The organism is Collinsella sp. AF23-4AC (genome assembly GCF_003462685.1).
Classification (GTDB): Bacteria; Actinomycetota; Coriobacteriia; order Coriobacteriales; family Coriobacteriaceae; genus Collinsella.
The window spans coordinates 163421-221091 of record NZ_QRVE01000001.1; the positions used below are offsets into that span (position 1 = coordinate 163421).

Below are 57671 nucleotides of genomic sequence, written 5' to 3' on the forward strand. Positions count from 1 at the left end.
GTGAGGTACGACGACACGGCGACAAGGCTGGACGAGTTCCTCGGGTGGCTCCTCTCCAAGGACTCCCGAGCGGCGATGCCGGGCGGCGGGCGGTCCTTCAGGCGCAGGACGGCCGAGTTCTGGGAGGTCAGTCTCGTTCCCCGACGGCTACGGGGAGGCCGACCTCAGGTCGCTCGCCTTCATCGACGCGTGCCAGGACTTCGTCTTCCACCGGAAGACGGGCAGGGGCAAGACCCACCTCGCCATCGCGGTCGGCGCCGCCGCTGTCAGGGCCGGCAAGTCCGTGAGGTTCTTCACCGTCGCGCAGCTCGTGATGCACTTGGCCGACGCGCGCGACCGCGGCAGGCTGCGCAGGGAGCTCGACGACCTGCTGTCGGCGGACCTGCTAGTACTCGACGAGCTCGGCTACGTGCCGCTCGACGTCGAGGGGGCGAGGCTGCTGTTCCAGGTCATGTCGGCCCCCGAGGGCACCCAGAGCCTCATAGTCACCACCAGCATAGAGTTCAGCAGGTGGGGCACGGTGTTCGGCGACGACAAGATGGCCGCGGCCGTCGTGGACAGGCTCGTCTACACGGGCAGGCTGGTGGAGTTCAACGGCGCCAGCTACAGGATGGAGAACGCGCTGATGCCCGGGAAGGGTGAGGCCGAATGAGGTACGCCGCGGAGGACTGCCCGGTGAACAGGATGAGAGACCGCGACGCCGGCGGCTGGGACGCGCAGACGCTCTGCGGGCTCTTCCAGTGCCCGGGCTGCGAGCTGACGCCAGACCACCCGCTGATGACGGGCGAGCGGGGCGGGATGGAGGAGGTGCCCCCGGAGGAATGGGAGATACCGTTCTAGGCAGCGGGCGGGCCGGCCGCGACGGCGCCGGCCCGCCCGGAGGCGGTCAGCATGAGGGTGTCGAAATTCGACAGACGTATTTGTCGATTTTTACTTGACGGAACACATCCCTGGGGGCGACCTGCCGAGCTCCGCGGCGATCTCGCGGGCGCTGCGGTTGAGGTCGAGCATCCTCTCGATCGTGTTCCTCTCGTACCTCGTGAGCCTCCCGTACGACCTCCCGGACGGCTTCGGTCTGGACATGTCGGCCTCCCTCCATCGAGGGCCGGGGGATTCCGGCCTCTCTGGGGTTGCCTACCTGGATTCGCGCCTCAGGACTCAGCGCAACGCGTTGCGCTGAGTCCTGAGGCTGTTGCAATGAAAATGAGAATCAAGGCCCCGAAATGTTCCTCATTAAGCAGAAGAAAATAACCGACGAATCCTTCCACGACCTTGTATAGTTTTAGGATTTAGACGAAGCCAACACATGCCTATAATATGCCAACTTGCTAAAGATTAAAGGGCGGCAATCTTCATGGGTGGCAGAGCCTGCCACCCAAATGACGATAGACCGCCAGCAAAAAACCAATCAGCATCGCGTCTGTTCCTCGCAGTAGTATTACTGCTACACCGACCATTAGCCCAAGAAATAAAAGTGCCTCTTTATAGCCGAGCCCGACTTCGGTAACGCATAATTACATTCGCACATTGATGACCATAAATCGGTAAAACTATTCAGGTTTCCACAATCTGAGCCGTTAAAGAACTAACGGACAATTCGACATTCTGGCCAATCATCTCATGTGCATGCTCGCCATCGTCAGTTTCTAACATTTCCTCTCCGTAAATCGGTTTATAGGAAATTTGTATATCGGCCTGCTGCGCAAAAGAACACCCAACGATGTTCTCATATCTGAATAAAAGCAGTACGGCTCCCTTTTTTCTAAGCTTGCCAACGAAGCTGCAAATTTATAAACCCCTTCTTGAGGAACACATAAACGATGCTGATCCATGGACGAAGCTTTGCCAAAAGCCGAATCATCCTTCAGGCGAAGTCGACAGGCCGGTCCATCCCCAACATTGCGAATTTCGATAGAGAGACGCACGGCCTCATTTACCGTGCTTGTCCAGATACCCTTATCTCCATCGATGTCGACAGGCTTATCGTCAACCAACACCTTATCGATTATAAAAAACGGACGCTTAGTATTTTCCCGTTTAAACTCATCTTGTTGCCTCTGCAGATTACGATCAAGTTTATTCAGTCTTTCGGTCTGGTAGACCGAATACAGCGCAAGAGAAATGGAACCGGCGCCAACAGCAGCAGAGCCGATATATCCAAGCAAATCCCCCGGATCAAAACGCGCTTCAAAGACTGCGCAAGGCGCCTCATACATAAATAGAACATTCACCAACAACGGAGCGCAAAATAGAAATGTCACTACTGAAATTAAGATAAATAGAAGCTTATGAGTTGTCATTTTCATTAGCAAAAAAACTCCCGTACGAGAGACTTCTTAAGAGCCTCAAGCATTTAAATCTGTCGTTTCATGTCAAATCACATCTTTATATTCCTATCGTAAGTTATATCGAGATTTATCGGTTTATATAAACTTGTATAAGCTTATCGCGGAATATCGTTTGTTTCGACCCGCTAAATCCAACATATCGAGACAGGCAATTACCGCAGGATGGAAAGTTGTTACACCTGTAAAAGTCATCGGTTCGTTCTAACAGACGTGCTGAATGACCCGTTATCCACGGCCTGAGGGAAATCGACCCCAACATGGTAAAGTAGTCGCAACAAGCAACCATGGAGGAACAATGCTCAGCATTCACTACGGCGACAGAGACGATGTGATTTATGACACGTCGACATTCTTTGATTACAGCTATTCTCCCTCTTGGCTGCAAGATCCCCTGTCACAGCGCATTATCAAATCCATTGATAATGGCACTGTTCTTGGCGCAAACGCAATTGACACCAAGGTGCTTGGCGTTATTCCGCCAGAGAAACTATCAACGGGCACCAAAACACTTCTACTGATGCTCTTTATGCCTCAAAACCTCTACAACGCCTCAACCTGCGGAGATAATTGCGCCTATTGGATCTTGCGCATCGCCTCCAAGCATGACATCACCATCAACCTCTACCATATGATGGATTTTGGCAAAGCGCGTTTTACAGCCCGTGTCATCAATTCCGGACAGATTGTTCATACCATGGATGAGCTTGTCCTTATCTCGGCAAAATGTCTGAGGGAGGCTCGAGCATGAGAGGGGAATACCAGCTGACCGTAAGGACCAATAAAGTTCAGGTCAAACTCACCATTCGCCGAAACCTCACCATCATCCAAGGCAAAAGCGCAACAGGCAAAACCACCCTGCTGGACAGTCTCCGTGCATACGAAAACCTAGGAACCCAAAGCGGGATAATCGTTAATTGCGCAGCCCCCTGCCGCGTCATCGGCGGCATCGATTGGGAAGCGCAACTCAGCCGCATCGATAACAGCATCGTGTTTGTGGACGATACGCAAAAATTCGTAAGGAGCCATGCATTCCAACATGCAGCTCGGCACAGCTCTAACTACTACGTCATAGTTGCCAGGGACGAATTGCCCCAGCTCCCCTATAGCGTGGATGAGATCTATGGTCTCAAGAACACCAACAGGGCCACAACAAAATATCCCGTCTACACACGCACGTACACTTCTACATACCGCATTTACGGAGACGAGCTCTACGATGGAGATCTACCAGAAGAAGTCATCGTCGAGGACAGCAACGCCGGCTATGAATTCTTTAAAGTCCTGTGTGCCAAAAGCGGAATTCGCTGCGTAAGTGCCGGTGGCAAATCAAACATATACGAAACCGCTCTGAGCTCCTCAGCCCAAAAGCTGCTCGTAATTGCAGATGGAGCCGCTTTTGGTCCCGAGATGCCTTATGTCTATTCACTCAGGAGATTTAAAAAGATCGAGCTCTTTTTGCCGGAATCGTTTGAATGGCTTGTGCTGAGATCGGGACTCTTCAACGATGCCCAAACGCAAGAAATGCTCCTGCATCCTGCCGATTTCATCGACTGCGAGAAGTTCTTCAGCTGGGAACAGTTCTTTACGAAACAGCTTAGGGAGCTGACCCGAGACAGCTACCTAGCCTACAGAAAAGAAACTCTCAATCCCGCCTACTTACAGCAGCATGAGCTCGAAACGATTGCCGGATCGTTGCCCAAACTCGGAATCACTTCGCACTAGATCGAGAAATACTCGCTCTCGCTGCTAAGATTCGGCCCCAACCACGGGTCGCCATCGAGGAAGAACTCCGGCCAGCGCTGCATGAACAGGGCCTGTTCGCGCTTCCAGCGGCGCAGCTTTTCTTCGTTGGCCTCTTCCCTGCCGCGCGAGGTGAACTCGTAGTGATACAGCTCGGCACAGGGCGTATAGATGGTGCGGTAGCCCGCCTCCCACACGCGAAGGCAAAAGTCTGCGTCGTTAAAACCAACCGCGAATTCCTCGTTATAGCCGCCGACCCGCTCAAATACGTCGCGTCGGACCATCTGGCAGGCACCCGTCACGGCGCTAAAGTTGCCCGGGCGAACTGCGCGCTCATAGTAGCCCTCACGCCTTGCCGAGAAGTCCTGGTTGGCATGGGCAAGTGCGCCACGCACGCCAACCAAAATGCCGGCATGCTGCACCAGATGATCGGCAAAGTAGAGTTTGGCGCCCACCACGCCCGCATCGGGACGCTGCAGATAGCCCATCATCTCTTCGATAAAGTCAGGGCTTATGACCTCGGTATCGTTGTTCAGCAGCAGCAGGTAATCGCCCTTGGCATGCTCAACGCCAAAGTTGATGATCTGGGAGTAATTGAACTCGCCCGGCCAGTACACAACGCGCGCCATGCCCTTGCCTTCGGATGCTGCAGCCACGCGCTCTGGCAGGGTTTCGTAATACGCAAACGTCTCTGGGGCTTCACTGTTGTTCTCCACCAAGACGATCTCGTAGTTGGCATACGTTGCCTTCTGGGCGATCGACATCACGCAGGCATCGAGCGTCTCAACGTGATCCTTGGTGGGAATCACAATACTCACCAGCGGCGCAGGCTCCGGCAGCGCATAGCGCATGCGGTAGACAAACGGCGTCTCGGCCTCCTCGACCGTTCCGCAAATGCCCAGCGCGTCAAAGTGACGCTGAAGCGCAAGGCGCCCGGCTTCAATAGCATACGGCTTGCTATCGGCAGAGCCATCGGCGGTCGATCCCGGATGAACGCGCCAGTGATACAGCACATGTGCAACGTGCTCAAAGCGCGCGCCGGCTGCAAGGCAGCGAAGCGTCAGGTCGTAATCCTGAGCGCCCGCGACGTCTTCTGGCGACATGCCAATACGATCGATGAGCGCCTTCTCCACCATCAGGAAATGCGTCACGCAGTTATGGCTATAGAGCAGGTCGACGTTGAGCCGCGTCTTAAAGACCGGCTGGCCCCACTCCCCCGTTTTCTGGAACATGTCCTCGTCGCAGAACAGGACCTGGGGACGCTCGTCCTCGGCCGCCTTATTCAGCGCGGAAACATACTGGAATAACGCGTCCGGTTCCAGAATGTCGTCATGGTCCAAGAACGCGACGTAGTCGCCTGTCGCTCGCTCGATACCTGCGTTGGTGTTGAGCACAATGCCGCCGTTGCCGGGAAGCTCGATGCGACGGATGCGCTCGTCGTTGGCGCCTGCCGCAAGGGTGTCCACCGCGTCCCATTCGGGCGAGGCGTCCATGAGCAGCAGTTCCCAGTTGTCATAGCTCTGGGCTAGCACCGATTCCAGCAGCTTGCGCAGGTAGACCCGATCAGTCTTGTAGCACGGCACCACAATGCTCACGAGCGGTCTATAGGCAAAGGCCGCCGAAGCGACACGCTGGCACGCCAAATCGGCCGGCTTTGCGCGATGCTGTTCAAACCAACGTCGATAAGCTGCGTCGTCTGCACGCGCGTCCTTCATGCGGTTCCAACTGTCATCGACCATGCCGTTGTACAGGCGACCATCCATGGCGCAAAACCCGCTCTGGATCTGCTCTGTGGGGTCGCTCACAATTGCGACAAAATCTCGTATATCCTGAGGCATCTCAACACTCAGATACGTTTTATTGACGCGGCAACCGTTGCGCTGGGGAACATCGACCTGCGACTCAAACACATGCACGGTGACATCGATGGCATTCATATGCGTATCGAAGATCTGGAGCTCAGGTGCGCACTGGGGGTCTCCCGCCCAGGTAACCTCATAGCGCCACACCGCGCCGGCGTCTGCCGGCAAATAGCGAATGGCATCGATCTCGTAGCGGCCGCAGTGTTCGCCACGCTGCGCATCGCGGATAAGCGCACACAGCGCAGGCTTTGCTTTGTAGTTAATCTTGGATTCCAGCTTGGCCACGCGGCTATCGAGGCGAATGGAGCCCAACCTTTGGCCACCGGATGCAAAAACGACATCCATCGACGAGCCATCCAAAAACGGAAGCACCAAGACAGCGAGCTCGCGCTCGTAATCGGAAACGGAAGGGCAAAGCGCCAGCACACGGCCATGATCGACCGGGAGCACCAGCGACGGCACACAAGAACCGCTCGTCGTCGCATGGGCAAACGCTTGAGAACCCTCCTGCTCAATAAGCGCGGCGACATCCTGACCGACATAGCGAAGCAGCACAAACAGACGGCCCTGACTGCGGCAAAGTGCCAAACGCTTGATACTCATCTACACTTCTCGCTTTCCCAGGGCGTTCGCCGCCATGCGCTTGCAGGCACCCAGGCGCCCAAACCTCAAGACGTCGTAATCGAACATGAGCTTTTTGCACTCACGGACATTGGGGGCCTTGCTGGTAAGCGCCGCGCGCACCATAGCAGCAACAGAAGGAGCGCATAGTGCGAGCGCGGCATCGCCGCCCACAGCAGAATCGGCAAGCGCCGTGGCAACGGCAGCAAGCACCTTGCCGCAGTCCGAACCCAGCAACCTGAGCGCATCGTACAGCACCAGATCGCATAGGAAGTACGCCAGGTCATCGGCGTGCTGTACATCGAGATCGTCGCGCTGCCAGTCAGCCATCACCGCGGAGTAAATCTTCACGTGCTCCAGCAGTCGCGTCTCGTCGTCATAGCGCATGGTGTCCATAAGCGAGCCCTTACGCGCGACACGGTAGTCATACAGCTTGTTCGAGATAAGCGCAGTCTTGCGCGAACGACCGTACACGGCAAAATCGAAGACCTGGTCCTCGCCATACTTGACGGTTTCGTCGAACACGATCCCGTTACCCAGCAAAAACTCACGCTTGCAGGCGGTGCGCCATGCAAAGGGGCGAGACGCTTCCTTAAACAGCAAGTCGGAGCTATAGCCTTCAAACGATACATCGCGCGGGCTCAGCACATAGTTAAGCCACGGATACCCCGCCTCCAGCGGATACGGATTCGCGCCAAAGGTCAAAACGTCGCAGTCCTCGCGTTCAAAGACATCGACGATCACGCGGCATGCATCGGGCGCAAACCGGTCGTCGGAATCCAAAAACGCGACGACAGGTGCCGTGGACGCAGCAATGCCTGCATTACGGGCGCTCGACAGGCCGCCGTTCTCCTTATCGACCAGCGTAAAGCGCGCGTCCTTTTCGCAATAAGCAGCCGCAATATCGCGCGAACCGTCCGGCGAGCCATCGTTGACCAGCACGCCTTCCCAATCGGGCATGTCCTGTGCAAGCAGGGAGTCCAGGCACCAGGCCAGGCACTCCTCCACGTTATAGATGGGAACGACAACGGAAATCTTGGGGGTAGCCATAGTCACTCGCTCCTACTGTGCGGCCGGAACGTCGTCAGGGTGCGGGTTGTCGCCGTAGGTGCGCTGATACGTCAGCACGCGCCAGACCAGCGGCAGGCCGCCAATCTTAAAGTAATGCTTAAACGTATTGAGCTTGCCCGGCTTCTTAAAGCCAAAGCGCGAATCGATATAGGCACGGGGCGACTTGACCATCAGGCGCAAGTCGGTCTCGCCACGCGGATCAAACAGCGACAGGTCAAAGCGACCGGCATCCCAATCGGCCTTGAGCTCGGGCGAGGCCTTTTTCCAAAACTGATCACGCAGTTCATCGACCAAACGCTCATCATTCCAACGGTACGTATCGACCTTCATGCGCATTAAAATGCCCTGGAGTTGAGCCTTGAGCTCGGGACGCTCGTCCAAAAAACGTTGCATCTCGGCATATTCGTCGCACACGCAAAACACCTTGTTAGGCGAATTAACGGAGCTCTTCTCGTTATCCTGGCGATAGCACAAAATGGGGTCCGTAATAAACGCGGCACGCTCGGCGCAAGCCCAAACCTTAAAGTTAAAGCCTGCGTCCTGATACGAGGCGCCCGGCGTGGGAAGGAACCGAATCTGATTGTCGTTGAGGAACTGGCGCCGATAGATAGCCGACCAAATGGAAGGTTTGCGGTAGAAGATGCCCGGGCGATCGACGGGACGATACGCGGCGCCCGTCATATGCTCGTCGACAATCCCAAACAGCTCACGGCGCTCGCTGGGCGTGGACCAATACAGGTAAAAGTCGCCCTTTACCACATCGGCATGCTCAGCATCGGCCTTGGCGACCAGCTTTTGGAGCGAATCCTCAAACATAAAGTCGTCGGACTCAAGGATGCCCACGTACTCACCGCGCGCCATCTCCAGGCCGCGGTTCATCGAGTCGCCGTAGCCGCTGTTGGCTTTATCAATCATCTTAACGCGCGCATCGCGCTCCATGTACTCGCGAATAATATCCGGCGAGCTATCGGTAGAGCCATCGTTGATGCAAATGATCTCAATGTCCTTGAGCGTCTGCGCCACGGCGGAATCGAGGCACTCGCGCAGATAGCGCTCGACATTGCAGATGGGAACAAGCAGCGAAACTTTAGGGGTATCAGAGTTCTGCAAGAGAACCTCCTGTTGAGTAGCGTGTAACAGGGTTATTTTAGCAGCCGAGTTGCGGCGGGCGGCAGCGCTTGGAACTAGAGAAAGCGCTCCAGGCAGGCCTTGAAACCACGGGTCGAAAGATAGAACAACGTGGCGTCTGCCATTGAAACGCCCGAGGTCGCCGCAACGAGCTTGTGGGCAACACGTCGAACGGCGCCCTTAGCAGGCATATCCGCCCACTCCGTTCCCAAAAACGTCGTGAGGTCCATGCTGACGCGAGCCGCCACGCGATGGAAGTCATCGGAATCCAAGCGCGCCAAATCAAACACAATAAGGTCCAGGAACCAGGTGATCAGCTCGCCGGGGCACAGGTCCAAAAGACCGTAGGCCGCCCAGTCCTCCAAGACTTCCTCGAGCATCCTCATGTGGGCGTCAAGCTTTTTGGCGCGAGCCTCGGCACTGTTGAACTCGTGCGTCGCCGATTCGCTCTCCATCACGTAGTGGTAGAACTTATCCGGCATAACGACGGTCTTGCGGGCAAGCGCATAAGCCGCAAATTGGAAGACGACGTCCTCGCCCAAAGCCAAACCGGGGGCGAAGCGAATGCCTTCGCGATTGAGCAGCTCGCGCGAAAAAGCCGCACGGCAGGCATAGGGCTGAGCATTCGAATGGAACAGCAGTTGGGGATCACGGGCGCCGAAGGCACCAGCTTTGGGGCTCATGAGTTGCTGGACGCGTCTGGGGGCAGCATCGGCAGGTTCACAGACGCCGCCAAAAACGGCGGCCTCGGCATCCGCAGACTCCATGGCATGCAGCACGCGCTCGACCGTCTGGGCATCGATGTAATCGTCGGCGTCCACAAAAAAGACGGCCTCGCCCTCGGCGACATCGATACCGGCATTTCGAGCACACGAAACGCCCGCGTTTTCCTGGTCAATCACCAGTACGCGATCGTCGGCCTGCGCGATCTGGCGCAACACGTTCAACGAATCATCAGTCGAACCGTCGTTGACGCAGATAACCTGAATCGAGAGCTCAGACTGGACCAACAGCGAATCGAGGCATCGCTGAATGGAGCGCGACGAATTGTAGACGGGAACGACAATGGTCGCTTTGGGGGTCAAAGTCTCTCCCATGTCGACCTACCCCCTCAGCGATTCGATGAGGAAGGCAGCAACCACACCTGGGCCTCCAACCGAGGCGTAATACTTAGCACGCCCCAAGGCACCATCCGTCGCAAAACTCGGATGCTCGTCAACCCAGCCCTCAGGATCTTTGAGGATGGCAGCGAGATTTGCGCGCTTCCACGGCTTGAGATCGTCAAGCGAAAACTCCCCCGCGTCCAAGGCCGCTTGGAACTCCTTGGCCATCTGAACCAGGAACTCCTTATAGAACTTAGGCGCTAGGCGCACGTAGTTCCACATGTACGAATCGTACTTAATGAGCTGATTGAACTTGAGCATGCGCGCGACGTCATCACTTGCGTGGTCACGGGCATAATCCTCTCGAATCCAACGCTCAATCTCAGCATACTCGGTATTGACGCAAAAGACCTTAGCCGAAGAATTGACCGAGGAATTCTCGTTGTCCTGGCGATAAGACAACACGGCATCATGAAGGTAAACAGCCTTATCGGCGCACGCGATCACCTTAAAGGCGAATGACGTGTCCTGAAAGGATGCCCCCGGAGTCGGCAGAAACGTAATGCCGTTGCGCTCAAGAAAATCGCGACGGTACACGGCCGACCAAATCGACGGCTTTTGCTTAAAGAACTGCGTCGTATCGCTCGGGTGCACTGGCTTGCCACAGTCCTTGGCTTTAAACATCTCGTGCAGCAAACGGCGCTCCTCGGGCTTAGACCAGTAGAAATCAAAGTTCGCCTTCGCAAAGTCGGCATTATTGGTATCGGCGGCCGAGACAAGCTTTTCGAGTGCGTCGGACGCCATAAAGTCATCGGACTCCAAGATGCCCACGTACTTGCCACGCGCCATCTCCAGACCGTGGTTCATCGAGTCGCCGTAGCCGCTGTTGGCCTTGTCGATCATCTTGACGCGCCCATCGCGCTCCATATACTCGCGGATAATCGCCGGCGAGTTGTCGGTCGACCCGTCGTTAATGCAGATGATCTCAATATCCTTGAGCGTCTGCGCCAGGGCGGAATCGAGGCACTCGCGCAGGTAGCGCTGAACATTGTAAATGGGAATAAGCAGCGACAGAACAGGGCTGCCAGAGGCGTTAGTAGACAAATGTGCTCCTTAGGAAATACCTGTCGTTTCATGGTATCAAAGGGTCAGCGCGCTAGCGGGCGTTTATATAATCTATGGAGCTCGCAGAGGCAAACCGATAAGAAAGGACGTCATGCAGCCCAAAGCCGCACGCAACATACCCATCGAAGCACTGCGTTTGGTCGCGGTCGCCGGCATCGCGGTGTTCCACACCTTTCAGTGGACCTTCCAAGCCGTCTGCGTCGGCGCCGTGGAATATGCCCCACTTGCGATGTCCCCCTATTCCGGCGTGCTCGGTTTTATTAACCTGCTTGGCTGCTGGGCCAACGAGGTCTTCTTTATGATCTCGGGCTACTTCCTGATTGCCTCGGCGGCTCGCGCCTGGAGCGATGGGGCAACGTGGACATCGCAAATACAGCGGACGACGCAGCGCCTTGGCAAGGTCATTTTGCCCACTGCGTTTTATTGCCTCGTGGCACTCGCGTGGTCCACGGTCGTCTCCCCCATTCCCGATGTTACCCTCAACACGCACTACTGGTACACGCTGGGCCTTGAGTTTATCTGGGTCTATGCCGCCACGGTCTTCATGACGCCATGGTTTGGACTGGCTAAGAGTCGACTCTCCCAGAAGAGCTACACGACGACGGTCATCGCCGTTGGCATCCTCGCATTTGTTGTTAACGGGTATTTAGCCGCCATGAGTGCGACAAGCGGCGGTGAGTTTTCTTGGCTCCAGAAACTCATGAGCGCCGTCACGTACGTTATCGCGTTTTTGATCGGCGGACTGCTCCGCGACGTTACCGATGTCATAGATTCGGACAGGGCGGGCGCCTTAGGCACGCGGTCGCTCTCGGCGGTTTTGGTGCTCGCCACCATCCTGGAAGGAGCACTCTCCTTCACCGGCAACCTCACGGCGATGGCAGCCCTCTCCTACAAATCAACCTCGTTGATCTCGTTTGCCCTCGCTGCCGCCTCCTTGCTCTTTGCGGCAACCCGACGCAGTGTCTCAGGCAATCCGCGGACTGCAGGTGTCATCGTCACCTTATCGACCGCCACGCTCGGTTTCTATGTGATGCAGTCACTCACCAGTAGCATGTGGCGTCCCGTCTTCAATACGTTGCTCGCAAACATACTGATCAGCCAAAGCAGCCCGGCAGCTATATGCATCATCACGGGTACCGTCATTAGCATCATCTTTGCTCTGGCACTTCTCATCATCGATGCAGTTAGAAGCCTTATCGAACGCAAGCTCAAGCGGCAATAGACATGCTGCCCTCAGACGCCAAAGCCGCTACACCCATGGCAGGTTCCTGCGTTTTATTCAAAGCTTGCCGTCAAGGTGCGCCGAGCCTTTACAATAGGACAGTCCCAAGGACGTATTCGATAGCTTCCGTGCAGCGCATGCGCGCCGCGCGTGAAAGGATATATTGCCCCATGCCTTCCACCCTTCCCGCTCCCATCGATAAGCTCGCCATCGTCGTCGTTACGTACAAGCGTCAGGAACTCCTGGCCAACTTGTTCGACTCCATGACCGAGCTCACGGCAACGCCCTGGCGCATCGTGATCGTCGATAACGAGAATTCGCGCGAGACCGAGGCCATGTGCGCCGCATTTAACGAGCGTCTGGCTAACCTGTGGGGCACCGACATCGAACAGCCCGACGCGAAGGGCGGCACCGACCGTGTCATCTACGCCCCGCAGCTCGAAAACGGCGGCGGTGCAGGTGGCTTCTCCGCCGGCACCAAATGCGCCTACGACCTGGGCGCCCAGTGGTTCTGGGTCATGGACGACGACGTGCTCGTCATCCCCGAAGGCATCGAGCGTCTTGCCAAGTGGACCGACCGCTACGATGTCATCCAGGGTTCGCGCCTAGACTTTGACGGCGGCGCCTTCTTTTGGCAGTACCAGCTCATCCTTTCACTCGGCATCCCTAACCCCATCGCTAAGTGGGATCTAGGCCCCGAGGGCTACCGCACCATGAACCAACTGTGCTTTGAGGGCGGCATGTTCTCGCGCCGCGTGGTCGACAAGATTGGCCTACCCGACGCGCGCTTCTTTATCTACGGCGACGATGCCTGCTATGGCTACTTGGCCAGCCAGCACTTCCCCGCCGCCGTTGTTGCCGACGTGGTGCTCAAGCGCGCCCGCGCTGTCTCTAACTGGGACATCGCCGGCAAGCGCCAGCTCAACTCTACGAGCGACACCAACCGCTACTACATCATGCGCAACCGAGGCTTCCTCGCTCGCTATATGCAGATCTACGGTGACTACCACCCCATGCTGTTCCGCCTGGGCAATGCCGCGACCTTCTGCAAGGAATTCATTCGCCTGGCCGCGGTCGACAAGTGCTTTAAGACCGGCATTCCGGCGCTGCGCCGAGGCATGAAGGACGCCCGCAAGATCATCAAGGATCCCAACTGGAAGCCCATGCCGCCCATGAAGGACACCGAGTAACGGAAGCCGGAAACACCTCGGCGCTTAAAGCCGCTGGCACACCGTAGCCACATGCTGCCCATCAAAACCGAACCCCCAGCGCATGCGACCCACGCCGGGGCGCGGCACACGGATTTCGTCGATGCCGTCGCGCTCTATGTCGAGTAGCGCCTGCACGGCCAGCAATTCCAGGCCCAGCGCACCCACGCCGGGGTCATACATCATGTTGATCGTTATCAGCGGACGTTCATCGAGCATACCGATCGTATCGGCTATGTCGGACACAGCGCCCGTAGGAAAAACCTGGATGTCCCAGCGATCCGCGCCACACTTTCGCCTCGAAGCAGGATTGGCATAGCCCGGCAAGCCAAAGCAGAGCCCCTGCAAGAACAGATGATATGGCAGCGGCTTATCTGGGTCGGTCTCACCGATTCCCGCATCCCCCAGGATGCGGCTTAGCGCCCGCCTCACGGTATCCTCGTTCCCACGGCACAGCCCGTCGCGAAACGCATCGACGTCTCGAATGTCTTCGGCAGCGCACTCAAACCACTCAACAATCACTAGACGCAAGGCCTGGCGAAGCTCTTTATTGGGCAATCGCAAAGCACGGAGGCGATCGCCATGCTCTGGCTCCTCAGTCATATCTGTCGTCAGGAAACCGGACAGATACAGCGCTGTCCACATGCCATCGTCAGGCGAGACATCTGGCTCTGCAGTGCCCAAACAAAGCGGGACCTCAGCGCACCCATGGGCCTCGAGCAAATCAAACAAGACCGAAAGGCGGTCGAGATTCCACCCGGCAACTACCCTACTCAGGCAATCGGCATATCCATACAGATCGGCACGCACAGGCGCCGTGCAGCCTCGGCCCAGAAAACCGATCACACGCTCTGGACTCGAGCAATAGGCCCTGCCAAACCGATACCCCTCGAGCCATTCACGCGCATCATCCAGGTATTCCTCGCGCCCAGCATGATTCAAAAGAGCCTCGACCTCGGCATCCGAAAAACCGAAACATCGGTCACACCACGCCGACAGCGGCGTCGTCAGACAATACGAGCAGCCGCGCGAAGAAAGCGCCGCTTCGGCAGGACCGGGACACTCCCCCATCAGACACGTCAGCCGCAACGAATCGCGTGCAGTGGCAATGGCGTCAAACAGCACACGGTCAAGTAGTTCTGCCGGATCGGCGCCGGAAGCGCCCCTCGCACTCGCGCGGCCCAACCACGCCGCGTCGTACCCATCAACGAGCAATACAACCTGCTCATCGCAGGCCATCTCCAGCAGCTCAATGAGCACGCCAAGCACCGAGGCGACCTCGTCCTCGCTCGCCACGCCACGCGCAACGCGTTCGATGTGACGCACCTTATCTCGAGCTAAATCCGGAGCCTCCAAGAGAGCCAACAAGCGAGCGCACTCGCCCGAAAGGGCATCGCGCACGACGCCGGCAACAGCGGGGCCACGCCTCGCAGCGCCAGAAAAGTCCAGCGATATCACCGGATAGCAAGCATACTCATCCCGATAGCGCCCACCGTCCGCATCCCAAATCTGAGCATCGGCAAACGAGATCCGACCGGCGCGACCGACCGCCGGACGCTCCAGAAAAGCCCTGAGCATCGACAAGTTCATGCTCTTGCCAAAACCCTCGGGTCGACAGCACACCACAACGGACGCGTCACAGTCCAACACATCGGCAATAAACATGGTCTTGTCGACCAGTATGCAACGACCAATGGCATCGGCAAAATCATGCACACCGACCGGCAAAACCGCATCAGCGACATGGTTGACAAGCCGTACGCCAAAAGTATCGCCACTGTTGCAATACTCCTGTTCAGACACCGTAACTTCTCCCTAAAACGCAGCACGAAGCCCATTGTAGCGAGCAGTTCAAGTGCAACGCTGGATCCGTGCAAAGGCATCGGGCAACGGTAGGAACAAAGGCCTTGAGGGGGCATAACAAATCGTTGTGCAACAAAATGGGGCCCGATGCAACTGCACCGCCCCCCATTGCGAATCTTTAGTTGTCGGGCAACCGAAAGGGACTACTCCTCGGAGTCGTTCTGCCCAGCAGCCTTCTTTTGCTGATCGAGCTTATGCTTGCCACTCACAATAGACGTGGCACCCAGCGTGGCCAAGCTTGCACTGGCAAGGCTCGCCATCACAATCAGATCGCCCGTCTTGGGCATATTGCCGCCAGATGACTTGGTAGTTGTAGTCGTCGTGGTTGTAGTGGTCACCGCCTTGGAGTCATTTTGCTCTTGACTCTTGTTGTCGGTGTTGCCCTTACCGCCGGCCTCGCCCTGCTGCTTTCCGTCCTCGGTCTTGTCCTTGCTCTCGTCCTTCTTCTCAGATTCAGACTTCTTATCCTCGTCCTTCTTCTGAGCGGATTTGTCGTCCTTCTCCTCAGAGCTAGAACCCTTATCAGATTCGGTCTTCTCGGAAGCCTTGTCCTTGGAGTCGCCCTTTGCGGCCTCGGTCTTTTCCGTGGAAACCTGATCAGAGTTGTCCTTGTTCTGGGTCGAGCCATTATTGACGCCAGCCATCAGCGAAGAGCCCAGCGCAGAACCGAGTTGCACGGAGAAAGAAGGCTTCTTGTCCGGCGAAGCAACAGGGGCGTCCGGTGCCTTATTCGAGTCGTCCTTGGAAGCATCGGAATCAGGGGCTGCGTCAGAGCCGGAGCCGTTGTTAGAGTCGGTGTCAACGGACGAATCGCTCGAGCCGGTAGATGAGTTAGAGGTGTCAGCGCCAGTCGAACCAGAAGCGTCGCTGTCCGTATTGCCGGCAGAGCTTGAAGGCGAATCGCCCGCAGCAGAGCCGTTCAAATTGGAGCCGTTCGGGGTAGAGCCGTCGTTGGTAGTGCCACCAGCAGAGCCATTACCGTCAGCATCGGTCGAGGGCGCATCCATCCTGTCATCGTTGGCGTCGTCACTCGAGTCGTCATTCGAATCAGGTGTCGGCGAGGGCACCGGCGTAGGCTCGGGCTGCACGGGCGTCGCAGCGGCAGCCTCATCCTCGGCGATAAAAACCAAGCAGTCCTTCAGCTCATTCTTATAACGATTCTTCCAGCCCTCATGATACTGGGGCTGACTTGAAAACTTGGTGGCGACATTGTTGACCACGCTATTGGAGAGCGCCGTCACAAACTCGCGGTCGGACATATCGTTGGAAAGATTCGCCCAGCGGAAGAAGTCTCTGCAGCCACCGGTGCCGCACATGTTGGTGATGCTCCACACCATGCCCTTGACGCAATCGGCGCGGCCCGAAATATCAATACCCAGGCCGCTCTTGAGCCACGCCTCGGTCACCGCATAGTACGAGTTGTACGCATAGGCATCTTGAAGTGCTGAGAACTCAACAGGATCGGTGTTGTACGCACCTTGGAAGGCATCTTGCACGATATGGCCCAGCTCGGTGAGCTGGCCGTTCTCGTACATGACATTGCTCGCGTTGGAAATCTCGCTGCCGCGATCAATCGCATCCTTGAGCATGCTGTATTTTTCGGGGTTGTAGTTGTAGGCCTGCTTCATAAACGGAATGAGCGACCATCGACGGTCGAACTGGTAATAGCCCAGCGCGTTATAACCGTCGCCATACGAAAAGCCCTGGTTGTAGTTGCCATGGCTCTCGTACTTGGTAAAGTACTTCATCTCGGGAGTCACGTTGACAAACGAAACACCCTGGACCGACCTCAGCACGCCCGAGAAGGACTGCTGGGTGTAGAGACCCTTATCGATATCGGTGGCATCCGAGGCAACGCCCGGCGTGGGCTCCTCGGCAGCGGCGGGTGCCGGCGCGGAAACGGCGCCAAACGAAAGCGCCAGCGTCAGGCCCGCGACAATCGCAGAATGCTTGGGCTGCATAAGATCCTCCCTGCATTGGTGTAGTTAAAGTGCAGTTTGCAAAGATAGAAATAAGTATTGCAGCTCGCCCGTTGTTGCACAACAACCCCTCGGTAAACGGCAACAACCCTCCGCGAAATCTTAAGGAATTGCGCTCAACCTACAGTTTGATGTCGAAGTTAATCTCGGGGACGGCAGCAAGGTCGGCCAACGACACGCCGTCGACGTACTTTTCGATCACGTCGTCCAGACCGCGCCAGAATTTGACGGTCGAGCAAAGATCGCTGCGGGCGCAGCTGTTGTCGATGCCATCGCATGCCACCGGAGCCGTGCTGCCCTCGACGGCGCGCAGGATGTCGCCGGCACGCACCTCGGCCGGGTCCTTGGCCATCATGTAGCCGCCGCCCTTGCCGCGTACGCTCTTAAGCAGGCCCGCCTTCATAAGCGGACGAACCAGCTGCTCCAAATACTTTTGCGAGATATGTTCGCGGTCGGCGACCTCGCGCAGGGCAATCTTGCCCTCGGCGTCGCCCAGCGCCGCGATATAGATCATCAGCCGGAGGGCATAGCGGCCCTTGGAAGAAATGAGCATACCTACCCTCCCATTGCATCTGGGACAACATAACCAGGTTTGTTTGTCCCAAATCTTAAGTAAGTGGGACAAACACAACAGGTTATTTTGTCCCACATCTAGAAAAGTCGAGTGGATTAGTCGGGTTTTCCCTTGACTAACGCCGAACCCATAGTAACTTTATTCCGAGAAGATTCCTAGGGTTTCGTACACCCATGAGTACACCATATACAGAGAGGGACAGCATGAGCGCAAATCCGCTGCTTTCCATCGAAGGTCTGACCGCCTCCGTGGACGAGAAGACCATCCTCCACAACGTAAACCTCAACGTCGCCGCCGGCGAGACCCACGTGCTGATGGGACCCAACGGCGCGGGCAAGTCCACCCTTGGCCACCTGGTCATGGGCGATCCCGTCTACACGGTCAACGACGGCCGCATCGTCTTTGACGGCCAGGACATCACCGAACTCACCACCGACAAGCGCTCGCGCGCCGGCCTGTTCCTGAGCTTCCAGGCCCCGGTCGAGATCCCCGGCGTGCCACTGTCGAGCTTTTTGCGCGCCAGCATCGCCGGCCGCCCCGGCCTGGAGATGAAGGGCAAGGAGTTCCGCCGTCGCGTCAAGGAGCTCGCGGCCGAGCTTAACATGGATACCGCCTACCTCAACCGTGAGCTGGGCGTGGGCTTCTCGGGCGGCGAGAAGAAGAAAGTCGAGATGCTCCAGCTTCTGCTGCTGCAGCCCAAGCTCGCCATCTTGGACGAGACCGACTCCGGCCTAGACGTCGACGCCCTGTCCACCGTCAGCCACGGCATGGACGCCTACCGCAAGAGCTGCGACGGCTCCATGCTCATCATCACGCATAACACGCGCATCCTGGAGCACCTGGATGTAGACCGTGTCCACGTTATGGTGAAGGGCCACATCGTGCGCGAGGACGACGCCTCGCTCATCCCCTGGATCGACAAGAACGGCTTTGAGACATTCGAGCGCGAGGCCGCCGAGCAGCGCGCCCAGGCCGAGTCCGCCGCTGCCGAGCAGCAGGCGTAAAGGGGCGACGCAATGACCAAGAACCGCACCGAGGTCGCGGACATCGACCGCAGCCTCTACGACTTCACCTACGGCGAGGAGGGATTCGAGCGCCTCGACGCCGGCATCACGCCCAACATCGTGCGCGAGATCAGCGCCAAGAAGGACGAGCCGCAGTGGATGCTCGACCTGCGCCTCAAGTCCCTCGAGATCTTCAACCGCTTCCCGGATCCGACGTGGGGCCCCTCCATCGAGGGCCTGGACATGGACAACATCGTCACCTACGTCAAGCCCAACACCGACCAAAAGCACGACTGGGAGTCGGTGCCCGACGACATCAAGAACACCTTTGAGCGCCTGGGCATCCCCGAGGCCGAGCGCAGCTATCTGGCGGGCGTCGGCGCGCAGTACGACTCCGAGCTGGTCTACCACAACATGCAGGACACGGCGTCCAAGATGGGCATCGTGTACTCCGGTATCGAGGAGGCCCTGCACGATCCGCAGTGGGAGCCGCTCATCCACGAGAAGTTTATGACGCTCATCCCGCCCACCGACCATAAATTTGCGGCCCTGCACGGCGCCGTATGGTCGGGCGGCTCGTTTGTCTACGTGCCCAAGGGCACCAAGCTCGATTTTCCGCTGCAGAGCTACTTCCGCCTCAATGCCAAGGGTGCCGGCCAGTTTGAGCACACGCTCATCATTGTCGAGGACGATGCCGACCTGCACTTTATCGAGGGCTGCTCCGCGCCCAAGTACAACGTGGCCAACCTCCACGCCGGCGCCGTCGAGCTCTTTGTGGGCAAGCGTGCGCACCTGCGCTACTCGACCATCGAGAACTGGTCCAAGAACATGTACAACCTCAACACCAAGCGTGCGCGCGTGGACGAGGACGGCGACATCGAGTGGATCAGCGGCTCCTTCGGCAGCCACGTGGGCTACCTCTACCCCATGAGCGTGCTCAACGGCCGCCGCGCCCGCTCGAGCTTTACCGGCATCACCTTTGCCGGTGCCGGCCAGAACCTCGACACCGGCTGCAAAGTCGTGCTCAACGCGCCCGATACTTCGGCAACCGTCGAGACCAAGGGTATCTCCAAGAGCGGCGGCATCCAGACCTTCCGCAGCTCCATCGTGGCCACGCCTAAGGCCGAGGGCTCCAAGGCAACCGTGAGCTGCCAGTCGCTCATGCTCGACGACCAGAGCCGCTCCGATACCATCCCCGCCATGGACATCCGCGCCAAGAACGTCGATATTGGCCACGAGGCCACCATCGGCCGCATCGGCGACGACAAGGTGTTCTACCTGATGAGCCGCGGTATCTCGGAAGAAGAGGCCCGCACCATGATCGTCAACGGCTTTGCCAACCCGGTCTCCAAGGAGCTGCCGCTGGAGTACGCCGTCGAGATGAACAACCTGATCAAGCTCGAGATGGAAGGAGCGATCGGATAATGAAACAGACCATGAACACCGCTGCTACCACGCTCGAGCAGGTCAACGCGATGCCCGCAGCAACCTGGGGCTGGTTGAAAATGAACCAGACCAAGCTCGAGCTCTCTGACGAGCTTGCCGCCGCTCCCGCCGAGTCCATTGAGGTCGAGGGCTTGGACGAGCAGTTTACTGGCGTGACAGACGCGTTCGACGCCGCCATGGAAGCCATGGCCGAGCGTTTCCCCGAGCGCCGCGCCTCCGCCCCCGGCGACGCCGCCGACCGCGCCCGCATCACGCCCGAGACCGAGCTCGACGTGCCCGCCACCTCCGTCTACCAGGCCGGCGCCATCAAGCTGGAGGAGGAGCTCTCCCCCGCTGAGGCCTTCGAAACCGGCATGGGCGAGGCTGCCTACGCCTACTTGGCCGAGCACGCTACCAAGCGCATCGTCATCGATACGCCCGCATACAAGCACGCGACGGTTACCGTGCGTGTGAGCGGTGTCGATGCCGCCGCGGCCATCGCCGCCATCGACGTCGTCGCCCGTCCCCAGTCGACGCTCGACCTGCAGATCGCCCTGGACTCCCCCGTTGCCGGCGAGGGCGTCGTGGGTTCCGTGCTACGCGTGTGCGCCCACGAGTACGCCACCGTCAACGTGGCCTGCACGCAGACGCTCGACGATAGCTGGATCGCGCTCGACGACACCGGCCTGTTCCTGGACGAGGGCGCGCGCGTCAACGTGCAGCACACCGTCTTGGGTGCTGGCGCCAGCGCTACCGGCCTTGCCGGCGACCTGCTGGGCGATACCGCCAAGGTCACCATCGATACCGATTACCTGGGCGCCCGCGAGCAGGTGCGAGACTTTAACTACGAGCTGCGCCACCGCGGTCGCAAGACCGAGTGCGAGATCGATGCCAACGGCGTGCTGACCGGCACGTCCAAGAAGGTCTACCGCGGCACCATCGACCTCGTGCGCGGCTGCAAGGGTGCAACCGGCACCGAGCGCGAAACGGTGCTTTTGGCCAACAAGGGCGTCGACAACAAGACCGTTCCCGTCATCCTCTGCGACGAGGACGACGTCGCCGGCAACCACGGCGCCACCATCGGTCACGTCCGCGACGAGCAGCTGTTCTACCTCGCCTGCCGCGGCCTTGACCAAAACGCCGCCGAGGATCTGTTCATCCGCGCCAAGCTGGAGGACGCCGCGCTTTCCGCCACCGACGAGCGCACCCGCGCCGCCGTCGTCCGCCTGGGCAACAATTTGATCGATAACTTTGAGGAGGAGCTCGCATGATCGACACCGAGCACGTTAAATGCGATACCTGTACCGCACCGGAGCCTATGGAGCTCGACGCCAGCGACGAGGCTTCGCGCGGCTGGCCCACTGTGGACATCGAGACCAACCCCTACAAGGGCCAGTTCCCACTGTTCCAGCAGCACCCCGAGATCGCCTTCCTCGATAGCGCCGCCACCGCGCAGCGCCCTGCCTGTGTGCTTGACGCCGAGCGCGACTTCTATCAGCGCATGAACGCCAACCCCCTGCGCGGCCTGTACTCGCTGTCCGTCGAGGCCACCGACGCCATCGCGAAGGTGCGCCAGCAGATCGCCGACGTCATCGGCGCCGCCCAGGCCAACGAGGTCGTCTTCACCCGCAACACGAGCGAGTCGCTCAACCTGGTCGCCAAGAGCTTTGCGCCCACAGTGCTCGAACCGGGCGATGAGGTCGTCATCACCATCATGGAGCACCACTCCAACCTGATTCCGTGGCAGCAGGTCTGCCGCGAGACCGGCGCCAAGCTCGTCTACCTCTACCCCACCAAGACCGGCCAGCTCACGACCGAGGAGGTTCTGGCCAAGGTGGGTCCCAAGACCAAGATTCTGGCTGTGGGTCAGGTCTCCAACGTGTTGGGCGTCGAGAACCCAGTCAAGAACCTCGGCAAACTCGTGCACAAGTACGGCGGCTACCTGGTCGTCGACGGTGCGCAGTCGCTGCCGCACATGCCGGTCGATGTGGCCGACCTGGGCGCCGACTTCTTTGCCTTTAGTGCGCACAAGGCCATGGGCCCCATGGGCATCGGCGTGCTGTGGGGCAAGATGGACCTGCTCAACGCCATGCCACCCATGCTCACCGGCGGCGAGATGATCGATTCGGTCACCGAGCAAGACGCCGTCTGGGCGCCCGTCCCCGAGAAATTCGAGGCCGGCACGCAGGACGCCGCCGGCATCTTCGCCACGGGTGCGGCACTCGACTACCTAGTCAACACCGTGGGCTATGACAACATCCAGGCCCGCGAACAGGCACTCGTCCACTATCTGATGGGCGAACTCATGCAGCTCGACTTTGTCCAGATCATCGGCTCCATCTATTGGGACAACCACCACGGCGTCGTAAGCTTTAACGTCAAGGGCATCCATCCGCACGACGTCGCGAGCATCATGGATATGGACGGCGTCTGCATCCGCGCCGGCCACCACTGCGCGCAGCCGCTGCTCACCTGGCTGGGCGTCGAGAACCTTGCCTGCTGCCGCGCCAGCGTGGCCTTCTACAACGACAAGGCCGATATCGACAAGTTCATCGCCGGCCTGCATCACGTTTGGAGCACGTTCAATGGGTAACCTCTACACCTCCACCACGTTTATGGAGCACAACTCGCATCCCGACTACAAGTACGAGATGGATGCCCCCACGCACGAACACGACGGCATCAACCCCAGTTGCGGCGACGAGCTCACCTTGCAGCTGCGTGTCGAGAACGGCGTGATCGAGGAGGCCTCCTTTACCGGTCATGGCTGCGCCATCAGCCAGGCCAGCGCCGATATCATGGCCGACCTCATCACCGGCGAGACGGTCGAGGAAGCACGTCGCTTGGCAGGGCTCTTCCTCGCCATGATCCGCGGCGAGCAGCTCTCCGAGGAGGACCTGGAAGATCTGGACGAGGCCGCCCAGCTCCAGGATATCTCGCACATGCCTGCCCGCGTCAAATGCGCCGAGCTCGCCTGGCGCACCCTCGACGGCATGCTCACGGGACAAAATAATCAGTAGTATTTGTCCCAAATCTTAAGAATTTTGTTGGCCGAATCGCTTGACAAGAGTGGTTCGGCCATTTTCTATTCCGAGCCCTCAGCCTGAGCCTTCACCCGCGCATAAGCGCGCACGATTCGAGAGACGGTACTCTTGCTGATTCCCGTATACCGTTCGATCTCGCGCACCGTGTAGCCGACATCGTGCAGGGCGAAAATGATTCCGTCTCGCCGCGCGGGTGCTACGGTCTTGAGTTCGTTAAGCGGCACACCCAGGCGCTTCGCCATCTTGTCGGCAAACGCACGCCGCTCCCACTCTGTCTCATCCATATCGTGAATCACCGGATCGGAACCATCGGGCATCGACAGAGAATAATCCAGAAACCCCTTGGCAGACTCAAAGAGCTCGAGCACACAAGAAGGGTCCGAAAATCCCCTCGTCGTATCGTTGTCATACGCTCTCAGATACTCGGCAAAGCTGCTCCAGGGATAACGCTCGATCAGGGCGATACCCGCCTCCTGCGGGTTAGCGTGAACATAGCGAATGGCAGCCATTAGATAACGGTCGGTATCGAGCGAGCGCCGGTCAAAACGGTTCTGGAACAGATGGCCCGTGCGCCCCGTGCGTTTATTGAACCGCCGCGCGTACGTCAAAAGCAGCCGGTGCATCGCCGCGCTCATCACGTCCTCGTAATCTGCAAGCACCAAATGCACGTGATTGCCCATAAGGCACCAGGCGATAACCGTCACGCCCGCCTCGCGGCAGCACTCGCGCATCAGCTCCAAAAACTCCCACCGGTCTTCATCGCCCTCAAAGATGAGCTGCTTGCCCGTACCGCGGGCACAGACATGGTAAAAGCCGGTAACCGTTCTCCAAACGCGCTGCATGGCGCTCCCTTCGCCGGGATCTGATTGCCATCCAATACAGCACGATTGAAGCGTGCCATCAAAACATTCACGCAAAACAATACACTCGCGCGGCCAAAGGCAGTAAACGGGCGGCGAACGGCACCGTTGCAACAGGTCAACCCCTGCAACGCTTACAAGAGCTGACCAAAAGCTTGCCAAAGACGAACCCCCTCTACGGAAGTTCGCGACCACAGAACATAGAGTTAAACCGTTTCAATTAAAACTTCCGGACTTCTCGCTACGAAAACTGAGCCGTTCGCCGAATATTCCGTGCATTTCGCGGTATTATAGGGGCTGCATGTCATGTCCCTTTCGAAGGGTCGCCCGGCAATCGCCAGCCACGACCCCCAGACGGGACGCCAACACGATAGAGAGGAGAGGCATGCAGTACTCACAGGAAGTGGAGAACATGTGCCCCGTTGCCAAGGGTGCATACCACGGCCCCGCACCCATCCCCGAGGAGGGCAAGTGGGTCCAGGCTAAGGAGATTTCCGACATCTCCGGTCTTACGCACGGTGTGGGTTGGTGCGCACCTCAGCAGGGCGCCTGCAAGCTCACGCTGAACGTCAAGGACGGCATCATCGAGGAGGCCCTCGTTGAGACCATCGGCTGCTCGGGCATGACCCACTCTGCCGCCATGGCTTCCGAGATCCTTCCCGGTAAGACCATCCTCGAGGCCCTCAACACCGACCTCGTCTGCGACGCCATCAACGTTGCTATGCGCGAGATCTTCCTGCAGATCGTTTACGGCCGCAGCCAGACCGCGTTCTCCGAGGGCGGCCTGCCCGTGGGCGCCTCCCTCGACGACCTCGGCAAGGGCCTTCGCTCTCAGGTCGGCACCATGTTCGGCACCAAGGCCAAGGGCGCTCGTTACCTCGAGCTCGCTCAGGGCTACGTCACCCGCATGGCTCTCAACGACAAGAACGAGATCATCGCATTCGAGTTCCTGAACCTCGGCAAGTTCACCGACGCCGTCAAGGCCGGCAAGACCCCCGAGGAGGCCATCGCTGGCGCCATGGGCCACTACGGTCAGTGGGACAACGCTGCCAAGTACATCGACCCGCGCACCGACGAGGAGACTCACTCCGTCGCCAGCGTGTTCCCGGTTCACGAGTAGAAAGGGAGGGAAATAACTATGACTGTTACGTTCGAAGGTTACGAGCGCCGCGCTGACAAGATCAACAAGTGCCTCGCCGACAACGGCATCGCCTCCCTCGAGGAAGCTCTGCAGATCTGCACCGACAAGGGCTTCAACCCGCGTGAGATCGTCAACAACACCCAGTCCATCGCCTTCCAGAACGCCGAGTGGGCCTACACCCTCGGCTGCGCTCTCGCTGTCAAGCGTGGCGCCAAGACCGCTTCTGAGGCTGCCGCCATCATCGGCGAGGGCATCCAGGCCTTCACCGTTCCCGGCTCCGTCGCCGAGGACCGCAAGGTCGGTCTGGGCCACGGCAACCTGGGCGCTATGCTGCTCTCCGACGACACCGAGTGCTTCGCCTTCCTGGCCGGTCACGAGTCCTTCGCTGCCGCTGAGGGCGCTATCGGCCTGGCTCTGAACGCCAACAAGGCTCGCAAGAAGCCGCTGCGCGTTATCCTCAATGGTCTGGGCAAGGACGCCGCCCAGATCATCGCCCGCATCAACGGCTTCACCTATGTGAAGACCCAGTTCGACTACTACACGGGCGAGCTCAAGGTCGTCGAGACCATCCCCTACTCCGATGGTCCCCGTGCTGCCGTTAACTGCTACGGCTCCGACGACGTCCGCGAGGGCGTTGCCATCATGTGGCACGAGAACGTCGACATCTCGATCACCGGTAACTCCACCAACCCCACGCGCTTCCAGCACCCCGTCGCTGGCACCTACAAGAAGGAGCGCATCGAGGCTGGCAAGAAGTACTTCTCCGTCGCTTCTGGTGGCGGTACTGGCCGTACCCTGCACCCGGACAACATGGGCGCTGGCCCTGCCTCTTACGGCATGACCGACACCATGGGCCGCATGCACTCCGACGCCCAGTTCGCCGGTTCTTCCTCCGTGCCTGCGCACGTTGACATGATGGGTCTCATCGGCATGGGCAACAACCCCATGGTCGGTGCCACCGTCGCCTGCGCTGTCGCCGTCGAGGAGGCCCTCAAGGCCTAATCGCGCCCGCGCGATGCTCATATAGTTGAGCTTGGAGCCGCTACCTTTCGAGGTGGCGGCTCTTTTTGTTTACACTGACGCAGGGTAGCTAATGCCGATATGTCAGTTGCGGCGAAATACGAGATGTGATGAGATGGAGCGTCAGAGCATCCATGACGCCCACCTGCCATATTTGCCCTTTACCGATTTGCCGAGTCTTTGCGACCCCATTGCCGATCGCCCGTGCGACAATGCGCCGGACGAGAAAGGAATCCAATGGAATCGACTGATGTACTGGTAATTGGATCTGGCATTGCGGGCCTTTGCGCCGCCATCGAAGCGGCATGTACAGGTGCAGCCGTCACTGTGGCAAGCGCCGGCAAGACCATGAGTGGATCGAGCTTCTTCCCGGGTACCTGGGGCCTCGGCCTCATCGGTCCCGTCGACGAAGACGACGAGCAGGACCTCATCGGCACCATCCAGACCGTCGGCGGCGGTGTCGCCGACCTCGAGCTTGTCCAGACGTTTGTGCACGGCATTCCCCAGGCAATTGAATGGCTCGAGCAAGACCTGGGCGTTGAGCTCCAGCGTCCGCAAAGCGCTGAGAGCGCTCAGCAAAAGCAGTTTATCCCCTGCTTTGACCACAAAACGCGCATGTGGCGCGGCCTCACCCGCAAGCCCCTTGAGGACGCTCTGACGGCCCGGATCGAGTCGCTCGGCATTCGTCTGCTCCCCCGCCATGAGCTTATCGACCTTGTTGAGGACACGAACGGCAGAATAACCGGAACCGTGCTCTACGACCTCACCGAAAATCGAATCGTGCCCTTTGCTGCCAAGGCCACGATCATCGCAGCCGGTGGCACAGGTGGCCTGTTCGAGCGCAGCCTCACTTCCGCCGACGTGCTTAGCTCCTCGCAGGCCATCGCGCTGGCGCACGGCGCAACACTTACTAATATAGAGTTCATGCAGATGATGCCCGGCTTCATCGAGCCCAAGCGCAACCTGGTCTTCAACGAGAAAACCTGGCGCTACGTACATGTAGACCAGCCGGTAGATATTGCCGACGACAAGCTGGACGACCTGCTCGAGCAGCGCTCTGGATATGGTCCCTTCACGTCACGCTTGGCCTCCCGCGCTATCGATCTCGTCATCGATCAGGCAGGTGTCGAAGGCCTGGCACTCCACTACGACTTCCCCCGCGGGGATGTCCCAGAGTTTGTGCAGACCTTTGCCACCTGGCTGCAAGACGAGCACGGCATCGCCCCGACTGACGAGATGCGCGTTGCGATGTATGCCCACGCCGCTAACGGCGGCATCAAGATCGATAAGACCGCGCACACGGGCGTTGAGGGCCTCTACGCTTGCGGCGAGGCGACAGGCGGCATGCACGGCGCCGACCGCATTGGTGGCTTGTCAAGCGCCAACGGCATCGTATTCGGACGCATCGCAGGCGCATCGGCAGCCCTTGCAGCGCAGATAGAGCCTGAGACAGCCCTGAAGGTGGATATCGCCCTCCCCCAGTACGGCATTGCCACAACAGATGCCGAACGCCTGACACACAGCCTTAGGCACACGATGAGCACCTATTGCATGATCAACAGGACCGAAGCAGGTCTATCCGAGGCACTACACGAGCTTGAGGGCTTGAAGACAGAGGCAACGACCTTGAGCACACAGAAAGCCCAGGACAGCGAAGTCGCAGCCCTCGCCCGCCTGCAATCGCAGATTCAACTAGCACAGGAAATGGTCAAAGCCATGCGTAAGCGAACCGAAAGTCTCGGTTCCCATTATCGAGCGGACTAAATCGATTCTCACTTTGAGTTTGATCACAACTTCTCAACATGCATCGAGCCCCATGAGCATAATTCTCATAAGGAGAGCACGTTTATGGGGCTTTAGCCGTGTTTCCCTAAGGGAATCACGGTGCAGATTACTCAGCTCTGTGCCCTTTCGGGTTCGACCCCATGCGAGGTCAACAAAAAAGCGACCAGCCGAAGCCAGTCGCTTTAATAATCTTTGGTGGGCCGTCAGGGGGTCAGCCTGCTTTGCAGGCGGCCGCTGCGGCGCTTTGCGCCTTGCGCGCTACGCTGGTAAATGCTTACGCATTTCCTCAGCTCCGCGCCCCGACGGGTTCGATCCCATGCCGGGGTAACAAAAAAGCGACCAGCCTAAGCCAGTCGCTTTAACATGCTTTGGTGGGCCGTCAGGGGGTCGAACCCTGGACCTTGGGATTAAGAGTCCCCTGCTCTACCAACTGAGCTAACGACCCGATATCAACACGAAGCAAGAACTGGGGTGGGTAAAGGGACTCGAACCCTCGACCTACGGGACCACAACCCGTCGCTCTAGCCAACTGAGCTACACCCACCGTGTCCTGTGCGCTTCGCGCTCGACTATTATTGCAAGGAACGCCACGCGATGCAAGCCCCAATTTTCAAGAATTTTGAAAAGAGTTTTTCGAGCGCGTTTCGAGCAATTCCCACCGGTTTCATAGGAGTAAACTTGCCCCACTGCAAATGCTCGAAAGGACAAGCATGAAAGAACTCTCCAACCGCACGGCGACATTTACCGATTCGGTCATCCGCCGCATGACGCGCATCTCCAATAAGTACGGTGCCGTCAACCTCTCGCAGGGCTTCCCCGACTTCGATCCTCCGGCGCAGCTGCTCGAGAGCCTCAGCGCCATCGCGACCGACCCCAAGCCGCTCTATCACCAGTACTCCATCACTTGGGGCTCCCAGGCCATGCGCGAGGCGCTCGCGGCCAAGCAGGAGCACTTTATGGGCATGCCGATCAACCCCAACGAGAACATCGTTGTCACCTGCGGCTCCACCGAGGCCATGATGGCCGCCATGATGACGGTTACGAACCCCGGAGACAAGGTCGTCATCTTCTCGCCGTTCTACGAGAACTACGGCGCCGACACGATCCTATCGGGTGCTGAGCCCATCTACGTGCCGCTCAACCCACCCACTTTCGACTTCGATCGCGGGGTCCTCGAGGCGGCCTTCCGCGACAACGATCCCAAGGCGATCGTCCTGTGCAACCCTTCCAACCCCTGCGGCAAGGTCTTTACGCGCGAGGAGCTCACTTTTATTGCCGACCTGTGCAAAAAGTACGACACCTACTGCATCACCGACGAGGTCTACGAGCACATCGTCTATGCGCCCCACGAGCATGTCTATATGGCCACGCTGCCCGGCATGTTCGAGCGCACCATCAGCTGCAGCTCGCTGTCCAAGACCTACTCCATCACCGGTTGGCGCCTGGGCTACACCATCGCCCCGGCCGAGATTACCGAGCGCATCAAGAAGGTCCACGACTTCCTCACCGTGGGCGCCGCCGCACCCCTGCAGGAGGCCGTCGTCACCGCCCTCAACTTCGACGACAGCTATTACGATGAGGTCCTCGACCTCTACACCGCCAAGCGCGACCTGTTCTGCCAGGGGCTCGATAGCATCGGTCTTGAGCACAACGTGCCGCAGGGCGCCTACTACGTGATGATGGACATCTCTGAGTTTGGCTACGACAGCGACCTCGACTTCTGCGAGGATCTCGCCTCCAAGGTTGGCGTGGGCGCCGCGCCGGGCTCAAGTTTCTTCCGCGAGCCCGTCAACCACCTGATCCGCTTCCACTTTGCCAAGCGTGACGAGACGCTCAACGCGGCGCTGGAGAACCTCAAGTCCCTGCGTGATAAAATCAAACCGCGCGGGTAAAGACGGCCCGGCAGTTAAGGCAAACATAAAAACCCCGCACCGTTCGTAACGTTGCGGGGTTTCTTTTTATAGCGATTTATTAATAGTTTTATAGCGCTATACTTTAGGCAAAGAGCACCTTATCCTGGAAAGGGGATCACTATGGCAGAGCAGCAGCTTATCGGAGCGCTCGAGGCCGGCGGCACCAAGATGGTCTGCGCCACGGGCTATGCAGACGGTGCGGTCCTGGAGCGTGAGCAGATTGCGACCACGACCCCGCAGGAGACCGTTGAGGCCGTCAACGCATGGTTTGCCGACAAGGGCATCGCCGCGCTGGGCATCGGCGCCTTTGGCCCCACCGCAGTCAACCCTGCCTCCCCCCAATACGGCAAGATCCTGGAGACGCCCAAAACGGCATGGCGCTACTTTGACCTGCTGGGCACCATCCAAAACGAGCTCAATATCCCCTGTGGCTACGACACCGACGTCAACGTCGCCTGCCTGGGCGAGGTCACCTTTGGTTGCGCCCAAGGCCTCACTGACGTGGTATATCTGACCATCGGCACCGGCGTGGGCGCCGGCGTGCTCTCGGGCGGTAAGCTCGTGCACGGCATGATGCATCCCGAGGCCGGCCACATCCTCGTCACGCGCGACCCGCGCGACACCATCGGCGAGCATAGCGTCTGTCCCTTCCACGACAACTGCCTAGAGGGCCTCATCGCCGGCCCCGGCGTTAGAAAGCGCTGGGATGGCAAGAGCGCCGGAGACATGGCCGATGACCCGGAGGCCATGGACCTGCTCGCCGGCTATCTGGCACAGGCGCTCATGACCTACACGCTGTGCTACGCGCCGCAAAAGATCATCATCGGCGGCGGCGTGGCCGACCACACCCCCATCGTGCCGCTCGCGCGCAAGAAGTGTGCCGAAATGCTCAACGGCTATATCGTCACGCCCGAGGTCAACAACATCGATAACTACATCGTCAACAACAGCCTCGAGGGCAAGCAGGGCATTATGGGCTGCCTGGCCCTGGGCGCACAGGCGCTTCAGTAGCAGACGCACCCACGGGGCGTGGCGCGCCCGGCAAATCCGACCTACGGAACGACGCCACCACGCCTCATATAAGCCCTCAAATAAAAAAGGCCGCCTAGGACCAAACAATACGTCCTAGGCGGCTTTTTTGGCGCACATCAGCGACCGTAAGAGATATCGGAGCACAACGCCCGTTGCCGCTCCACAGCAGTCGATCATCACATCGGTGATCATACCGGCGCGTCCCGGCACAAAGAGCTGAATCGTCTCGTCGATCGAGGGAATCAGCAGCAGGAACACCGCCGTGGGCAGCAACACGTCAAAGGTGCGCCGGCCCTCAAAATCAAAGGCGTGCGTTGCTAGGATGCCGAGCACCATATACTCGGAAAAATGCGCGCACTTGCGAACAACAAAGTTGGTCACCCATTCATATGGAAGTCCCACGCCGTGCAGGAAACCGCGGATAGCTTCCATGACCGTTAGGCTCAGCGAGCCCGACCCCGAGCCAGGAACCAGCGAATTGCCCCAGATCAAGAGCGCCATCAGGCAGGTCACGTCCGCCCATTTTCGATTGATCTTAACCATGCAGAAGTTATGCCTCCGCGCGGAGCGGCGCAAAGCTGGCGGTACCGCCCTCGATAACGCTCAGATAGGCACGGCCCGTACGCTTGGCGGTAGAGGACTGCAGGCGCTCGATCTCTTCCTCGAGGATCTGATTGACGCGCTCGTGACGACGATTTTCCATAATGCCGGCGGCAATAGCCTCGGCCCGCTCGATGCTCTCGCGCGAGATGCGGGCGGTATCCTCGGGGAACACAGCGCTGTGACGGCCGACATAGGCGGGGGCAGCAGGCTGAGGGGCAGCGACGGGAGCGGGCGCTACAACAGGAGCAGGCTCGTCAATCTCATCCAGAATCGCGGTGGCGGCGGCCCACATGTCCTCGTGGCCCGAGTAATCGGCCATGGGGACATCAACCTCGAGCGAGGCGTCCGGAAGGTCGCCGGTGTCGATGCGATCTTGGGCATCAATCGATGCGGTGATGGCTGCAGGCTCATCGAGGTCATCGAGATCGATGTCCGCGGCACCGGAGATGATAGGCATGCTGGCGAGGTTTGCATTGTACGGCGCAGCCTCGGCCGCCTGCTGCTGGGCAGGAGCGCCCCACAGCGAGCTTTCGGCGGCACGGCGGGCGGCAACGGCCTCCTCGTCCGCAGCCATGGCTTCATCAACGTACGAATTGTCGGCAGAAGCGTTCGCGTCCGCCGAGGTAGCGTTGTAGGCGTTATTGGCTGCCGAGTTGGCAACGAGTGCCACGAAAGCCGCCGTGCTGCCCGCAGGGGCGGCCTGGGAGCCAGACACGGCGCGTGCCGCGGCGGCGATGTCGTCGCGATTGAAGGAGCCGGTCTGCCCGCCGTTAGTGAGCTCGTCGATGGCGACTTGATAGACGTCGCGCGAGTGTGCAGGGTCGCAGCTCACCGGCGAATCGTCGTCGAGCATACTGTCGATCATGGACCAAGCCTCGTCCTCGTCCATAGCATCTGCGGCTCGAGCGATGGTAGGGACACCATCATCGGCATGACGGCGCTGGAACGCACCGGTCAGGCCGGAAAGGAATGCCGAGGTAGACTGCTCCGCCTGAGCCTGAGAAGCAGAAGCCGCAGCGTAAGGAGTCGCATCCTGCTGCTGAGCTGGAATCGAGGCGGTCTTGAACTCGCTTTGATGCTGATTGAGATTGGCGGCACCGCCCATGGCATCGGGCTGGAACAGACGCTCTTCACGCTGCGCACGATACTCGGAGATACCCAGCGAGGCGGCATAGATACCCACGCCCGCCACCGCGCCCACGGCGAAGGGAACCGCACCCGCCACGACCGTCTCGTTCACAGACGAAAACGGCAGCGTCGCGGCATACATAACCACGGGAGCGGCAAGGCCGATCCCGCACGAAAGTCCGGCAAGGACTGCTCGTTGTGTTGCATCAGAAGAAGCCATGAGCTCTCCCCATCTTCCAGCACCCAAATCGCATCATTCAGTTGGCTGCGCGAGAGAAGATGAAGCGGGGCTATGCCCCAAAGCAACGGTATATGGTTCGTTTCATCTGCGTTTTCCGTCGCGAAGCTTAAAAGCTATTATGCGAAACCGCCCCGTCGATTGCAAGCGACGATGTCGGATTGAAACGGGAAACCTGCTGCTCGTCGGTCTTATGGTTAAAAATAAGCGCGGAGCGGCGATATGGAAAAGGGCCGAGGCTCAAAGCCCCGACCCTTTATCGCATTGATGACTATCGCTGCGTGTGGATGACAACCTAGAACGTCTGCTCGTAGTCGCTGTGTTTTTTGGCCGAACGCACCAAGAATTCCTGGTTGGTGTTGGTGCCCTTAAGACCCTTGATAAACGATGCGGCTGCGCGCTCGGTGTTGTTCATGCCGGCAAGAATGCGACGCAGACCAAAGACAAACGGACGCATCTGCTCGTCGACCAACAGGTCCTCGTTACGCGTACCGGAGGCAACGGGGTCGATAGCCGGGAAGATGCGGCGGTCGGCCAGGTCGCGGTCGAGCTTAAGCTCCATGTTGCCGGTGCCCTTGAACTCCTCAAAGATGACCTCGTCCATCTTGGAACCGGTGTCGATGAGGGCAGAGGCCAGGATGGTGAGCGAGCCACCGTTCTCGATATTACGGGCTGCGCCCAGGAAGCGCTTGGGAGGATACAGTGCCGCCGAATCGACGCCGCCCGAAAGGATGCGGCCTGAGGCGGGCGCCGCCAAGTTGTAGGCGCGGGCAAGACGCGTGATGGAGTCGAGCACCACCACAACATCGCCGCCCAGCTCCACGATGCGCTTGGCGCGCTCGATAACGAGCTCTGCCACGCGAGTGTGGTTGTCGGCGGGCATATCGAAGGTCGACGCCACAACCTCGCCCTTGATGGAACGCTGCATATCGGTGACCTCTTCGGGGCGCTCGTCGACGAGCAGGCAGATGAGGTGCACCTCGGGGTTGTTAATCGAGATGGACTGGCAGATCTTCTTGAGGATCGTGGTCTTGCCGGCCTTGGGCGGGGACACGATCAGGCCACGCTGGCCCTTGCCGATCGGCGACACGATGTCGATGGCGCGACCGGTAATGGAGTCCTTGCCGTGCTCCATGCGCAGCGGCTCGTTGGGATAGACCGGGGTGAGGTCACCAAACTTGGGGCGGTTGCGAATCTGCTCGGGGTCCAGACCGTTGACGGTCGTGATTTTGGCGAGGCCGGCGCGCTTATCGCCGCCACGCGAGGGGCGCAGCGAGCCCTCGATGACGTCGCCCGTGCGCAGGCGCGCGGAGCGGATGAGGTAGGCGGGCACGAAGGCGTCGTCGTTGGACTTCATGTAGCCATGGGCATGGATGATGCCGGAGCTGTCCGGGCGAATCTGCAGGATGCCCTTGATGTCGCGGAAGCCCTCGGCCTTCGCGGCGGTGACGTAGATCTCCTCGACGAGCTCGGCTTTCTTCTTGCCGGTGGTCTCGATCTCGAACTCCTTGGCCTTCTCGCGCAGTTCGGCGACCTTCATGGCAGCGAGCTCCTCACGCGAAAGTGTGGGCTCGGTGGGGGCGGCGTTACGCTCCTTGTTGCGCTGTTTGCGATCGCGCTGGCGGTTGCGACGGTCGTTGTTGCGCTCGTCCTTGCGCTCGTTGCGCTCCTCGTTGCGCTTGTGCTGGCGACGGTTGGGGCGAGCGTTGTCATCGGCCTCAGCGGGCGCGGCGCCATCGGTTGCGGCGGCGTCGGCATTGGCCGCAGCGGCGTCATTGGCCTCGGCGCCGGAATCGACCTGCGCTTCGACATCAGCCTGCTGCTCGGACGCCTTGGCCTTAGCGGACTTCTTACGACCGCGCTTGGGCTTCTCGGACGCAGGCTGTTCGACGTCCTGGGGCTCGGCGGCATCAGTCGATGCATCGGCGGTCGTCTCGGCGGAATCCTCGGACGCACCCTTCTTGGCAGCCTTGGCCTTGGACGTGCGCTTAGCAGCAGTACGATGGCTGCGACTAGGACGGACGTCGGCGGACTCGACATCGGCGGGAGCGGCCTCGGAAGTCGTAGCATCCTGGACGGGTGCATCGGCAGCGGTTGCAGACTCGGCGGTCGCCGCAGCATCCCGAGCGGCTGCAGCTGCGGCTGCGGCCTTCTCTGCCTCGACGAAGGCCTTGGGCTTGCGACCGCGACGGTGCGGGCGCAAAGCCGGATCGACAACGGGAACTTCGCCGGCCTCGACAGGCGCAGCGGGCTCAACAGGCGATGTGCCCTCCCCTGCCGCGGAACGAACCGAAGCATCGGTGAGCTCGGGGGTTACCTGTTCAGCAACCTGCTCGGCCTTGGCAGCCGTGCGACGGCGTGTGCGCGGTGCCGGCTTCTCGGTCGGCTGGTCGGCGGCAGGCGTCTCGGGCACAGACGGAGCTGCAAGCTCGGTCAGAGCCGCGGCCTCGCGCTCGGCAGCACGACGGCGGGCACGCACCACCTGAGCCTCGCTAATCTGCGCCAACGCACGTGCCTGCGCGACCTCATCGGAAATCGGCGCCGAAGAGTCAGCTGCAACGGTGCGCTTGGCGCGCGTCGTGCGCGTGGTACGGCGCTTGGGCTTGGTGACCTCCTCGCCGTCAGTGGCAGGTTTGGCCGTGCGGCGCGTACGCTTGGGCTTTGCCGGAGCAGCCTCCTCACCAGTTGCAGGCATGGCCTTCTCAGCCGCTGAAGGCGTAGGCGTCGAAGCAGCCTTAGGCGTCTCAGGAGCCGAGGCTTGCGCGGGCGCCGCGACCTGGTCCGACGCAACCGGTGCAGCGGGAGCGGCTTGCGTCGTCGTTATTTCGTTTTCTTGCTGTTGATCAGACACAGTGTTTGCTCAACTTTCTTTTCAAGCCCTGTGATCACATGCTCCCTGCATAAACCTTCAGGGCGGCTAAACAGTCTAGTTCCGTCAAATACCGACGGACATCATTGATCTGTATCGAGATGATTGCGTCATATACGCAGCGTTAGTGTAACACAACCGCCGCCACCTGCAACTTAGTCATTGGGGACGTTCTTAAACGACTAGTCAAAAGGGACACTCTTTGGTTTACCACCCACAAATCAGGCTGCCTCCGCCAAAACTATGGCGGTTTACTACGATGAATCGCTCAACCGCGGCCACTCCGAAACCTGTTGAACTAAAACCGCAGGTAGACGCCTTGCTCTTTTTAGCGAAAAGCCGGCGTGGTTGGACTTTCTCAATTCATCGTAGTAAACCGGTATAGTTGCGTTTTTGTAGCATTTTCTAACACGCCAAAAAGCCCCGCCAAACGCAAAAAGCCCGACCTCCATATGGGAGATCGGGCTTTCAAGGCTCAGTTAAACCAAGTCTGTACGGTCAAATGACCCGCAGGTTACATCTGCTCGGGCGCGGAAACGCCAACGAGGGTGAGCACCAAAGCGAGCGTCACGCGGACGGCATCGCAAGCGGCCAGACGGGCACGCGAAAGCTCGGGGTCGACGGGACGGCCCTCGCTCGGCAGCACCTGGCAGGCAGCGTAGAAGCTGTGGAAGTCACCGGCGAGTTCCTCGGCAAAGTGCGTCAGACGGAACGGAGCGCGGTCGCGAGCGCAGCTACCGATGAGGTCGGTGAGCTCGTTGAGCTTACGCGAAAGGGCGAGCTCGGTCGGATCGGTCAGCAACGAGTAGTCGACGTTCTCGCCAATAGCCTTCTCGGCGACGGCCTTCATGCCCATCTCGTCGGCCTGCTCAGGCGTTACGTCAGCGGCACGGCGCAGGATGGAGCACACGCGGGCGTGAGCGTACTGCACGTAATAGACCGGGTTGGAGTTGTCGCGCTTCTTGACGGCCTCGATATCGAAGTCGACCATCTGGTTGGAGCTCTTGGAGATGAGCGTGTAACGGGCAGCGTCGGAGCCGACCTCGTCGACGAGCTCCTGCAGGGTCACCATGGTGCCCTTACGCTTGGACATACGGACGGGCTTGCCGTTGCGCAGCAGGTTGACGAGCTGGCCCAGCAGAACCTCAAACTTGCCGGGGTAACCCAGAGCGTCGCAGACGCAGCGGACGCGCTCGATGTAGCCGTGGTGGTCGGCGCCCCAGATGTCGATGACGTGGTCGACGCGCTGGAACTTATCCCAGTGATAGGCAACGTCGGAGGCGAAGTAGGTGTACTCGCCGTCGGACTTGATCAGGACGCGGTCCTTGTCATCGCCCAAGTCGGTGGAGCGGAACCACAGGGCGCCGTCCTTGGTATAGAGGTAGCCCATCTTGTCGAGCTTCTCAAAAGCGCGGTCAACGGCGGAGGTGCCGGCGGTCTCACCCTCGGTGTCCTTCACGTACAGAGAGCGCTCGGAGTACCAGCGGTCAAAGTCGCAATTGACGGCGTGGCAGAGGTCGCGCATGTTGTCGACCATCTTTACGTAGCCGCGCTCGCGGAAGCTCTCCATGCGCTCCTGAGGATCGGCGTCGACCCACTTATCGCCGTCGGTGCGCCAGAACTCGGCAGCCTCGTCGATGATGTAGTCGCCGCCGTAGGAGTCCTTGCCCAGAGTCTCGGCAAAGTTGTCCTGATACGGATGGGTCTCGGGGTGCTCGTCGTTCTCGTCGGCAACAAAGGCGTCGCGGTCGGCGATCAGCAGCTTGTGAGCCTCGTCGATATCCACGCCCTGCTTGGCGATGATGTCGGCAAGCTGCATATAGCGCGTGCTGATGGAGTTGCCGAAGGTGTTCATCTGAGAGCCGTGGTCGTTGATGTAGAACTCACGCTGGATGTCGTAACCGGCGTGGTCCATAACACGGCAGAGCGAATCGCCCAGAGCGGCCCAGCGGCCATGGCCGATGTGCATGGGGCCGACAGGGTTGGCGGAGACGAACTCGACCTGGGTCTTCAGGCCACCACCGACGTTGGACTTAGCGAAGTCCATGCCCTTCTCGCGAGCCTCGCCAAAGATGGCATTCTTGACGGCGACGGAGAGGTAGAAGTTGATGAAGCCGGGGCCTGCGATCTCGATCTTCTCGATCGCGGGGTCCTCGGGCATATGGGCAACGATGGCCTCGGCGATCTTGCGCGGGGCGCAGTGGGCCAGCTTGGCGGACTTCAGGGCCATGGTAGAGGTCCACTCGCCATGAGAAGTGTCAGCCGGTCGCTCGATGGCACAATCGTCAAGTTCAAAGGCGGAAAGGTCGCCGGCCTCCTGGGCCGCAGCAAGCGCAGCGCGTACCAGCTCTTCAATCTTCTCGGGCATAGATCCTCCTTGTGTTAAAGCCCCCGAGCTCTTGGTCACTCGTAGGGCAAAAGCCAGAGTTTGTAGCACTCTATCACAAGCGACGGGCACTGTCGCAGGGTAAAGCTAATAGATATTGCATATGCACAAAAATGACTACAGCTTGTATGGAGTCACTCAAAGATGCCAGTCTGCCTGCAGATTATGCAGGCGTTGAAAATGCATAAAGGTGTGAATGAGCTGCGTCTGTTATCGAATACTCTTACCTATCAGAGTTGTGTGCTTTTCCTGCATAAAGTAAGGGTTTGCGCACGTCAGCGTGTTATTCTAGACATACGTAAATTCGTATAAGTTGGAGGTAGCATGTTCTCAATCGGTCAACACGTCATTCATCCGGGCCAGGGAGTCTGCACCGTCGTCGGTTTTAGGGACGACACACCGCAGCCCATGCTGCTGCTCGAGACCAAGCAGGGACATGCGCAGACGATCCTCATGTACCCCGTGGCGCAGGCCGACCGTCTGCATGCCGCCATCTCCCAGCAAGATGCCGAGCACCTGCTGAGCCACTATGACGAGCTGGAGTGCGACACCTTTACCGAGCGCAACAGCTCACTTGAGGAGACGCACTTTAAGCAGCTGCTCAAGCTGGGCGCGCCCGAGACGGTCCGCGTGGCAAAGACCATGATGCACCGCATTCGCCAGGCCGAGGAAGCTGATAAAAAGCCCAGCTCCTACTACATGCGCGTACTCAAGGAGGCCAAGCGCCGCTCTATCGAGGAGTTCGCCGTGGCCTTGGGCGTCACCGAGGAGGACGCCGAAGCCCGCCTAGCCCAAGCCGCCCTCAACTAACCTGCCAAAAAGGGACAGGTTTATTTTGGCAGGTTTTATCTGGCCAAACGTCGATGAACAATTAGTAAATGGCCGGGCGCTCCGTTTTATTTTGAGCGCCCGGCCATTTTTCTATCTACGTAGAAATGCGTGAAGCCCATTTGCGACGTCTTCACACAAGAACAATCCAGCTCGACGCTGGCAACGTCCGCATCCGCATCGAGGGCTCTCACCCCGCTCAATTACCATTAAAAAGCATCAATTTGAAAACGCAATAACATTTCGGCAGGTAGCAGCTATAGTCGGTGAACTGAATCTCGACAACCAATACCTCCCAATAAGGTATCTTCAGCCCATCCGAGCTAAAAGGAGGGGCCATGCCGAGAAAACCTCGTTCAAAGTCACCGACTGGTTTTTTCCACGTCACATTGCGCGGGAACGGAGGGCAATTGCTGTTTGACGGTGACGAGGACCGAATCGCCTTGCTTCAAATCCTCGATGCGATCCTCCCCAAACACAATATTGAGCTTATCGCTTGGTGCCTTATGGGAAATCACATTCATCTGCTCGTCGACGATCCGGACGACCGCAAGAGCGACGCGATGCACGCGATAGCCGTATCGTATGCGGGCAGGTACAATGCACGCGCGGGTCATATCGGCCACGTATTTCAGGAGCGCTTCTGGGATTCGCCGATTAAATCGGAGGAGTATCTGCTCGAAGCAATTCGATATATTCATTTGAATCCTCAAAAAGCAGGACTGGCGACGTATGACGACTATCCATGGAGCAGCCATCGTGAGTACCTAATGGGAGCAAGGTCTCGGCCGCATGTCACCGGGGACGTTGTCGACGCACTTTTTCCGACGCCGCGCTCATATCTCAAGTTCATGAAAAGTGTACCCACGCTGCCCTATCGTCCGAGCGCAACGGCAAAAGTGCGAGAGGAAGATCTAAGTGAATTTGGTGCGGCAGTCGTGCAAAACGTCGCGGGATGTGCGCCCACAGAACTCAAATCCATCTCCAAGGCACTTCGCAACGAAGCGATACTGGCCCTTCGAAAAGAAGGGCTGACGATCAAACAGGTTCAGTTATTAACCGGGTTGGGAACGTGGATTATAAAGAATGCCGCATAGTCACCTGCCGGCAACGACAGAATAGTCCCGAGGCGTCACAAGAAAACGGAAACGCCTCCGCAGCTAAGAACTACAACGGAGGCGTTTCCGCAGATAAAACATGCCAAAATAAACCTGTCCCTTTTTGGCAGGTTAGGCCTGGAAGGTGTCGCGGTCGGGCGCAAAGGACTGCATGGCCGCGATGGTGCGGTCAAAGAGCTCGGGGAGCTCCCAGCCCAGCATCTCGGCGCCCTGCGAAATCACGTCGCGCGAGCAGCCGGCGGCAAAGCGTTTGTCCTTGAACTTCTTCTTGAGCGACTTGGTCGTAAAGTCCATGACACTCTTGCTTGGGCGCATGATGACGGCGGCACCGATCAAGCCGGTGAGCTCGTCGCAGGCAAACAGAATCTTCTCCATCTGCAGTTCGGGCTTAGGCAGTGAAGCATTGAAATCGGACGTGTGCGTCTGGATAGCGCGGATGAGCTCGGGCGATGCGCCCTCGCCTTCAAGGATCTCGGCCGCATAGATGGTGTGGTTCATGGGGTCGTCCTCATGCTCCTCCCAATCCAAGTCGTGCAGCAGGCCGACGATGCCCCAGAACTCCTCGTTCTCGGGGTCGAACTCGCGCGCAAAATAGCGCATGGTGCCCTCGACGGTCTCACCGTGGGTGATGTGGAACGGGTCCTTGTTGTGCTCGTTGAGCAGTTCGAACGCGCGGTCGCGGGTGATTCCGGCGGAAAGCGTCTGGGACATGGCAATACCTCCTGGTGATTCGGTGCTAGGACACGGTGTCACTATCGTATATCGCCGCGGCTCAAGCCGAAAGGCAGAAAAGGTTTGAGGAGAAAAAAGCCGGGCGAACGTGTGCCCGGCAAAACCGCAGATAAAACCTGCCAAAATAAACCTGTCCCTTTTTGGTAGGTTTAGGGACGGACCTGGCCGGTGCCGCGGAGCTTGTATTTGTAGGTGGTGAGGGCCTCGGCGGCAAAGGGTCCGCGGGCGTGGAGCTTTTGGGTCGAGATGCCAATCTCGGCGCCCAGGCCAAACTCGCCGCCGTCGGTGAAGCGCGTGCTGGCGTTGGCATACACGGCCGAGGCATCGACCGCATCCAGGAAGCGCTCGCAGGCATCCACGTCCTCGGCGATGATGGCCTCGGAATGCATGGTGCCATAGCGGTTGATGTGCGCGATGGCCTCGTCCTCGTTTGCCACGACCTTCACGCTCATCTCGAGCGCCAGGTACTCGCGGCCCCAGTCCTCCTCAGTCGCGACGACGTAGTCATCGCCCTCCACAAAGCCGGCGCCGGCGCATGCGGCGCACGTGGCCTCGTCGCCGTGAATGAGTACGCCGTGGTCATGCAGCACGGCAACGACAGCGGGCAAGAACGTATCGGCCACAGCACGGTCGACCAGCAACGACTCGGTGGCATTGCACACGCCCACGCGCTGCGTCTTAGCGTTGACGATAATATTGAGCGCTTTATCGAAGTCGGCGGATTCATGCACGTAGATGTGGCAGTTACCCGTGCCCGTCTCGATCACCGGCACAAGCGACTCGCGCACGCAGCGCCGGATCAGGCCTGCACCGCCGCGCGGAATGAGCACATCGACGATGCCGCGGAACTTCATGAGCTCGCCGGTTGCCTCGCGGTCGGTAGACTCGATCATCGAGACGGCCTCGCGCGGGAAGCCCTTGGCCTCGAGCGCATCGGCCAGCAGCTCGGCGATCATGGCACACGAGTGATAGGCCAGCGAACCACCGCGCAGAATGCAGGCGTTGCCGGTGCGGATGCAGATGCCCGCGGCGTCGGCCGTCACGTTGGGGCGCGCCTCGTACACCATGGCGACAAGGCCCAACGGCACGCTCACACGGGTGAGGTCCACGCCGCTTGCGAGCACGCGGTGATCGAGCACGCGGCCCACGGGATCGGGCAGCTCGGCAAGCTTCTCCAGACCGGTGGCCATGCCCTCAACGCGCTCGGGCGTCAGCAGCAGACGGTCGAGGAGCCCCGCCGAGGTCCCCGCATCGCGCGCGGCGGACATATCGAGCTCGTTGGCGGCGACGATGGAGTCGACACCGTTGCGCAGTGCTACGGCCATGGCGCGCACGGCCTCCTGGCGCTGCTCGTCGCTCGCCGTGGCAAGCGAGGCCGACGCTGCCTTGGCGGCAACGGCAAGATCGTGGACATACGTGGCTATATCGACCGACATGGGCGGCCCTTTCTCCTAGAAGTTTGCAACCATGGTAGCCGATTTGCGCATGGCCTCGCCCGCGGCGGTAGAATTGGTCAACCCGAAACACCGCAACGAACGGAAGACTCACATGGCCCTCATCACTTCGTACCACGTCCCCGGCCTGTATGTCGAGGACCACAGCATCGATGTCCCCCTCGACTGGCGCGGCCTGGAGCCGATGCTCCTGGCCGTCGGCAGCACCATGCGCCGCGGCGCCATGCCGGCACCAATCGCCGGCGCGCCCGAGAGCATCAAGCTCTTCTACCGCGTGGTTTGCGCGCCCGACCGCATCAACGACGATCTGCCGCTGCTCCTGTTTTTGCAGGGCGGCCCCGGCGGCGAGAGCCCGCGTCCGCTGTCGCCCACAAGCGATGGCTGGATCGAGGAGGCCGTCAAGCACTTCCGCGTGGTCCTTCCCGACCAGCGCGGCACCGGACGCAGTAGCTGCGTGGACGGACGCACCATCGCGGCGCTAGGTGATCGCGCCGAGGCAGCAGGCGCCAATGCCGCCCGCTCGCAGGCGGACTTCCTCAAGCGTCACCTCGCCAGCTCAATCGTGCGCGATTTTGAGTATCTGCGCCTGGTGGGCTTTGGGGGCAAGCCCTGGGTCACACTCGGGCAGAGCTACGGCGGCTTTTTGACGTTGAGCTATCTGTCGCTCTTCCCCGAGGGCGTGGCGGCAAGCTTTACCTGTGGTGGCATTCCGCACGTGCCGGCGAGCGCCAGCGAGGTCTACGCGCACACCTTCCCACGCATGGCCGCCAAGACGCAGCAGTATTACGACCGCTACCCCGCCGATGTCGAGCGCGTGGCAGCCCTGGCCGATGCGCTCGAGGCTCAGAAGCCCGTGCTGCCCGACGGCTCGCCGATGACGGTCGAGCGCCTGCAGCTCATGGGCAGCGACTTCGGCATGAAGCCGAGCTTTGAGCGCATGCATTGGATTATCGATCACGCTTTTGTTGGCGGCGACGGCACGCTGACCTGCGGCGCCTCGGTATCTGACAGCTTTTTGATGCGCGCCTTCGAGCGCACCAACACGCGCACGAATCCGCTGTACTGGACGCTTCAGGAGTTCATCTACGCCGACGGCGACACCATGCCCATTCGCTGGGCCGCGGCAGAAGAGAAGGCACACCGTGCCGAGTTCGACACGCTTGCGCGCCCGCTCATGTTTACCGGCGAGGCCATGTTCCCGTGGATGTTTGAGCAGATGCCCGAGCTCAAGCCCTTCAAGCCGGCGATGGATCTGCTGATGGAAGACACCAGCTGGGACAAGATCTACGACCCGCAGCGCCTGGCGTGCAACGAGGTGCCCCTGCAGGCCGCGGTGTATTTCGACGACATGTACGTCGATTCGGGCCTGCAGCTCGATACGCTCAGCCGTGTGGGCAACTCGCATGCCTGGGTGACCAACGAGTTCGAGCACGACGGTCTGCACGGCAGCGTGGTGTTCAAGCACCTCTTCGACGAAGCCCTCAACCGAGGAGACCTGCGCCAAATCTTCTAGCAAAGGAGTGTCCCCAAGTGCCGAATAAGTGTCGTCAACGACGATGCCACAGGTAGAGGACAGAAAGCGAAAACGCCTCTAAGCGAGTGGCTTTAAATCGTAGGTCGAACAAAAGAAGCGAGCGCCGCCCAGAGCGAACAAGTTGGCATGAAAAAGGCGAGGCATAGACCTGATGGTCATGCCTCGCCTTTTGAATGACAAATTGTCGCTCTGGGCGGCGCGCAGCGTCGACCCGTTATGCGAAGACGATTAGATTGTCCCTGTGTATCGCCGGCTTCTCGGCCAGGTTAGCGAGCAGGCGGTTGCTGGCGATCTGGTCCTGGCGGCGGCCGGCGGCAAGTTCCAGCACGTCCGAATCGGCCTCGGCGATACCGCGGGCGACGACCATACCGCTCGGATCGCACACATCGAGCACATCGCCCTCGGCAAACTGGCCATCGACCTCGCGAATACCCACTGCAAGCAGGGAAGATCCACGGCTGACCAGCGCCTTCGCAGCACCATCATCGACCGTCACCGAGCCATGCGCCTTGTCGCCCAGCGCGATCCACAGCTTGCGGGGCGCGATGTCCAGGCGCTCAGCCGGCGGATCGAACAACGTACCCACGCTCTCGCCGCGGGCCAGACGCACGAGCGCATCGGGCTCCTCGCCCGAGCAAATCACGCTTTGAATGCCCGCCGTCATCAGAATGCGGCTCGCGCGAATCTTTGTGATCATGCCGCCCGTGCCCACCGAAGTCGAAGAATCGCCCGCCGAGGCGATGATCTTGGCATCGATCTTATGCACGACCGGGACGAACTCGGCCGTGGGGTCCTCGTGCGGATTGGCGGTATAGAGGCCATCGATGTCCGAGAGCGTCACGCACAGATCGGCAGAAACCAGGCAGCTCACAAGCGCCGCCAGCGTGTCGTTGTCGCCGAACTTGATCTCATCGACGGTAACGGTGTCGTTCTCGTTGACGACCGGCACCACGCCCAGCTCCACCAGGCGCAGCAGGGCGTCGCGCGCGTGCAGGTAGGACGTGCGGCGCGCCGTGTCGTGACGCGTGAGCAGGACGAGAGAGGTGAGCAGGTCGCGCGCATGGAACTCCTCGTCGTAGGCCGACGAGATGATGCACTGACCGGCCGAGGCGCAGGCCTGCAGGCTCGGCAGGTCACCGACCGGCTTGCGGTCGAAGCCCAGCACGGGATAGCCGCAGGCAATGGCACCCGAGCTCACCACGACCAGGCGCCAGCCAAGCTCGCGCAGCGCTGCGGCCTGGTCGGCAAGCCCGCCGATAAAGGCGCGGTTGACCTTGCCGTCGGCGCCCACCACCGTGGACGAACCGATCTTTACCACCATCGTTTTATAAGAAGTCGTCATACGTCAAACCAATCGAATGTCGAGCGTTCGGGCGAGCTGGGGCAGTCGGGGCGCCTAGTGCGGGACGGACGAAAATGATCCGTTTTCCTCCGTCCCCTTCGGATCATTTTGCCCAGGGGAAGGCCGAAGCCGCAGCCATGTTCTTGCGCACGAGCTCGTCGCGCACCTGAGCCAGGCCCTGCTCCATGCCCACCACATAGGTCTGCGGGTACAGGAAGCGCTTGAAAGCTGCGTCCAGATGATCGAGCGCCCAAGCACAGCGCTCGCGCGCGTCCTGGATGCTCTCACGCGGAGCCACCGCACTGCCATCGCGCACGATCGGCACCAGCAGCTCGCGATACTCAAGTTCGGACACGTCGGTCACCAAGGCGGCATCATTCACGGCCACGAGGGTATTGCCGCGCGCGGCGCCCTCCCCCGCCAGATGGTCCTCGTCGTAGATCATGTCGCAGACCGGGCCGCCAAAGCCGTCGTAATAACGGCGCACACGTTGCACGCCCGGGATCGTGCGCTTGTAGGGCTGCTCGGAGAGCTTGACCACCGGCGTCCATGGATCTGCCTCGCTCGCACGGCGGGCGGAAAGCTTGTACACGCCGCCCAGCGCCGGCTGGTCATAGCAGGTCGCAAGCTTGGTACCCACGCCAAAGCTGTCGATGGGCGCGCCCTGGTCGAGCAGCGACTGAATCGTGTACTCATCCAGATCGTTGGAAACCGAAATCCCCACATAGGGCAGGCCCTCGGCATCAAAACGGCCGCGAACATACTTGGAGAGCTTGGCGAGGTCGCCGGAGTCGATGCGAATGGCCGACAGACGCTCGCCCACCGCCTCCATCTCCTTGGCAACCGTAATGGCATGCTCGCAGCCCTCGCGCACGTCATAGGTGTCGATAAGCAGCGTACAGTTCTTGGGACTCGACTTGGCAAAGGCGCGGAAGGCCTCGAGCTCGGAATCGAAGCTCATCACCCAGCTGTGCGCATGCGTGCCAAAGACGGGAATACCGTAGCGGCGGCCGGCGAGCACATTGGACGTAGAGGAGCAGCCGGCAACGTAGCTCGCGCGCGCAACGGCCAGGCCGCCATCGGGACCCTGGGCTCGGCGCAGGCCAAACTCCGCCACGGGGCGACCGTCGGCGGCGAGCACCACGCGCGCCGTCTTGGTGGCGACAAGCGTCTGGAACCCGACGATGTTGAGCAACGCCGTCTCGAGCAGCTGGCATTCCAGCGCGGGACCGGTGACGCGCACCATGGGCTCGCGCGGAAAGACGAGCTCGCCCTCGGGCACGGCGTCGATGTTTACATGCGCACGAAAATCGCGCAGGTAGTCGAGGAATCCAGGCTTGAACATCGCGCCGCCGGCAGGGGCCTGGAGCGAGGCGAGGTAGTCGATGTCCTCGGGCGTAAAGCGCAGATTCTCGACCAGCTCGGGCAGCTCGGCGGTGCCGCACATGACGGCATAGGCGCTGCCAAAGGGATGGTCGCGGTAAAACGCGGTAAAACAACCTTGCTCATTGGCCTTGCCGCTCTCCCACAGGCCCTGGGCCATAGTGAGCTCGTACAGATCGGTGAGCATTGCGATGTCGGTGGGATGAGAGATATCGGTCAAAGCCATGGGGCGACCTTTCGGATGCGTTGTGCAGAGGTTGAGGGTTGGAGAAGGGCAGAGTGTTCGGGCATGACACCCGGCGCGAATCGGCTAGAGCAGGCCCATGCTGGTCAGGATCGTGTAGCCCATAAAGATGACAAACGCGATGAGGGCAAGGACAATGATGATTTTTTGAGCCGGCGCCATGCCAGGGATCTCGTTCTCGCCCGTAGGCTCCTTGGAGGTAACCATGCGCTGGGCAAAGCTCATCTCGTCACGGCTCGGTTTGGGCTCGACGGGCTTGGGACGAGTGGCCCTTTTAGGCTGAGGTTTGGGTGCGGTGGGCGCGGGCTTCGCGGCAGCCTCCTCGGCCTTCGCACGCTCGGCACGCAGGGCGGCCAGCTCCTCACGCTCGCGGCGTGCCTCTTCCTGGGCCTCGCGACGAGCTTTCTCGGCGCGGAGCTCTTCCAACTCGGCGCGTTCCTCGGCAGACAGTGGTTGGGACTCAAGCTCGGCCATGGTACAGCCCTTTCTTTTAAAAAAAGCCGCCGACGCAATGTCAGCGGCTTATCAAATCCAAGGGTGGAGACGAAGGGAGTCGAACCCTCGGCCTCTGCCATGCGACGGCAGCGCTCTCCCAACTGAGCTACGTCCCCAGGACAAGTTGATATTTTACCTACGGCTCGCCAACTGTCAACGCCCAATACCCAGTCTTTTTGGGACGGGGCTGTTTTAGCTACCCCGACAGACAACGCGAACGGTTTGGTCGAACAGCGGCAGGGGTAGCTAAAACAGCCCCGTCCCAAAAAGACTACTCAAAGAGCCTCGTCCCAGATTAGCTGGTTTGAGCACTAGTAAGAACACCGGTGGTATCGAACGCCGGGGTGAAGCTCTCGTCTACCGCGCCGCCCTCTTGCCAAAACATCGTCGTAAAGCCCAGGTCGTCGGCATGGTCGAGCACCTGCTCGTACTCCTCGCGCGTCACGGCGCGCGCCAGATCGCCGCCCTGCTCGCGCATGAGCGCATTGGGCGTGTACTGGTTCATGACCGAGATCGGCACGTCGCCCACCGTCTGCCACACCAGGTCTAACACGCGGCACGAGTCATCCGCATGCCCCGGCAGCACCAGGTGGCGCACGATGATGCCGCGCTTCATGAGCCCGCCCTCATCCACCAACTCTCCCCCGCGGCGCTCGACCTCGTGCGCCATCTGGGCCAGACCCGACACGGCCACGCGCGGATAGTCCTTAATATGAGAAAGCGACTGCGCAAGCCCGGCATCGGCATATTTAAAATCGGTGAGCCACACATCGACCAGGTCGCCCAGCGCCGCCACGGCACTCGCGCGCTCGTAACCACTCGTGTTGTAGACGATCGGGATGACCAGCCCGCGCGTCCGTGCCGCGGCAATCGCGGCAGGCAACAGATGCGCATAGTGCGTCGCCGTCACCAAATTGATGTTGTTGGCACCCTGGTCCTGCAGTTCCAGCATAATTTCGACCAGGCGCTCAGGCAAAATCTCAAGGCCAAAATTGCCGGTCGAGATCTCGTGGTTCTGGCAGTAGATACATTTGAGCGAACAGCCGCTAAAGAAAATCGTACCCGAGCCGGCCTCGCCCGAAATAGGCGGCTCCTCCCACATATGGAGCGCCGCGCGGGCGACCTTAAGCGTGTCGTCGGCGCCGCACACGCCACGCGCGCCCTCGTCGCGCGCCGCACCGCAACGGCGCGGACACAAATGGCAGACGGGCGAAAAAAGTTCGGTCAACGACGTCGGCATAAAAACATGCTCCAAAACAATGATTCAGCAGCTCAAACGCAAAAGGACCAGCCGTACAGACGGCTCGAGCCTAAAGGTGCCGTAATCGTCCGACACGATTTTTGTAATGTCAAGACTGGAATCGATAAAGTGCCGCTTTATGATGTAGGTATTCCGCCCCCCGCGGAGCAACTGGGTGAACCGTCGCGTTTATTTAGGGAGCCCACACAGTCGTACTCAGTACAGGTATCCTTCGTTGTTAAGGACGCTGGAACAGTCGATGAGGGCACCCACCTGTTTTAGGTGGGTTCATTTTCGTAACGTGGGGGGTGGTTTTCTTTTGCCGAAATTCACCATTACAGTCCACATGGATCCCCGCCGGCATCCCGACAAGCCATCGACAACATCCCAATATCTGGTAAGCGCGTGATTATCGCTGCGTGCAATTCCATGCACCCCCCTTGGTCGAGTATCATGATTCGGCTATGCCCTTTGCGCATGGCGTTCTTCTGACCTTTCCCTTCGACGCTTGGCGGTTTTTAGATTCATGGCTTCATCCCCGAGCTACATACCGTACCTATGCGTGGCAGCGGCGGCCTTTATCACGACCTTCCTCACGGTGCCCCTGGTCAAGCGCTTGGCAATTAAGCTCGACGCCGTCGACTATCCTTCTAAGCGCCGCATCAACACCAAGCCCATCCCGCGTTTGGGCGGAACGGCGGTGTTTTTGGGCCTGGTCGTTGCCTGCATTGTGCAAATCCTAGGCACCTGGCACCTAGGCTGGCCGCCCGTCCTGGTGCCGCACCCGCGCCTTCACATTAGCTATCCCATGCTGGCGCTCTCCTTTACCGTCATCTTTGCGACCGGCGCTATCGACGACGTCTTCCAGCTCAAGCCCAAGCAAAAGCTGGCCGGACAGGTCCTCGCCGCGCTCATCGCCTGTATCGGCGGCCTAAAAATCGGCGTCATCGTCAACCCGTTTGCCCCCGGCGAGATCATGCTCGGATGGCTCGCCTACCCCATCACCGTGATCTATCTGGTGGCATTCACCAACATCATTAACCTCATCGACGGCCTCGACGGCTTGGCCACGGGCATCTGCGGCATCGCCTCGTTCACCATGTTTTCGATGGCCGTTCTCTCAGGCCGCATCGACGCCGCCGCGCTCTCCATTGCGCTCTTTGGCGCCTGTCTGGCCTTTTTGCGCTACAACTTCAACCCCGCAAGCATCTTCTTGGGCGACTCGGGGTCGCTGCTTCTGGGCTTTGCGCTGGGCTCCATCTCGCTGCTCAACGTGAGTCGCACCGCCGCGCTCACCTCGCTTATCATCCCGCTCATCGTTGCCGGCGTGCCCATCATCGACACGTTTAGCGCCATCGTGCGCCGCAGGCGCGCCCACATTAGCATCGGGCAGGCCGACAAGGGCCACATCCACCACCGCCTGATCCAAGAAGGCTACAACCAAAAACAGGCCGTGCTGCTCATCTATGCCTGGTGCATCATGCTTTCGGCCGGCGCCGCCGCGATTAACCAGGTCGAGGTGCCCATGCGCGTGCTCATCTTTACCGTGCTCGCCATTGGCTCGGCGGCCTTTGCCAAACACCTGCACCTGTTTGAGCCCGTGCTGCGCCACCATTACAACAAGCGCACGCACGAGGACGAGCTCGTCACCCCCGACGACCCCGCCTTTAAGCAGGAGGAGCAGGCAGCCGAGGAACGTAAGGAAGAGCGCCACCGCAGGCGCTAGGGTAAGCTGCCGAGGATGCGTCCAGACGCCGCCGGCCAAACGTGCAGCCACGCCGCGCCCATCGCACAAGCCGCCGCTCTCCCGCCCCTCGCCTACTTACGACCCGCCCCTCCAATAAACGCGTTATCATCTTGACCCATGAACATACGTTAGGAGCAATCATGCCAAACGAGAACAGCTACGAAGTCGCGCTGCAAAAGAGCAACGCCATTCGCGAGGGCCTGGCCAAAACGCCCGAAAAGTTCACCATGCTCACCGGCGACCGCCCCACCGGCCGTCTGCACCTGGGTCACTACTTCGGCACCCTCAAGGGCCGTGTTGAGCTGCAGAACATGGGCGCCAAGACCAACGTGCTCATCGCCGACTACCAGGTCATCACCGACCGCGACACGACCGAGCACATCCAGGACAACGTGTACAACATGGTCATGGACTACCTTGCCTGCGGCATCGACCCCGACAAGACCATGATCTACGCGCACTCCGCCGTGCCCGCAGCCAACCAGCTCATGCTGCCGTTCCTGTCGCTGGTTTCCGAGGCCGAACTGGCGCGCAACCCCACGGTCAAGGCCGAGATGGAGGCCTCGGGCCACGAGCTCACCGGCCTTCTGCTCACCTACCCGGTGCACCAGGCCTGCGACATCCTGTTCTGCAAGGGCAATGTGGTGCCCGTCGGTCGCGACCAGCTGCCGCACATCGAGCTCACCCGCACCATCGCCCGCCGCTTTAACAACCGCTACGGCAAGGTGTTCCCCGAGGTCGACGCGCTGCTGTCCGAGACCCCGCTGCTGCCGGGCCTGGACGGTCGCAAGATGAGCAAGAGCTACGGCAACGCCATCAACATCTCGATGACCGCCGAGGAGACGGCCAAGCGCATCAAGAAGAGCCAGACCGACTCCGAGCGCATGATCACGTTCGATCCCGAGAACCGCCCCGGCGTATCCGGCCTGCTTTCGACGGCAGCCATCTGCACCAGCCGTTCCGAGGTCGAGATTGCAGAGGAGATTGGCATGGGCGGCTCCGGCCAACTCAAGAAGTACGTGACCGAGGCCGTCAACGAGTACTTCGCGCCGATCCGCGAGCGTCGTCAGCGCTACGAGAACGATCTGGATTACGTGAAGGACGTGCTGCACGAGGGCAACCGTCGCGCCAACGAGATTGCCGAGCAGACCCTGGCAGAGGTTCAGGACGCCATGGGCATGGTGTACTAGACCGATCTGCTGGCTTGAGCTTTCGATTGCTATAGGGCGGGCGCTACGGCGTCCGCCTTTTTTGGAGCCGGACCGCTTCGGCTCCGTCCATCACACTCTCCCGACAAACAGGAACAGGCCCGCCGGCAGTTAGCTGCCAGCGGGCCTGTTCCCGAAGTACACCGTTGAATCGCACAGAGGGGAGGAATGCGAATCAAACTCAACAGGGCAGGCTTTTTCATCGCCTATTGCCTGCTCCGTTGCTGAAACCAATATAGTTCGCCGTGGTTTACTTTTTGACGACAAAATGCGCCGCCATAGCTTCTCCATAAGTTAGCCCAAGTAAACTAACACCACAAAGGGGACAGGCACCTTTGTGGTGGTTTACGCCACGGCAGATCCGCTAGAGCCCCGCTGGCCAGCGACAGGCGGCCAAGTCGACGTGCATGTCGTCCTTAAACGCCACACCCTCCCCTAGCAAAAGCTCACGTTGAGCATCGGAACCGCCAAAAGCGAAGCCTTCGCATATGTGCCCGTCGGCAAACACCACGCGGTGACAGGGAATCTCGCCGGGGCGCGGATTACAATGCAGGGCATACCCCACGTACCGCGCGCTTCGTGGACGACCGGCAAGCAGCGCCACCTGGCCATACGTGGCGACCATCCCCTCGGGGATCTGCTCGACCACCTCGTACACCCGTTCAAAAAAGCCCTCAGACGCCATTGCTCGCTCCCTTCCACCCGGAAAAGCATAAACCACCACAAAGGTGCCTGTGTCCCCTTTGTGGTGGTTTATGGCAGGTCGGTTAGTTGGCGGGCTGGAAGAAGGCTACGGCGACGGCACCGGGGCCTACGTGGGTGCCGATGGTGGCGCCGATGGTGTGAACGGGCAGTTCGCCCTCGGTGTGGCCAGCCCACAGTGCCGCGCTGTCCTCGACATACTTCTTGAGCACCGCATCCGAAAGGCCCGTATAGCCCAGCGCCAGCGGCATGGAAAAGTCGATGCCGCCCGCTTTTTCGACCTTTTGGTTCAGCAGGTTGCGGCCGTTCTTGGAACCGCGCGCCTTGCCCAGTTGCACGATCAGACCGTCCTCGACAGCCACAACGGGCTTTACGTTGAGCAGCGTACCCACGGCGCCGGCCGCAGCAGACAGACGACCGCCGCGCACCAGGTACTCCAGCGTCTCGAGCAGGCCGATGACGACCACGCGGTCACGGACGGCCTCGACGGCCGCCGCGATCTGAGCCGCACTGCGGCCCTCGTCCACCAAGCGCAGCGCATACTCGACCAGGATACGCTCGCCCAGAGTGACGTTATTGCTATCCACCACGTACACGTCGCCGCCCGGCGCCTCGGCAAGTGCGGTACGGGCACTCTGATTGGTGCCCGAAAGCTTAGCGCCCACGGTAATAATCACAGCCTCATCGCCGGCCTCTCGCGCCTCGGCAATAGCCTGCGAAAACGCGTACGGGTTGACCTGGCCGGTCTTGGGCAGCTCATCGCGCTCCACGAGCATCTCGTAAAAGCGCTGGTGATCGATGTCGACGCCATCCATGTACACATCGGTGCCAAAGGTGACGGACAGCGGCAGAACACGCAGAGCGGGATGCTCAGCCGGCGACATATCGCTCGCGGAATCGGTAATAATACGAATGGACATAGCGAATCCTTTCTTGCGCAGGTCCCGCGCAGGGAATTTTGACAGCAATGCCCCGGCACGGCATACGCGCTCAAACGGGACTATGCAGTTGTTAAGTTGTTGATTGGAAGCAAATGCCTTGGCGGCCTTAGATCTCGCGCAGGGTGTTGAGAATCGTGCGCAGCGACGCATACATCTGCTCGCGCTGCTCCACACCCATAGCCTTACCGGTGGTATCGAGCACCTCGCGAATGATGCGGTCCGCCTCGCTCATGCTCTCGCCGCCCAGAGCGGTCAGGCGCACCGGAGCACGATACTTAACGGCGGCATCGCCCGAATCATCGACCTCGACGTAGCCACCCTCCTCCAGATGCGCGAGCGTACGCGAGACGGCGGCGCGGGTCACGCCTGCCATGCGAGCCAGGTCGGCGCCAGTCAGGCCGTCCTTGCTGCGCTCAAGATAGTACAGGCACATAACGTCGGAGCCCTTGAGGCCCAGCCTTGCGCCCTCGGATGTCTTAATGCGCTGGATCTCCTTGTAGAGCCCGCTGATCAGTCCGACAAAGTCCTCGAAACGTGTCTCATCGCTCTGCTGCATGGGAGACGACCGCCTTTCGCTTGCATAATGCTAACGGGTAAACATCTTAGCCGTACCCAGCGGCCGCCAGCCCTGCACGACCTATTTGTTGACCCATCAACATAAAAACCACCACAAAGGACAGGTACCTTTGTGGTGGTTTTGACCGGCGAACATGATCCGCAGACGCCGCTACAGCTCCACACAGGGATTGTCGCGGGTCACAAGTGTCTTAACGACAACCGTCGCTCCCAGATAGCGCTCAAGCAGTTCGGCTAAGCGATCGATCGCTGCCTGGCAATCCCCCATCCGCTCGGGCTCCACGCACTCAATCGCCAGGAACGCATCGGCCGAATCATCGGACAGAGCCGTTCGAACGCCGTCGCGCCAGTTCCAGCAGCGGCACACGGCGCCCGCATCATCGATGTAGGCGAGCTCTCCAGGCAACGTCGGATCGTCCGCCTCCTCGCCAAGCGGCAGGAATGCGTCGCCGCCATCAGTAACCGCCAGGCGCAGATTACCCTCGATAGCGCGCAGGTCCTCGCCGCCAACGGGCAGCGCGTAGGTCAGCGACACCGTGTTGTAGATGTCCACCGCCGGTGTGATATGACCGACCGGCTTGCCCTTGAGCACGCGCTTGAGCAAATTCTCGATCGAGCAGCGGGCGCCCTTTTTGGTCTTGAACAGACGGTAGGCCTCGCGCCATGCTTTGACCGGTGCGTTCTCGCTGATAGTATCGCTGGTCAGATGACGCTCCGCATCGATATTGGCGCGGTCGAGCAACGCGGCGATCGCATCCACGTCCTCCTGGGGAATCTGAGCCGCGGGCTTCATGCCCTTTACGACCACCACACCGACCGCTGCCTGCGGAAACAGCTCCCAGAATGAATCCTCAGCAATAAAGCCCTTCATACGTGCTCCCTTCATCGTGCGCGCCCGAGCGAGGGCGCCTAAACAAAAAGCGCCCTCACGACGGCCACCTTCAAAGTCCTACGGTGCCGTCACAAGAACGCTTGCGCTGTCCCCATCCGGAGAAGGGGACGATATGTCAGGCGTATTGTAACCCGAGTCATCCACGCGAGCAAAACCACCACAAAGGTGCCTGTCCCCTTTGTGGTTGATATGGACTCACGGCGAAGCTAGTGGCGAAGTCCCAGCAGCCCGCGGCCGCGATGACGGGCGTCGGCGTGTACTTGAGCGTGCGGACCGGCGGCCTTGACGGACTCGGGCAGGTGCGAGTACTTCTTCTCGAAGTTCTCCTCGAACATCACGGCCAGGTTGTGTGCAGCCTCGTCGTAACGAGCGGTGCTCTGCCAGTACCGGCGCGGCACCAGGATGCCGTCGGGCACACCGTGGCACGTGGTGGGAATGTCGACGTTAAAGATGTCGTCGTGCACGAACTCGCTGTCCTCGATGGTACCGTCGAGGGCGCGCGCAACCAGCGAGCGCGTGTAGGCCAGCTCGATGCGATGGCCTACGCCGTAGCCGCCGCCGATCCAGCCGGTGTTGACCAGGTACACGCGCGTGCGGCCGTCGGCAATGCGCTCGCCGAGCATCTTGGCGTAAACCATGGGGTCGAGTGGCATAAACGGCTCGCCGAACAGCGAAGAGAACGTGGGCGTGGGCTCGGTGACGCCGACCTCGGTGCCGGGAATCTTAGCCGTAAAGCCCGTCACAAAGTGGTACATGGCGGCGTCGGCCGTCAGACGCGAGATGGGCGGCAGCACGCCAAAAGCGTCGCAAGTCAGGAACAGCACGACACTCGGAGTGGTGCCCATGCCCTTAGTCCACGCGTTAGGAATGTGCTCCACGGGATAGGCCACGCGCGTGTTGTGCGTGATCGAGATGTCATCGTAGTTTGGCTTGCGGTTCTCGTCGAGCACCACGTTTTCGCAGATCGCGCCAAAGCGGACAGCGTTGAAGATCTCGGGCTCGTGGAAGGCGTCCAGGCCCTCGCATTTGGCGTAGCAGCCGCCCTCGATGTTGAAGATGCCCATGTCGGACCAGCCGTGCTCGTCGTCGCCGATCAGCAGGCGCGTGGGATTGGCCGAAAGCGTGGTCTTGCCGGTGCCGGACAGGCCAAAGAACACGGCGGTCTCGTGCGTGACGGGATCCATGCTGGCCGAGCAGTGCATGGGCAGCACGTCGTCCTCGACGGGCAGCAGATAGTTCATGACGCTAAAAATCGACTTTTTAATCTCGCCGGAGTAGCCGGTGCCGGCGACCAGAATCACGCGTTCCTGGAAGTTGATGACCACGGCAGCGCTGGAGTTGAGGCCCTTGATGGCAGGGTCGCACTGGTAACCGGGCGCTGCGAGCACGCAGAAGTCGGGCTCGCCGGTGCGCGCGATTTCGCGGGCGAGCGGGCGGGCGAGCATCTGCTTAATAAAGAGTGCCTGGCTGGCACGCTCGCAGGCAACGAGCAGTCGACGCGTGTGGTTGCGGTCGGCGCCTGCCATGCCACGGGTGACGAACACGTCGCGCTCGTTGAGATAGTCGACGATGCCGGCCTTGATGGCCTCATAGCTCTCGACGGACAGCGGACGGTTGACCGCGCCCCAGGCAATCTTGTCGTGAACATCGGGGGTGTCAACGATAAAGCGGTCATTAGGCGAGCGGCCAGTGCGCTCCCCCGTCTCGATCACCAGCGCGCCGTTGGAGGCCATACGACCTTCGTTGCGACGGATGGCGTGCTCGACGAGCTCGGCTGCCGGCAGGTCGACCAGCAGGCGGGGCTGGTTCTCGGCAGGATCTTCGACCAGCGTAATGCCAAAGTTGGACAGAACTTCTGCAGGGGTAACACCTGGCATGGGGCCTCCTTTAAAAGCGCGACACGTGGACGAGGCGCGCACTTTACTCACGTAAAGCCCGTTGTACCCGATATGCAAAAACGTTTTTGCGGCAACGGCGAAGCGCCCGCCCAACGGTCAAAAATCGCAGGCAAGCGGCCTAGTCATTGGGGACGTTTTTAAACGGCTAATCGTTGGGGACACTCTTGAACAGGCAACACTCAAGGAGTGTCCCCGGATGCCGGCACTTAGGGACGTTCCCAAAGTGCCGGCACATAAGGAACGTCCCCAAGTGCCGACTACTGAATGGCGCCGCCGAAATTATCGAACAATCCGTTCAAAAACACGAGCGAACATCGTCGCGTCTATACTAGAGCGCAGCGATAGAAAGGACCCCGCCTTGAGCATCACGCCCCTCGATAGCATCCGCCGCGCCATCGCCCGTCACAACGGCGTCGCCGACCCCACCGTATCGGGCGGGGCACCCAGCCAGGGCGGTCGCATCGAGAACGGCCTGTTCCCGGCCTCGCACACCGCCGAGGAGCTCGCTCGCATCCAGGAGCTGAGCCAGCACAACGCCGGCGGGCCCGATAGCAGCCAAGCCACACGTCGCCGGCGCGATCGCGATCGGGAGCCCGGCCCCGTTCGCCGCATGGTCAACGCTTGGTGGAACCGTCTGCTCGGTGCCGTCTACGGCGGCGGCTTCTCCATGCAGGAAGCGGAATACGAGGAGCACGCCACCAGTCGCGACTATCTTTGGAACACCCTCGGCACCGCCGTGTGGGGCTTGGCATTTCCGCTGCTCACCATCGTGTCTACGCAGCTCGTGGGCGCCGAAGAAGCAGGCAAATTCTCCATCGCCTTTGTCACCGGCACGCTCATCATGATTGCATGCAACTACGGCGTGCGCAATTTCCAGGTCTCGGACATCGACGAAAAGACGTCCTTTGCCTCCTACCAGCTCAACCGTTGGCTTTGCGGTGCGTTCGCGCTGGCATGCGGCCTGATATACAGCAGCGCCCGCGGCTACGATGCGCAGATGGCCACGATCGGCCTGGGCGTCTACCTCTATAAGGTGATCGACGGC

At 60.0% G+C, this 57671-nt stretch carries 47 protein-coding genes, 3 tRNA genes and 1 pseudogene (1 of these 51 cut by a window edge); 22 read left to right on the top strand and 29 right to left on the bottom strand.

Translation table 11 applies throughout. The features are described from left to right. Positions 1–169: 169 nt before the first annotated feature. Both DWY05_RS00760 and DWY05_RS00765 read left to right on the top strand, forming a co-directional pair. Positions 170–652 (top strand): annotated as a pseudogene (locus tag DWY05_RS00760) (ATP-binding protein); the annotation flags it as partial. Beyond that, positions 649–840 carry a hypothetical protein gene (locus DWY05_RS00765; RefSeq protein WP_117821338.1) on the top strand — a complete coding sequence of 64 codons (192 nt, stop codon included), beginning with the start codon at positions 649–651 and terminating at the stop codon, positions 838–840. The pseudogene DWY05_RS00760 and the gene DWY05_RS00765, both read left to right, overlap by 4 nt. A gap of 90 nt (positions 841–930) precedes the next feature. On the opposite strand, the gene DWY05_RS00770 is transcribed toward DWY05_RS00765, so the two are convergent. After that, positions 931–1083, bottom strand: a complete 153-nt coding sequence (locus tag DWY05_RS00770; protein WP_117821339.1) for a helix-turn-helix domain-containing protein — start codon at positions 1081–1083, stop codon at positions 931–933. Between the two features lie 563 nt (positions 1084–1646). Continuing rightward, positions 1647–2306, bottom strand: coding sequence for a hypothetical protein (locus DWY05_RS09880; RefSeq protein WP_147335218.1), 660 nt, complete (start codon positions 2304–2306; stop codon positions 1647–1649). 337 nt (positions 2307–2643) lie between these two features. Between DWY05_RS09880 and DWY05_RS00780 the strand changes: the two genes are divergently transcribed. Both DWY05_RS00780 and DWY05_RS00785 read left to right on the top strand, forming a co-directional pair. Next, the gene (locus DWY05_RS00780) at positions 2644–3096 is read left to right on the top strand and encodes a DUF4869 domain-containing protein (protein ID WP_117821341.1); all 453 of its coding nucleotides are present in this window, start codon (positions 2644–2646) and stop codon (positions 3094–3096) included. Then, on the top strand, positions 3093–4070 hold the full coding sequence (locus DWY05_RS00785) for a translation initiation factor 2 (RefSeq protein ID WP_117821342.1): 978 nt from the start codon (positions 3093–3095) through the stop codon (positions 4068–4070). Before DWY05_RS00780 ends, DWY05_RS00785 begins: the two co-directional genes overlap by 4 nt. On the opposite strand, the gene DWY05_RS00790 is transcribed toward DWY05_RS00785, so the two are convergent. The 5 genes from DWY05_RS00790 to DWY05_RS00810 all read right to left on the bottom strand — a co-directional run bounded on the left by DWY05_RS00790 (position 4067) and on the right by DWY05_RS00810 (position 10977). Continuing rightward, positions 4067–6553: a glycosyltransferase family 2 protein gene (locus tag DWY05_RS00790; RefSeq protein WP_117821343.1), complete on the bottom strand. Its 2487-nt coding sequence runs from the start codon at positions 6551–6553 to the stop codon at positions 4067–4069. The two genes, DWY05_RS00785 and DWY05_RS00790, sit on opposite strands and share 4 nt — an antisense overlap. Next, the gene (locus tag DWY05_RS00795; protein ID WP_117821344.1) at positions 6554–7621 is read right to left on the bottom strand and encodes a glycosyltransferase; all 1068 of its coding nucleotides are present in this window, start codon (positions 7619–7621) and stop codon (positions 6554–6556) included. A 12-nt stretch (positions 7622–7633) separates the two neighbouring features. Next, a complete protein-coding gene (locus tag DWY05_RS00800; protein WP_158558726.1) occupies positions 7634–8752 on the bottom strand; it encodes a glycosyltransferase family 2 protein in 1119 nt (372 codons plus the stop codon). A gap of 74 nt (positions 8753–8826) precedes the next feature. Further along, complete coding sequence (locus DWY05_RS00805) at positions 8827–9867, bottom strand: glycosyltransferase (protein ID WP_117821346.1); 1041 nt, start codon at positions 9865–9867, stop codon at positions 8827–8829. 6 nt (positions 9868–9873) lie between these two features. Further along, positions 9874–10977 carry a glycosyltransferase gene (locus DWY05_RS00810; protein ID WP_117821347.1) on the bottom strand — a complete coding sequence of 368 codons (1104 nt, stop codon included), beginning with the start codon at positions 10975–10977 and terminating at the stop codon, positions 9874–9876. Between the two features lie 112 nt (positions 10978–11089). Here DWY05_RS00810 and DWY05_RS00815 point away from each other — a divergent pair, with 112 nt between their 5' ends. Next, positions 11090–12220 (top strand): acyltransferase, encoded by a 1131-nt coding sequence (locus tag DWY05_RS00815; RefSeq protein ID WP_117821348.1) that lies wholly within the window; start codon positions 11090–11092, stop codon positions 12218–12220. Between the two features lie 170 nt (positions 12221–12390). Further along, positions 12391–13410 carry a glycosyltransferase gene (locus tag DWY05_RS00820; RefSeq protein ID WP_117821349.1) on the top strand — a complete coding sequence of 340 codons (1020 nt, stop codon included), beginning with the start codon at positions 12391–12393 and terminating at the stop codon, positions 13408–13410. Between the two features lie 24 nt (positions 13411–13434). Here DWY05_RS00820 and DWY05_RS00825 read toward each other — a convergent pair whose 3' ends face one another. From DWY05_RS00825 to DWY05_RS00835, 3 genes are all read right to left on the bottom strand, one after another. Further along, positions 13435–15231 carry an AAA family ATPase gene (locus tag DWY05_RS00825; RefSeq protein WP_117821350.1) on the bottom strand — a complete coding sequence of 599 codons (1797 nt, stop codon included), beginning with the start codon at positions 15229–15231 and terminating at the stop codon, positions 13435–13437. Between the two features lie 203 nt (positions 15232–15434). Next, positions 15435–17252, bottom strand: coding sequence for a hypothetical protein (locus DWY05_RS00830; RefSeq protein WP_117821351.1), 1818 nt, complete (start codon positions 17250–17252; stop codon positions 15435–15437). Positions 17253–17391: 139 nt separating this feature from the next. After that, entirely contained in the window at positions 17392–17823 is a 432-nt protein-coding gene (locus tag DWY05_RS00835; RefSeq protein WP_117821352.1) for an Rrf2 family transcriptional regulator, read from the bottom strand. A gap of 224 nt (positions 17824–18047) precedes the next feature. Here DWY05_RS00835 and sufC point away from each other — a divergent pair, with 224 nt between their 5' ends. From sufC to sufU, 5 genes are read left to right on the top strand one after another with little or no spacing between them, the layout of a single operon-like run. Next, complete coding sequence (gene sufC, locus DWY05_RS00840) at positions 18048–18848, top strand: Fe-S cluster assembly ATPase SufC (protein ID WP_117821353.1); 801 nt, start codon at positions 18048–18050, stop codon at positions 18846–18848. 12 nt (positions 18849–18860) lie between these two features. Then, positions 18861–20273 carry a Fe-S cluster assembly protein SufB gene (gene sufB / locus DWY05_RS00845; RefSeq protein WP_117821354.1) on the top strand — a complete coding sequence of 471 codons (1413 nt, stop codon included), beginning with the start codon at positions 18861–18863 and terminating at the stop codon, positions 20271–20273. After that, positions 20273–21544, top strand: coding sequence for a SufD family Fe-S cluster assembly protein (locus tag DWY05_RS00850; protein WP_117821355.1), 1272 nt, complete (start codon positions 20273–20275; stop codon positions 21542–21544). The genes sufB and DWY05_RS00850 overlap by 1 nt, the downstream gene beginning before the upstream one ends. After that, complete coding sequence (locus DWY05_RS00855; RefSeq protein WP_199409613.1) at positions 21541–22866, top strand: aminotransferase class V-fold PLP-dependent enzyme; 1326 nt, start codon at positions 21541–21543, stop codon at positions 22864–22866. Before DWY05_RS00850 ends, DWY05_RS00855 begins: the two co-directional genes overlap by 4 nt. Next, positions 22859–23293: a Fe-S cluster assembly sulfur transfer protein SufU gene (gene sufU / locus DWY05_RS00860; protein ID WP_117821356.1), complete on the top strand. Its 435-nt coding sequence runs from the start codon at positions 22859–22861 to the stop codon at positions 23291–23293. Before DWY05_RS00855 ends, sufU begins: the two co-directional genes overlap by 8 nt. Before the next feature lie 65 nt (positions 23294–23358). Here sufU and DWY05_RS00865 read toward each other — a convergent pair whose 3' ends face one another. Then, positions 23359–24159: a transposase gene (locus DWY05_RS00865; protein WP_117821357.1), complete on the bottom strand. Its 801-nt coding sequence runs from the start codon at positions 24157–24159 to the stop codon at positions 23359–23361. A gap of 403 nt (positions 24160–24562) precedes the next feature. Here DWY05_RS00865 and DWY05_RS00870 point away from each other — a divergent pair, with 403 nt between their 5' ends. The 3 genes from DWY05_RS00870 (at position 24563) to DWY05_RS00880 (ending at position 28102) form a co-directional block, all read left to right on the top strand. After that, positions 24563–25297 carry an iron-sulfur cluster assembly scaffold protein gene (locus tag DWY05_RS00870; protein ID WP_022094816.1) on the top strand — a complete coding sequence of 245 codons (735 nt, stop codon included), beginning with the start codon at positions 24563–24565 and terminating at the stop codon, positions 25295–25297. An 18-nt stretch (positions 25298–25315) separates the two neighbouring features. Continuing rightward, positions 25316–26320, top strand: coding sequence for a GGGtGRT protein (locus DWY05_RS00875; RefSeq protein ID WP_117790827.1), 1005 nt, complete (start codon positions 25316–25318; stop codon positions 26318–26320). Positions 26321–26575: 255 nt separating this feature from the next. After that, on the top strand, positions 26576–28102 hold the full coding sequence (locus DWY05_RS00880; RefSeq protein WP_117821358.1) for an FAD-dependent oxidoreductase: 1527 nt from the start codon (positions 26576–26578) through the stop codon (positions 28100–28102). 390 nt (positions 28103–28492) lie between these two features. Here DWY05_RS00880 and DWY05_RS00885 read toward each other — a convergent pair. Continuing rightward, positions 28493–28568: transfer RNA gene (locus DWY05_RS00885), tRNA-Lys, on the bottom strand. Positions 28569–28590: 22 nt separating this feature from the next. After that, a tRNA-His gene (locus DWY05_RS00890) sits at positions 28591–28667 on the bottom strand. A 166-nt stretch (positions 28668–28833) separates the two neighbouring features. On the opposite strand from DWY05_RS00890, the gene DWY05_RS00895 reads away from it, so the two are divergent. Then, positions 28834–30015, top strand: coding sequence for a pyridoxal phosphate-dependent aminotransferase (locus tag DWY05_RS00895; RefSeq protein WP_117821359.1), 1182 nt, complete (start codon positions 28834–28836; stop codon positions 30013–30015). 141 nt (positions 30016–30156) lie between these two features. Continuing rightward, a complete protein-coding gene (locus DWY05_RS00900; RefSeq protein ID WP_117820520.1) occupies positions 30157–31047 on the top strand; it encodes an ROK family protein in 891 nt (296 codons plus the stop codon). 114 nt (positions 31048–31161) lie between these two features. On the opposite strand, the gene DWY05_RS00905 is transcribed toward DWY05_RS00900, so the two are convergent. The 4 genes from DWY05_RS00905 to argS all read right to left on the bottom strand — a co-directional run bounded on the left by DWY05_RS00905 (position 31162) and on the right by argS (position 38274). Further along, a complete protein-coding gene (locus tag DWY05_RS00905) occupies positions 31162–31611 on the bottom strand; it encodes a VanZ family protein (protein ID WP_117820519.1) in 450 nt (149 codons plus the stop codon). A gap of 7 nt (positions 31612–31618) precedes the next feature. Beyond that, positions 31619–33019 carry a hypothetical protein gene (locus DWY05_RS00910; RefSeq protein ID WP_117820518.1) on the bottom strand — a complete coding sequence of 467 codons (1401 nt, stop codon included), beginning with the start codon at positions 33017–33019 and terminating at the stop codon, positions 31619–31621. Positions 33020–33332: 313 nt separating this feature from the next. Then, on the bottom strand, positions 33333–35732 hold the full coding sequence (rho, locus tag DWY05_RS00915; protein ID WP_117820517.1) for a transcription termination factor Rho: 2400 nt from the start codon (positions 35730–35732) through the stop codon (positions 33333–33335). Positions 35733–36420: 688 nt separating this feature from the next. Continuing rightward, positions 36421–38274 (bottom strand): arginine--tRNA ligase, encoded by a 1854-nt coding sequence (gene argS / locus DWY05_RS00920; protein WP_117820516.1) that lies wholly within the window; start codon positions 38272–38274, stop codon positions 36421–36423. A gap of 342 nt (positions 38275–38616) precedes the next feature. Between argS and DWY05_RS00925 the strand changes: the two genes are divergently transcribed. Together DWY05_RS00925 and DWY05_RS00930 are read left to right on the top strand one after the other, a co-directional pair. Further along, positions 38617–39102: a CarD family transcriptional regulator gene (locus tag DWY05_RS00925; RefSeq protein ID WP_117820515.1), complete on the top strand. Its 486-nt coding sequence runs from the start codon at positions 38617–38619 to the stop codon at positions 39100–39102. 356 nt (positions 39103–39458) lie between these two features. Next, entirely contained in the window at positions 39459–40217 is a 759-nt protein-coding gene (locus DWY05_RS00930; protein WP_117820514.1) for a transposase, read from the top strand. A 132-nt stretch (positions 40218–40349) separates the two neighbouring features. Here the strand turns inward: DWY05_RS00930 and DWY05_RS00935 are convergent, their stop codons facing one another. After that, positions 40350–40949 carry an HD domain-containing protein gene (locus DWY05_RS00935; protein ID WP_117820513.1) on the bottom strand — a complete coding sequence of 200 codons (600 nt, stop codon included), beginning with the start codon at positions 40947–40949 and terminating at the stop codon, positions 40350–40352. Positions 40950–41119: 170 nt separating this feature from the next. After that, the gene (locus DWY05_RS00940) at positions 41120–42406 is read right to left on the bottom strand and encodes a glutamate-5-semialdehyde dehydrogenase (protein ID WP_117820512.1); all 1287 of its coding nucleotides are present in this window, start codon (positions 42404–42406) and stop codon (positions 41120–41122) included. A gap of 112 nt (positions 42407–42518) precedes the next feature. On the opposite strand from DWY05_RS00940, the gene DWY05_RS00945 reads away from it, so the two are divergent. Then, the gene (locus DWY05_RS00945; RefSeq protein ID WP_117820511.1) at positions 42519–43937 is read left to right on the top strand and encodes an alpha/beta fold hydrolase; all 1419 of its coding nucleotides are present in this window, start codon (positions 42519–42521) and stop codon (positions 43935–43937) included. 235 nt (positions 43938–44172) lie between these two features. Here the strand turns inward: DWY05_RS00945 and proB are convergent, their stop codons facing one another. From proB to DWY05_RS00970, 5 genes are all read right to left on the bottom strand, one after another. After that, positions 44173–45300: a glutamate 5-kinase gene (gene proB, locus DWY05_RS00950; RefSeq protein ID WP_117820510.1), complete on the bottom strand. Its 1128-nt coding sequence runs from the start codon at positions 45298–45300 to the stop codon at positions 44173–44175. Positions 45301–45403: 103 nt separating this feature from the next. Beyond that, complete coding sequence (locus DWY05_RS00955) at positions 45404–46909, bottom strand: nicotinate phosphoribosyltransferase (RefSeq protein ID WP_117635036.1); 1506 nt, start codon at positions 46907–46909, stop codon at positions 45404–45406. A gap of 84 nt (positions 46910–46993) precedes the next feature. Beyond that, positions 46994–47401 (bottom strand): hypothetical protein, encoded by a 408-nt coding sequence (locus DWY05_RS00960; RefSeq protein WP_117820509.1) that lies wholly within the window; start codon positions 47399–47401, stop codon positions 46994–46996. A gap of 64 nt (positions 47402–47465) precedes the next feature. Further along, positions 47466–47538 (bottom strand) — tRNA-Ala (locus DWY05_RS00965). A 179-nt stretch (positions 47539–47717) separates the two neighbouring features. After that, a complete protein-coding gene (locus DWY05_RS00970) occupies positions 47718–48662 on the bottom strand; it encodes a radical SAM protein (RefSeq protein WP_117820508.1) in 945 nt (314 codons plus the stop codon). Positions 48663–49188: 526 nt separating this feature from the next. On the opposite strand from DWY05_RS00970, the gene DWY05_RS00975 reads away from it, so the two are divergent. Both DWY05_RS00975 and trpS read left to right on the top strand, forming a co-directional pair. After that, positions 49189–50388 carry an MraY family glycosyltransferase gene (locus DWY05_RS00975; protein ID WP_117820507.1) on the top strand — a complete coding sequence of 400 codons (1200 nt, stop codon included), beginning with the start codon at positions 49189–49191 and terminating at the stop codon, positions 50386–50388. A 161-nt stretch (positions 50389–50549) separates the two neighbouring features. Next, complete coding sequence (trpS, locus tag DWY05_RS00980; RefSeq protein ID WP_117820506.1) at positions 50550–51599, top strand: tryptophan--tRNA ligase; 1050 nt, start codon at positions 50550–50552, stop codon at positions 51597–51599. Between the two features lie 382 nt (positions 51600–51981). Here trpS and DWY05_RS00985 read toward each other — a convergent pair whose 3' ends face one another. From DWY05_RS00985 to pckA, 5 genes are all read right to left on the bottom strand, one after another. Beyond that, positions 51982–52302 carry an MGMT family protein gene (locus tag DWY05_RS00985; RefSeq protein WP_117820505.1) on the bottom strand — a complete coding sequence of 107 codons (321 nt, stop codon included), beginning with the start codon at positions 52300–52302 and terminating at the stop codon, positions 51982–51984. Between the two features lie 82 nt (positions 52303–52384). Continuing rightward, the gene (locus DWY05_RS00990) at positions 52385–53239 is read right to left on the bottom strand and encodes a DegV family protein (RefSeq protein ID WP_117820504.1); all 855 of its coding nucleotides are present in this window, start codon (positions 53237–53239) and stop codon (positions 52385–52387) included. Positions 53240–53366: 127 nt separating this feature from the next. Further along, on the bottom strand, positions 53367–53816 hold the full coding sequence (locus DWY05_RS00995) for a MarR family winged helix-turn-helix transcriptional regulator (RefSeq protein WP_117820503.1): 450 nt from the start codon (positions 53814–53816) through the stop codon (positions 53367–53369). Between the two features lie 171 nt (positions 53817–53987). Next, the gene (locus DWY05_RS01000) at positions 53988–54707 is read right to left on the bottom strand and encodes a B3/4 domain-containing protein (RefSeq protein ID WP_117820502.1); all 720 of its coding nucleotides are present in this window, start codon (positions 54705–54707) and stop codon (positions 53988–53990) included. Positions 54708–54934: 227 nt separating this feature from the next. Further along, positions 54935–56605: a phosphoenolpyruvate carboxykinase (ATP) gene (pckA, locus tag DWY05_RS01005; protein WP_199409543.1), complete on the bottom strand. Its 1671-nt coding sequence runs from the start codon at positions 56603–56605 to the stop codon at positions 54935–54937. A 379-nt stretch (positions 56606–56984) separates the two neighbouring features. Here pckA and DWY05_RS01010 point away from each other — a divergent pair, with 379 nt between their 5' ends. Next, positions 56985–57671: the start of a lipopolysaccharide biosynthesis protein gene (locus tag DWY05_RS01010; protein ID WP_233503974.1), read on the top strand. 888 nt of this gene lie beyond the right edge of the window; only the first 687 of its 1575 coding nucleotides appear in the window; the start codon lies at positions 56985–56987; its stop codon lies beyond the right edge, outside the window.

Coding starts and splice junctions, on each gene's coding strand:
- DWY05_RS00865 (WP_117821357.1), bottom strand. CDS start 24,159: ATGCAGCGCGTTTGGAGAACGGTTACCGGCTTTTACCATGTCTGTGCC.
- DWY05_RS00895 (WP_117821359.1), top strand. CDS start 28,834: ATGAAAGAACTCTCCAACCGCACGGCGACATTTACCGATTCGGTCATC.
- DWY05_RS00945 (WP_117820511.1), top strand. CDS start 42,519: ATGGCCCTCATCACTTCGTACCACGTCCCCGGCCTGTATGTCGAGGAC.
- rho (WP_117820517.1), bottom strand. CDS start 35,732: ATGCCTGCAACTGGTGAGGAGGCTGCTCCGGCAAAGCCCAAGCGTACG.
- DWY05_RS00805 (WP_117821346.1), bottom strand. CDS start 9,867: ATGGGAGAGACTTTGACCCCCAAAGCGACCATTGTCGTTCCCGTCTAC.
- DWY05_RS00850 (WP_117821355.1), top strand. CDS start 20,273: ATGAAACAGACCATGAACACCGCTGCTACCACGCTCGAGCAGGTCAAC.
- DWY05_RS00955 (WP_117635036.1), bottom strand. CDS start 46,909: ATGGCTTTGACCGATATCTCTCATCCCACCGACATCGCAATGCTCACC.
- DWY05_RS00790 (WP_117821343.1), bottom strand. CDS start 6,553: ATGAGTATCAAGCGTTTGGCACTTTGCCGCAGTCAGGGCCGTCTGTTT.
- DWY05_RS00830 (WP_117821351.1), bottom strand. CDS start 17,252: ATGCAGCCCAAGCATTCTGCGATTGTCGCGGGCCTGACGCTGGCGCTT.
- trpS (WP_117820506.1), top strand. CDS start 50,550: ATGCCAAACGAGAACAGCTACGAAGTCGCGCTGCAAAAGAGCAACGCC.
- sufC (WP_117821353.1), top strand. CDS start 18,048: ATGAGCGCAAATCCGCTGCTTTCCATCGAAGGTCTGACCGCCTCCGTG.
- DWY05_RS00940 (WP_117820512.1), bottom strand. CDS start 42,406: ATGTCGGTCGATATAGCCACGTATGTCCACGATCTTGCCGTTGCCGCC.
- DWY05_RS00815 (WP_117821348.1), top strand. CDS start 11,090: ATGCAGCCCAAAGCCGCACGCAACATACCCATCGAAGCACTGCGTTTG.
- DWY05_RS00910 (WP_117820518.1), bottom strand. CDS start 33,019: ATGGCTTCTTCTGATGCAACACAACGAGCAGTCCTTGCCGGACTTTCG.
- DWY05_RS00925 (WP_117820515.1), top strand. CDS start 38,617: ATGTTCTCAATCGGTCAACACGTCATTCATCCGGGCCAGGGAGTCTGC.
- DWY05_RS00855 (WP_199409613.1), top strand. CDS start 21,541: ATGATCGACACCGAGCACGTTAAATGCGATACCTGTACCGCACCGGAG.
- argS (WP_117820516.1), bottom strand. CDS start 38,274: ATGCCCGAGAAGATTGAAGAGCTGGTACGCGCTGCGCTTGCTGCGGCC.
- DWY05_RS00765 (WP_117821338.1), top strand. CDS start 649: ATGAGGTACGCCGCGGAGGACTGCCCGGTGAACAGGATGAGAGACCGC.
- DWY05_RS00930 (WP_117820514.1), top strand. CDS start 39,459: ATGCCGAGAAAACCTCGTTCAAAGTCACCGACTGGTTTTTTCCACGTC.
- DWY05_RS00870 (WP_022094816.1), top strand. CDS start 24,563: ATGCAGTACTCACAGGAAGTGGAGAACATGTGCCCCGTTGCCAAGGGT.
- DWY05_RS00875 (WP_117790827.1), top strand. CDS start 25,316: ATGACTGTTACGTTCGAAGGTTACGAGCGCCGCGCTGACAAGATCAAC.
- DWY05_RS00975 (WP_117820507.1), top strand. CDS start 49,189: ATGGCTTCATCCCCGAGCTACATACCGTACCTATGCGTGGCAGCGGCG.
- DWY05_RS00795 (WP_117821344.1), bottom strand. CDS start 7,621: ATGGCTACCCCCAAGATTTCCGTTGTCGTTCCCATCTATAACGTGGAG.
- DWY05_RS00770 (WP_117821339.1), bottom strand. CDS start 1,083: ATGTCCAGACCGAAGCCGTCCGGGAGGTCGTACGGGAGGCTCACGAGG.
- DWY05_RS00995 (WP_117820503.1), bottom strand. CDS start 53,816: ATGCAGCAGAGCGATGAGACACGTTTCGAGGACTTTGTCGGACTGATC.
- sufB (WP_117821354.1), top strand. CDS start 18,861: ATGACCAAGAACCGCACCGAGGTCGCGGACATCGACCGCAGCCTCTAC.
- DWY05_RS00785 (WP_117821342.1), top strand. CDS start 3,093: ATGAGAGGGGAATACCAGCTGACCGTAAGGACCAATAAAGTTCAGGTC.
- DWY05_RS00905 (WP_117820519.1), bottom strand. CDS start 31,611: ATGGTTAAGATCAATCGAAAATGGGCGGACGTGACCTGCCTGATGGCG.
- DWY05_RS00835 (WP_117821352.1), bottom strand. CDS start 17,823: ATGCTCATTTCTTCCAAGGGCCGCTATGCCCTCCGGCTGATGATCTAT.
- DWY05_RS00935 (WP_117820513.1), bottom strand. CDS start 40,949: ATGTCCCAGACGCTTTCCGCCGGAATCACCCGCGACCGCGCGTTCGAA.
- DWY05_RS00880 (WP_117821358.1), top strand. CDS start 26,576: ATGGAATCGACTGATGTACTGGTAATTGGATCTGGCATTGCGGGCCTT.
- DWY05_RS00900 (WP_117820520.1), top strand. CDS start 30,157: ATGGCAGAGCAGCAGCTTATCGGAGCGCTCGAGGCCGGCGGCACCAAG.
- DWY05_RS00990 (WP_117820504.1), bottom strand. CDS start 53,239: ATGTCCATTCGTATTATTACCGATTCCGCGAGCGATATGTCGCCGGCT.
- DWY05_RS00820 (WP_117821349.1), top strand. CDS start 12,391: ATGCCTTCCACCCTTCCCGCTCCCATCGATAAGCTCGCCATCGTCGTC.
- proB (WP_117820510.1), bottom strand. CDS start 45,300: ATGACGACTTCTTATAAAACGATGGTGGTAAAGATCGGTTCGTCCACG.
- sufU (WP_117821356.1), top strand. CDS start 22,859: ATGGGTAACCTCTACACCTCCACCACGTTTATGGAGCACAACTCGCAT.
- DWY05_RS00970 (WP_117820508.1), bottom strand. CDS start 48,662: ATGCCGACGTCGTTGACCGAACTTTTTTCGCCCGTCTGCCATTTGTGT.
- DWY05_RS01000 (WP_117820502.1), bottom strand. CDS start 54,707: ATGAAGGGCTTTATTGCTGAGGATTCATTCTGGGAGCTGTTTCCGCAG.
- DWY05_RS00985 (WP_117820505.1), bottom strand. CDS start 52,302: ATGGCGTCTGAGGGCTTTTTTGAACGGGTGTACGAGGTGGTCGAGCAG.
- DWY05_RS00960 (WP_117820509.1), bottom strand. CDS start 47,401: ATGGCCGAGCTTGAGTCCCAACCACTGTCTGCCGAGGAACGCGCCGAG.
- DWY05_RS09880 (WP_147335218.1), bottom strand. CDS start 2,306: ATGAAAATGACAACTCATAAGCTTCTATTTATCTTAATTTCAGTAGTG.
- DWY05_RS00780 (WP_117821341.1), top strand. CDS start 2,644: ATGCTCAGCATTCACTACGGCGACAGAGACGATGTGATTTATGACACG.
- pckA (WP_199409543.1), bottom strand. CDS start 56,605: ATGCCAGGTGTTACCCCTGCAGAAGTTCTGTCCAACTTTGGCATTACG.